Below are 53,121 nucleotides of genomic sequence, written 5' to 3'. Positions count from 1 at the left end.
CAAGCAGCAGATCGAGGAAACCACCTCGGACTACGACAAGGAGAAGCTGCAGGAACGTCTGGCGAAGCTCGCCGGCGGCGTTGCCGTGATCCGCGTCGGCGGTGCGACCGAAGTGGAAGTCAAGGAAAAGAAGGACCGCGTTGACGACGCGCTGAACGCGACCCGTGCGGCCGTGGAAGAAGGCATCGTCGCCGGCGGTGGCGTTGCGCTCCTGCGCGCTTCGGCTGCCGTCAAGGCTACCGGCGTCAACTCCGATCAGGCTGCCGGCATCAACATAGTGCGCCGCGCACTGCAGTCTCCGGCTCGCCAGATCGCTGCCAACGCGGGTGCGGAAGCTTCGATCGTTGCTGGCAAGATCCTCGAGAACAAGGGCGCGACCTTCGGCTTCAACGCCCAGACCGGCGAGTATGGCGACATGATCGCCATGGGCATCGTCGACCCGGTCAAGGTCGTGCGCACGGCTCTCCAGGACGCGGCCTCGGTCGCCGGCCTGCTCGTCACCACCGAAGCCATGATCGCCGAAGCTCCGAAGAAGGAAGCTGCCGGCGGTATGCCGGGCGGCATGCCTGGCGGCGGCATGGGTGGCATGGGCGGCATGGACTTCTAAGAAGTCCGGCCCCTTCACTGATACGGAAAGGGCGCCGAGAGGCGCCCTTTTTGTTTGCATCCGGAGATAGTCTGTTGGTCAGGCAGCGCTCTCCGCTTGCTGCGCGACTTTGCCGGCCAGCACAGCGGATTCAACCAGCGCGGCGACCTCGTCGGCAACGGTCGCGACCGGCGTGCGGTCGCGGGTGGCGCGGGCGATCACCATCAGGCCTTCCAGCGAGGATTCGACCAGCAGCGCCAGCGCCTGCGCGCGCCGCTCCGGCACCCCTGCCCTGACGAAGGCCTGGCGCAGCAGTCCGATCCACTGCTCGAAGGCCGAGCGGCAGATTTCGGCGAGGTCGGGAACATCGTTCGGCGCGTCGAGCACCACCGGCGCGACCGGACAGCCGAGCGAGAACTCGTTCTCCTCCAGCATGCGCGCGACCGACTGATAGATGTGATGGACGGCAACGGCCGGGTCGCTCTCCTCCAACAGCGCCGCGCCCAACCGCTCCGTGACGTCGGCGACGCTGGCGCGCGTTACCTCGATGACCAGCTGGTCCTTGCCGCCCGGGAAATGGAAATAGAGCGAGCCGCGCGGCGCGCCACTGGCGCTCAAAATGTCGTTCAGCGACGTGCCGTGATAGCCGCGCTGCCTAATGAGCAGCGCCGTCGCCTCGATCATGCGGGTGCGTGTGTCCGTCGCCACCTCGACCTCTCGTAATGTCAACCTCTGTCAGGAGCCCGCATTATAGGGCTTGCTCCCAATATGACAATTGGTCTACATAATATGTAAATCGGTCTACATATTTTGGAGGTGACAATGCTGAGCTACCGGCTTGAGGAATTCGGCGACATCGAGAAGCTGGCGGTGCGCGAGGCAGCAATGTCCGAGCCAGGAGCAAACCAGATCCTGGTTCGGGTGCGAGCCACCTCGCTCAATCGTCGCGACACGATGATCCTCAGGGGGACCTATCCTCTGGCACCCCGCGCGGGCATCGTACCGCTCAGCGACGGCGCTGGCGAAGTGGTGGCGGTTGGCGATGCTGTCACGCGCTTTGCCGTCGGCGACCGCGTCACCGGCAGTTACTTCGCGCGCTGGATCGACGGTCGCATGCATCCGGGCATCATCGACCAGCTTGGCTGCACGCTGGACGGCATGCTGAGCGAATATGCGCTGCTCGACGAGCAATGGGCCGTGCGGCTGCCCGACCATCTCTCATGGCAGGAGGCCGCGACCTTCACCTGTGCCGGGCTGACCGCCTGGAACGCGCTGACAGGCGCCGAGATTCCAAAGCCGGGGCAATGGGTTCTGGTGATCGGCTCAGGCGGCGTCGCGCTGTTTGCGCTGCAATTCGCCAAGCTCATGGGCTGCCGCGTGGCCGCCATCACCTCGCGCGCCGAAAAGGCTGAAAGGCTGCGGGCACTCGGCGCCGACCGCGTCATCGCGGCGGCCGAAACGCCGGAATGGGGCATGAAGCTGCGCGAGGCGACCGGCGGCATCGACCTGGTCGTAGAGACCGGCGGCCCGGCGACTTTTGCGCAATCGCTGATCGCCAGCGCGCTTTACGGGCGCATCGTGCTGCTCACAGTTCAGGACAAGAACGGCAAGTCGGTCGAGATCCCGGGCGCAGTCTATCAGCGCAGCCTGGTCACCATCGGCCGCCTGTTCGTCGGCAGCCGCAGTGGGTTGGAGGCGATGCTCGCCGCTGTCGCCACGCACCGGCTGAAGCCGATCATCGACAAGGTCTTCCCGTTCGCCGAAGCGCGCGAGGCGTATCGCCATTTCGAGCAGGGCGACGTCTTCGGCAAGGTCGTCATCGACGGCGCCTGATCACCCGCATTTTTCGAAAACAGAGAGGAGATCAGCCATGACAATTCGTGAGGCTTCGGCCCAATGGCAGGGCACGCTCAAGCAGGGAGCGGGACGGCTGCGGTTGGGCAGCGGCGTGTTCGAAGGCGCCTATTCTTTCCCGTCCCGTTTCGAAAATGGCCCCGGCACCAATCCCGAGGAACTGATCGCAGCAGCGCATGCCGGCTGCTTCTCGATGGCGCTCAGCGCCATACTCGGAGGCGACGGCCATACGGCCGATAGCATCCACACGATTGCCAAGGTGCATCTCGGCGCCACCACGGCTGGGCCGACGATCACCCGCATCGAACTCGAAACTGACGCAAGCGTCCCCGGCATTTCGGCCGAGGATTTCGAGCGGCTGGCGCAGAAGGCCAAGACGGCCTGTCTCGTCTCGCGGGCGCTCGCCGGCGTCGCCACCATCACGCTCAAGGCCAGCCTCGTAGCTCAATGAAACGACAGGAGAAAATCCAATGACCCAGGAATTGACCATCGACATCGCCGCGGCCAAGCGCTCCGCCGAGACGGCGGAAATCATGCGGCGCTACAACGACGTGTTCCAGCGTCACGACCCTTCCGCGCTGAACGAACTGGTGGCGGAGGACTGCGTGATCGAGAACACCACGCCGGCGCCGGACGGCGCTCGCCGAGCCGGCAAGGCGGCTTGCGTCGAGCTGTGGTCGGCGATCGCCACCGGACCCGGCACGCGCTTCGACCTCGAAGAGACTTTTGTGGCCGGCGACCGGGCGACGATCCGCTGGCGCTTCTGGATGTCGGACGGCAGTTCGCTGCGCGGCGTCAATCTGATGCGCGTCGCCGATGGCAAAATCGTCGAGGCGATGGGCTACGTCAAAGGATAGGGCCTGGCGCGGAAGAGCCGCGCTCAGGCCCAGCCCGGAACCTGCCCGCCAGGATCTCGGTTCCGGGCAAAGTCTTACGAAACCACCCTGTTGAGTTTCACGAAAGTCTTCGGGCTGCGCTGGATCGTCTGGAAGATCACGCAGTAGCGATCGGTGAGCTCCATGAGTTGGGTCAGCTGGCTTTGCTCGACATCCGACTCGATGTCGAAGCGCAGGCGGATTTCCTTGAAGCCGACCGGCACGCCTTCGGTGACGCCAAGCGTGCCGCGCAGGTCGACATCGCCCTCGGCGGAGATCTCCGCCGACTTGATCGGAATCTCGAGCACGGCCGCTGCCGCCCGCATCGAGACGCCGGCACAGGCGATCAGCGCCTCCAGCAGCATGTCGCCGGAACAAAGCTCCTTGCCGCTGCCGCCGGCCTTCGGGTGGATGCCGGCCAGCGCCAACCCGCGTCCGGTCTCGACCTTGCAGGTCACCCTTGTGTCGTCAGCGCTGCCCCTGGCCTTCAAGGTAAGAAGCGCGGCCCGCGCGTCCTTGCGATAAAGATCCTTGATCGGCTCCTGCTTGGCGCGAAACGTCGCGATATCCATTGCTGGTCTCCTGTCGTGAATTGCGGTTGCTTGAAATCGTCGGCCATCGTCCGAGCCTATTCCGGGATGGCGATACCCGAGCCGCCGAGCTCGGCCGGAAAATCCTTCAGCTTCGGCAGCCCGTCCTTCATCGGCAGGACAGTCTCGGCGTAGTTGACGTGGACCCCCGGCGTGAATTCCACCGTCGGTATGGTGGCAGCATAGACGTCGACCAGTCCGAGCGGCGGATGGCCCGTCATCAGATGCCCGCCGCATTTGGTGCAGAACTGGCGGTCGCTCATCGCGGACTTCTCGAAGCCGGACAAAAACTCCGCGCCCTTGGTGACCTTGACGTTCCCGGGCTTCCACAGCGTGAAAGCGTTCACCGGCGACGCCGACCACGAACGGCAGGAACTGCAATGGCAGTAACCCATTGCCTCGGCGGTCCCGTGGACTTCGATTTCCACGGCGCCGCAAAAACACCCGCCCTTATGTACCGTCATGACTCTTGATCCTTGTCTAGGTTCGGTTCGACCGCGCTCAGCGCCGGTTTGAGACGACACCGCGCGGTGCCGCAGCGGTTTAAAGCTTCCGGCAATGAACGGAATGACGGGGCGTCCGCCTCACTTGACAGCGCGTCCGGAACTGGAAAGGGATGTCGCGCCGGATTGCCGCGCTAGAGCGTTTCACCGTTTCACGGAAACGGCGAACCGCTCTAACTTCTTGTTTTGACGCAATTCCGGAACGGAAGGTTACGGCGAAGTCGCCGAACCTAAACGCACATACTTTTCCTGGAATTGCTCTAACGGGACATGGGTGGAATGGCCGGGGACGCTCTGTCTGACCTTTTGAAAACGGTGCGCCTCACCGGCGCGACGTTTTTCGACATCGAGGCCCAGGATCCATGGGCGGTCTGCTCGCCGGCCCCAGCCTCGATATTGCCGAGGATACTGCCGGGCGCGGATCACCTGATTTCCTACCACGTGCTGACGGAGGGCCGCTGCTTTGCCCGCATCATCGGCAAGGAGGCGATTCCGGTGGGAGCCGGCGAGGTCGTGGTCTTCACCCACAGCGACCCGCATATCATGTCGAGCACGCCCGACCTTGGGGCCGACCCGCCGACCGCGGATGTGCTGGAGATCGCGGCCGCCAGCCAACAGCCTTTCCCCATCAACTACGTCAAGGACGGATCGCTGTCGGCCCGGCTGGTCTGCGGCTATCTCGCCTGCCATGCCCTGCCCTTCAACCCGCTGCTCGAAGCGCTGCCACCGGTCATCAAGGCCGGAGACGCCAAGGGCGATGGCGGCTGGCTCGGCCAGTTCATCAAATTGGCGGTCTCGGAAGTGGCCGAGAAGCGGGCCGGCAGCGAGACGATGCTGACCAAGCTCAGCGAACTGATGTTCGTCGACGTGCTGCGCCGCTATGTGGAATCGCTGCCGCCGCAACAGACCGGCTGGCTGGCGGGCCTGCGCGATCCGCATCTGGCGAAGGCGCTGGCGCTGATCCATGACCGACCGGCGCACAATTGGACGGTGGAGGCGCTGGCGAAGGAGTCCGCCTTGTCGCGGACGGTGCTGGCGGAGCGCTTCACCAAAATCGTCGGCATGCCGCCGATGCATTACCTCGCCAAATGGCGCATGCAGATCGCCTCGGAACTGCTCAGCGCCGGCAACAGCAACGTCGCCAGTATCGCGGTGGACATAGGCTATGAATCCGAAGCCGCGTTCAGCCGCGCCTTCAAGAAGATGATCGGCGTCCCGCCTTCGGCCTGGCGCCTCGGCGTCCGGGCCGCGCCCGGTTTCGGAAGCGATGAGGCCTCCGAAACCGAGACCTGACCGGCCGTTAGCGATCCGCCAAAGCCAGCTTGGCGCCGAGCATGACGAAGGCGGCGGCGAAGCTGCGGCGCATCCAGGTCAGCACCTTCGGCCGCGACACGATGTGGCTGCGCACCGAGGCCGCGAACACGCCATAGATGGCGAAAATGACGAAGGTCATCAGCATGAAAACACCTGAGAGCTCCAGCATCCTGGCGAAAGCATGCGGCTCGGTGGTGCTGACGAATTGCGGCAGGAAGGCGAAGAAGAAGATCGACAGTTTCGGGTTCAGCACGTTGACCAGGATGCCCGTGGTGATGGTCCTGGCGGTCGAGCGCGGCGCGGCATCCTCGTCGATGCTCAAGCCGCCCTTCTCCTTCAGCGTGTTCCAGGCCATGTAGAGCAGATAGGCGACGCCGAGATATTTCAGCGTCTCGAAGGCGACGGCGCTGGTGTGCAGCACCGCGGCAAGGCCGGTGATGGCGGCGGCCATATGCGGGATGATGCCCAGCGTGCAAGCGAAAGCGGCAATGACGGCGGCGCGCGCGCCGCGTGAAAGGCCGGCGCTCAGCGTATAGAGGACGCCGGTGCCGGGCGAAGCCACGATAATCAGCGACGTCAACAGGAATTCGATGCTCATGCGTTCCTCCGCGGCCCTGCCCGGCGGGAAGGTACCGGGAGGTGTGCGGTGAGGCAAGCGGGGCGCTTTTCCTCGCCCCCATGAAATGGGGGAGAGGTGTCTCGGCAAAGCCGAGACGGAGAGGGGGAATGGCGCCGCCTTGAAAACAATCAGAGGAAACCCGCCAGCGTCGCGGCCCCCTCTCCGGCCGCTTCGCGGCCACCTCTCCCCCGCCTTGCGGGGGCGAGGAAGTTAGCTCACCGCCAGCCCATGCGCCGCTCTCGCCATCAGGCAATCGTCGCCGCCAGGCATGCAGGCGCGGCAGACGTCGGGGCGGATATCGTAGATGCCGCAGGCCGTGTGCTTGCCAACCTCGCCGGTGAGCGCCGAGCAGCGCACGCCGTCGCAACGCATGCCGGAGAGGTCGGCCGACACGAATTTCTCCGGGATGCGGTCGAGCTGTTCGTCGTCCTCGGTCGAGAAGCGCGGCCAGTCGGCCGAATAGGAACAGCAGGCGCCGCAGCTCTGGCAGTCGAACACCGCAGCGTCACCGCCCGCCGGCCAGCCGGGATCGGCCGCCCTGCCGGACGGCAAGGGCAAATGGCTGTGGTCGGCCTCGTGTGGCAATCCTATTTCTTCCTGGTCTTGCGCGGCGGCTTTTGCGCCGGCTGCTCGAACAGATCGACGTCGAGCGGTTTGTCTGCTTTTGGCGCGGCGGCCGGCTTGGCCGGTTTCGCGGCAGCGGTGGGAGCCGGCTGCTGGTCCTTGGCGGAAAACTTGATGGCCATGTCTATTCCTGAAAAGCGTCGGTGACTCACATCGCGGTCGACCGGTCCTAGCACACAATCGGGCAACCGGAACGGAAAAGACCTGCGGTTGCCGACCATACCGATCCGGTCGTGACGTCCGCGAACAGACGTCGATTATTTTGCCGAGTTAAGGAACCGCCGCCGGAGCCGGGCGTTATTGCAGTGCCGTCAGCAGTCGAAAGAAGGCTAACGGCACAAGGACGCCTCCCGCGCCATAAAACGCGTGAGAGGCGTTCTTTTTGTGTGCCGCCTACATGATCACGCTCAACATCGGCAGGATTTCATAGCGGAAGCCGCGGCCCGAGCGCGCCACCGGGTCGTCATCGGTGACCGCCTTCGCCTCGGCTTCGCTGCCGGCACGCAGGATCAGCAGTCCCCAGGGGCCGGCCGGATCGGCGACGGGGCCGGCCATGATCATGATGCCTTCGCGCAGCTTCTCGCGCAGATAGCCGGCATGCCGGCCCATCAGCGCCCTTTCCTCCTCCGACATGGTGAAGGCGAAATCCGGCCGCGGCGGGATCAGCCTGCAATGGAAGATTTTTGGCGCCGTGGTTTCATGCGGTGCTTCGCTGCTGGCCATCGGTCTTCCTCCCGGATCAATATTGCGCCGGCCGGTTTCACAGGCGCAAGCTTCAATCCATGCCGAAGCCGCCTTGCCGGTCAAAGCGGTCGAGGATCGTCTTGAGGTGGCCTTTCAGCTCATCGAGTCCGGATTGACCGAGCACTCCGGCATATTCGGCTTCGATCTCGGCCATCACCTCGACCGCGGTGGCAAGCCCTTGGCGTCCCTTCGGCGTGAAGGCAACGATGACGCCGCGGCCGTCCTCAGGGTCGGCCCGGCGCTCGACGAAACCCGCCGCTTCGATCTCCTTCACCAGTTGAGCGACCGCCTGCCGGGTGATGCCCATGCGCCTGGCCAGGCCGGAAATCCGCGTGCCTTCGGTATCGAGATTGCCGAGCAGCCGGGGATAGGAGGGCTGCATACGCTCGAAACCGCGCGCCTGCATGCGCGCCACGGTCTCGTCGTTCATCAGGCGAAACAGCCGCACCAGCTGCCGCAGCAGGATCTTTTCGCGGCGGGCGCGAAATTCGGCGTCGGTGACTTTCGAATCCGGACTGTCCAACGCATACCTCAAAATTTAGGCAAGCTGATTGACAAACTAGGCAAGCAGGTTGACAATCTAAGCAAGCTTGTTGACTAAAACAAGCTTGGCCTTTGCCGATCCGCGCCCAGGGAGGTAGCCATGGATTCGCAGCGCGTCTCGTCCACTGTCATTGCCGGTTTTCCCGCGATCGAGACAGGACCCGTCGCCGGCCGCCCGCCGCTGCTGTTCGTCCATGGTGCCTTCGTCGACCACACCAGCTTCCGGCCGTGGCTTGAATTCTTCGCCGAACATGGCTGGCGCGGCTTCGCTGCCGCGCGGCGTGGCCGTGCGGGCATAGGTCCCGCCCGGGCCAAGGGTCTCGCCATCGCCGACTATGTCGAGGACACGCTGAAGGTGATCGCGGCGCTCGGCGAGAAGCCGGTCGTGATCGGCCACAGCCTTGGCGGCCTGATCGCCCAGCAGATCGCGGCACTCGGTCATGCCGAGGCGATCGTCCTGCTCTGCCCGGCGCCGGCGGCGAAATTGCCGGCGCAAAAGGTGGCGCTGCCCACCTATCTGCCGATGATGCCAAGAATCCTGACCGGACAACCGATCCTGCCATCGGCCAGGGGCTGCGCCACCATCGCGCTCAACCGTATGCCGAAGGAGGCCTGCCCGGTCCTGCATGCGCAACTGGTGCCCGAATCCGGCAAGGTCTATCGCGAGTTGATCTTCGGCTCCTACAAGGTCGATTTCGCGAAGATCTCCTGCCCGGCCATGGTCGTCGGCGCCGCCGAGGACCGGATCGTCGCCCCGGCGCTGGTCGAATGGACGGCGCAAAAGCTCGGCGTCACCGCCGATATCCGCGAGCGTCATGCCCATTGGCTGCTGGAAGAGCCGGGCTGGGAGGAGATCGCCGCCGGCGTGGCCGACTTCCTCACCACACACTGGCCGGCCAGGCAGGCGTCGCTGAGCCGTACTGCCTGATACGGCGCGGTCGGCGGGACAGGCATCGCGGCCTCAAAGCCGTTTGCCTGTCAATCCTGCTCGTGCGGCCCTGGCTCAGGCCAGGGCTCGTTCGCCGCTTCCGCATACCAGTGCCGCATCGCGGGGGTCGCCAATACCGCATCGACATAGGCGCGGGTGACCGCCGCCAGCTCGCCGCCATAGGTGTCGAAGCGCGTGACCACCGGCGCATACATGGCGTCGGCCGCGGTGAAGTGGCCGAACAGGAACGGGCCGCCCTCGCCATACTGCTCGCGGCACTGGCGCCAGATCGCCTCGATCCGCGCCCGCTGCGCTTCGCCCTCGGCATCGAGCGGCTTGTGCGATTTCGGCCGGCGCAGGTTCATCGGCCAGCCGTAACGGACCTCGCGGAAGCCGGAATGCATTTCGGTCGCCACCGAGCGGGCCAGAGCGCGGACGCCAAGGTCATCCGGCCAGAGCTTTTTTTCGGGAAAGAGGTCTGCCAGATATTCAAGGATGGCAAGGGTTTCCCAGACGATCCTGCCATTATGATTCAACAGCGGCACCAAGCCGGTCGGCGACACTTTGGCGAGATTGGCGAAGGTCTGCGGCGTGCGCAGGCGCACGAAGCCCTCCTCGAAGGGGATCTCCAGGTGCTTCATCGCCACCCAAGGCCTGAGCGACCATGAGGAAAAGCACTTGTTGCCGATATAGAGGGTGAATTCCGCCAAGACCGTCTCCTGATGATGTCAATTCGCTGCGGCCGTCGTGATCGCCGGCGGCCTGATGCCGGCGCGGGCCTGGATCGCGGCCACCGCCGCTTCTATGTCGGTATTGACCTCGAGCGCCTTGCGGCCGGCGCCGATCAGGAGGTCGACCTGGTCGACCGGCAGCCTGAGCCTGGTCGGAATGTCGTTCAGCTTCGCTTCGGTTGCCGGATCGACATCGGCGAAGGACAGATGCTGGACGACGAGACGGACATCGCGGCAGTTCCAGCCACCGGCCGAGCCGCGATAGGCCGAAACCGTCGAGCCCGGCAGGCCGCAGCGGAAGCGCACCAGCTCGCCCTTCCATTGCGAGACGGCAAGCCTCAACGCATCGAACTCGTCGCGCACCGAAGCGGCAAGCGTCGTGCTGGTCGTCACGTCGAAAAGCTCGCTGGCCTTCGGTCCATGCAGCGACTTCGTCCAGGCTTTGTTGCTGCCGCTGCCGGCGTCGACCACGATGAAGATCAGCGTGTTCAGGCGCACGGCCTCCGAGGGTGACAGCGGTCCGTAGGGCGTGCCGGCGGCCGAGCGTTCGAGCGTGAAGCCGGTGACGCCGATATTGTCGGTGAGGCCGCCGTCCAGCAGCTTCACATAGTCGTGCGGGCCCGCGTTCTGGTAGGCGTCGAGCGCGCCTGCATAGGCCTTGAGCCGCAGCGAGGCGTTGCGGTCGGCCAGCGCCTCACTCAACCACCCGGGCCGGTGGTAGCCGCAATCGGGACTGGTCGCGGCGACGACGATCGGCGCGAAGACGACGGGCACGGCGGCGGATGCCGCGACGCCATCGGCAAGCCGCACCTTGTCGAGATCGCTGCACAGCGCGGCGAAGGTGTCGTAGGTGAACAGGAAGGGCGTGCGATTGTAGATGTCGGACGCGTTGATCCAGACGATCGGGCCGTTCGGCTTGTGCAGCGCCTTGAAGGTCGCGCCGTCGAAAAGATGATCGTTCAGCCATTTGGCGAAGCCGCTGCGGTCGTTGACGCCGCCATAATAGGCGCGCACCAGGTTGACCGGAGAGATCGCCTCCCTGAGATCGGCCTCGGCGTTCTGGGTCAGGAAACGCTCGCGGAAATCCTGGTAACCGTCCCTGCCCTTGTAGCCGAAATAGGCGGCGGCGATGGCGCCGCCGGAAGCGCCTGAAATCATCCTGATATCGTCGACCAGCGTGCGCCGTTTCGGGCGTTCGTCGATGACGACGTCGTCCAGCGCCCGCAACACGCCATAGGAGAAAGCGGCCGCCCGCGTGCCGCCGCCGGAAAAGGCCAAGCCCACGACGGTCGAGCCGTCATCGGCCGGATCGGGGATGTAGGTGGGCGACGGGTGGCCAACTTCCTTGGTCAGCACGTTGATCGGCCCGACATCGTCGGCGACGCAGCCGGCCACGGCCATCAGCACTGCGACAAAGGCCACACGAAAACGCAAAACCCGGTTCCCCCGGCTGCCCTCACCCGCAGCCGCGCGAACCCTAGCCGGATTGCGTCGCCCGATGCAACCGCAGCTGAAACAGGTAGCTTCTCATGTTGAACTTCACCGGGATTGAACGTGGCTGAGCAGCGACGCGACGTAGGTTTCGATCCCCAGCCTGCGGGCGGTGTCGAGGATCCGGGTCCACGTCTCTTGCGGCTCGCGGCCCGACGCGATCATGCCTGGCGCATTGTGAAACGCGTCGGCAAGCATTCGGGCTTTGCCGAGATTATCGGTCGCACGAATTTCGATGAGAGCGACCTGCAGAATACGCAGGATAATTTCGTTGGTGATCAGTTGAGGATCAGTCAATCGAGTCAACTTTCCTTGCTTGGTTGCAAGCTTCATTCTCGCACACTGGCAGTGCAAAGACATCGCCACGGTCTGGAACCCAAACCGCTCCGGCACGTTATGAGACCCGGATGCGGTTCTAGCATCCAGCTCCCGTTGAGACCCAGGAGATGCGCGCATGGTGAACAGGGATCAGGTGGCCGGTATTGCCAAGCAAATGAAGGGTTCGGTCAAGCAGGCGGCGGGCAAGGCCACCGGCAACCGGCGGACCCAGGTCGAAGGCGCTGCCGACAAGCTCGCCGGCAAGGTGCAGAAGGCCTATGGCGACGTGAAGGACAAGGTCAAAAAGGCGTTCTAGTCCCTGAGCCATGACGACAGGCTAAGAGGCCGCCGCGAGCGGCCTTTCATGTCTGGAATTGCTTGGCGAAGGCGTTGGTGAAGACGATCTCGCCATGGTCCCCCGCCGCTTCGCCAAGCACCACATCCATGTTGTCGGCCGTGACCCTGGCCAGCGCGAAACCACCCATATAGGCCGCCTTCGGCTTGATGAGGTCGAGCCCGTCACGCTGGTAGATCATCGGCACGTCGTGCTGGTGGCCATGGAAGACGGCAATGACGTTATAGCCCTTGATCGCCGCCAGCAGCGCCTGGCGATCAGCCTCGCCCCACCAATGCGGGCGGCCGGCGCCATCGTCGTCATAGGTGCGTTTCGCCGGATCCCAGCGCTCGGTCGAGAACGTATCCCAGCCGTAGTGCTGGAACAGGATCACCGGACGGCCGTCGCCGGCATAGGTGGCAAGATCCTGCTTCAACCAGGTAAGGCTGCTCGGCGCGCCATGGCCGGTATCGCCGGCGAAGCGATGCGCCTGGATAAGATGCAGGCCGCCCCAGTCCCAGGAATAGCAGTCGGTGTCGACGTCATATTCGGTCGCCGGCACCGGCGGCTTGAAGAACACGCCGGGGCGGTGGTTGACCTCGACATAATCGCGCAATTCGCGGCGATACCAGTCGACATGCGGCGGCGAGCCGTTCTGGTCGAGATCGTGGTTGCCGAGCCCGACATAGACCGGAATGTGGATGCGGTCCGGCCCAACGCCTTGGCTGTAGCGCTGCGAGAACTGCAGGAGCTGCGTGCCTTCGGAGGGTTCGGTGACCTGGCCGCCGCCATCGTCGGTGATGTCGCCGCCGGTGACGAGCCCGAGCGGCATGCCGATGCGGGTGCCGGCCGAATGCAGGCCAGTGGAGACGCCGTTGATCTCGGCCGGCCATTCCCTGTCGGCGATGGCGTTCAGCGCCGCGACGTTGCGCAGCAAGGCGGCGTCGGTCTTGCCCTCCTGCGCGCAATGCGGGCTCAAGCCGCTCGCCATGCGGCAGGCATGGATATCGGCGATGAAGAGGAAGGTCGCGTCGACCGGCTGGATGCGCTTGCCGGTCTGGCCGAAGGCTACACGCGGAAGGGCGCAGGCGGCAGCGAGGCCGCCCAACCGGGCGATGAAGATGCGGCGCGAAACGGTTGCTGGCAAAGGGCGATTCATCGTCACACGATTGAACATGCTCGGGGCCGCTTCGTCCAGTTTGGCGCCGGACCGGCGCCTGGGAGACATTTCATGCCAAGGCATGAAAAGCTCTTGGGTCGACAGCGCGGCAGGGGTCTGTCATTCCTTGCAGAATGCAGCCAGGGGAGGAAGGCATGAAAACCGTTGCAACCGGCATGGTGCTCGCCATGCTCGCCTTGGCCGGCGCCGCGCAGGCCGCGGACTGCGTCGACGCCAAATCCGCGAAAGCCGGCTTCGTGCTGGAAAAGTCCGGCATCAGCAGCGAGTTCCGGCCGGCGCCCGGCGGGATGGTCGCGGTCGCCAACACATACCAGTCGGACTCGCCGCAGACGCAGTATCTCTATGCCGGGCTGATCGAGGTTTTTCGCGACAGCGACACCGGACGGCTGTCGATGATCCCGCTCGGCGACTTGAAGAAGCTGTTCCCGCTGAAGGCAGGCGCCAAGAGCAAGACGGATTTCGTACGGCTGTCGTCGAAGAAGCCGCCGAAGGGCACCGAGACGCTGGCGCTCGCGGTCAAGGGCAAGGACAGCTACAAGCTCGGCGACTGCAAATACAACGTGCTGGTGGTCAGCGAGACGATCACCGGCGATTCAGGCAATGTGATCGACAGTTTTACCGCGCTCTACTCACCTGACCTGCAAGCGGTGGTGGCGCGCCGCTATGACGAAGGCACGAGCGCGCAGAGCGAGGTGGGATTCGAGACGATCAAGCCGCTGAAGGAGTAGTGGCAGTCGTTCTTAAGTTTTCAAGCGAAGGCGATCCTTCACACCCCCCTCTGTCCTGCCGGACATCTCCCCCGCAAGGGGGGAGATCGGATTTCGCGCAGGCTTTCGCCAATCGCCAGCGCTGCAGAAAAGGCGCCGCCAGCCAAGCTGCTAATCTCCCCCCTTGCGGGGGAGATGGCCGGCAGGCCAGAGGGGGGTGCTGTCCCGCTAACGTGGCTGAATTGTCTGCCGTGGCAACACCCTGCGGCGTCGCCTCGCTGCCGGTCCGCCCGACGACGGCTGGACGCTTTCCAGTCCGCTCAAGCACTCCCGCAACACCCCGGCATCCTGCGACGCCTTGGCCATCGACATGGCGCCGGAATAGGTGGCCACCGCCAGCGCCGCGAAGCGATCGGGATCGATCCCGCCCTCCCCGCCATTCGTCTGGTCAACGCGCATCTTATCGGCGATAGCCTGCCGCCAGCCGGCGAAGATCCTGGCCAGCACCGCGCGAAACTCGTCGTCGGCCAGCGACAGTTCATGCGCCAGGTTGTTGAGCGGGCAGCCCCGCACATAGCCTTGCTCTTCGAGCTCTGCCGCCACCGCCTCGAACACGGCCCGCACACCTTCGCGGGCCGTGGATGCTGCCAGCACCGGCTCGATCCAGGTTTCCTGGATCGCAGCAGCCACCCGCTCCTCGACGACCGCGAGTGCCAGCGCCTTCTTGGTCGGGAAATGGTGATGCAGCGCGCCTCCGGTGACGCCGGCCGCCGCCATCAGGTCGCCGAGGCTCGAGGCGTGATAACCGCGCGCCTGGAAGGAGTCTTCGGCCACGTCCAGCACGCGCCGGCGCATGCCTTCCGGGTCGTTGGTGCGCTTTTTGCGAGCCATGCGCGATCTCCCCTTCTCCCCTTGTGGGAGAAGGTGCCTGAACGAAGTGAAGGCGGATGAGGGGTGATCGAGGGAAGACCAGCGTCTCACTCCGCTGGAACACCCCTCATCCGTCTCGGCGCTGCGCGCCGAGCCACCTTCTCCCACAAGGGGAGAAGGGGAAAACCACGATAGCAGATTGACAAAACAGGACAACCGGTCTGTTTATAAAACAGGACGATCACCCTGTTTTGAGATTCCGACCGTGAACCGACCCCCTCGCTATGCCTCGCCTGTCGTCGAACTGAGGCAATACACGCTGAAGCCGGGGCAACGCGAAACGCTGATCGCACTGTTCGATCGGGAGTTCGTCGAGACGCAGGAAGCGACGGGTATGACCGTCATCGGCCAGTTCCGCGACCTCGACCGCCCAAACATGTTCGTCTGGCTGCGCGGCTTCGAGAGCATGGAGACAAGGAAGGACGCACTCAGCGCCTTCTATGGCGGGCCGGTCTGGGCAGCGCATCGCGATGCCGCCAATGCGACGATGATCGATTCCGACGACGTGCTGCTATTGAAGCCGGCCTGGCAGGGTGCCGGGTTCGACCTGTCAGGATCGAAGCGGCCTACAACAGCCGAGGCCCAAAGCATGAGCGATCGCAGCCGATTGCCCGGTTTTGTTGAGATTTCGATTCATCATTTGCGACCGGGCGCCGAGGCCGGTTTTGCCGAGCGCTTCCAGGCGGAGGCCGTTCCACAACTCGCCGCGAATGGCGCCCGGCTGCTTGGCGCTTTCATCAGCGAGCACTGCGAAAACACCTTTCCGCGTTTGCCTGTGCGTGCCGGCGAAAATGTCTTCATCGCCGTCGCGGGCTTCGATGATGGCGACTCCCATGCCGGTTTTCAGACCGCCCTCGCCGCTTCGCCGGCATGGCGCGCGGTCCGTGAAACCCATTGGGCCGGTTCGACAAAGCCCGCCGAGACTTTGCGCCTGACGCCTACGGCCCGATCCCTGTTGCGATAGTCAACCGGCAGGAAAAGCCCCAGCTATTGCCTTGGCGACAAAGGCCGTATCCTCCCAATGCGGGTTGTGGCCGCAATCCTGAGCCCAGACCAGCCGCGACCCGGCCAGCGCCTGGGTCAGCGCCCGCTGATGCGCTTCGCCGAAAAGCGGATCGCGGCTACCCGCGATGATCAGCGCCGGTACCCGCACGGCGCTCGCCGCGTCGGTCAGATCGGCGCGGCGGACTTCTTCGAGAATGGCGCGCCAACGCGCCGCTGGGATCGCGGAGGCGTCTTTCGCGAGAGCGTCGAGAAAAGCGCGCGGTACGCCCGGTCCGCAGGCATGCCACCACTCATAGAAGGGATCGGACGGCGAAATTGGATCGCGCAACGAGGCAACACCGTCGATCAGCGGGTGATCCCATGCTAAATCAGGCTTCAGCGCGCTGGCCATGATCACCAGCCCGCCGATCAATTCAGAATGCCGCGCTGCCAGCATGATCGACACCATGCCGCCCAGCGAATGGCCGACGACGACCGGCCTGTCGAGCCGCAGACGCCGGATCAGCCCGGCAATGTCGTCAGCGAAATCGGCGACGCCACAACCCTCGCCCGCCGGCGAGCCGCCGTGGCCACGCAAGTCCGGCATGATCATCCGGCGGCCGCAGAGATGCGGCGCCAGCAATGAGAAGCTGCGGCTGGTGTCGGTGAAGCCATGCACAAGGACAAGCGGCGGCTCCGAGCCGTCTATCTCGACATAGGCTAGGTCGAGACCACCGACATCGACGATCCGCTTGTGGCTGGCCCAGGCGGCCTGCTCGATCTCCTGCTGGCGAAAGTCCAATGCCGCCGACCTCACAGTCCGAGCTTTTCCTTGACCGCGGCAAGGCCGGGCTTGCCGTCGAAGGTGGCGACGCCGGCGAGCCAGGCGTCGAGGCGATCCTTGTGCAAGGCGATCGACTTCAGCGCGCCGTCCTCCGGCTTCATGCCGTCATTGATGAGGTAACCCATGCCGACATTTTCCATGTCGATGTCGAAGGCAAGGTTCTTCAGGAACTGCGCGACGTTCGGGCATTCCTGCAGAAATCCCTTGCGCACCTGCGTCGTCACGGTGGCGGCGCCGAAATTCGGGCCGAAGAACTTGTCGCCGCCGGTCAGGTACTTGAAGTCGTACATGGTGTTCATCGGATGCGGCGCCCAGCCCTGGAAGACGATGAACTGCTTCTCCTTGATCTCGTAGCCGACCTCCGAAAGCATGCCGGCCTCGCTCGATTCCACCACCTGCCAGCCGTCGAGGCCGAATTGCCGATCGGCGATGGCATCCATCATCAGCTGGTTGGAGCCGGGCTCGATGCCGTACATCTTCTTGCCGAACTTGTCGGCGAATTTGTGCAGGTCGGACAGGTCCTTGACGCCAGCATCCCAGACATAGGTCGGCACGGCGAAAGTGTATTTGGCGCCGACCAGATTGACGCGCACATTCTCGATCGAGCCATCCTTCTTGTAGGGTTCGTAGTAAGTGACCATCGCCGGGTCCCAATAGCCGAGGAACAGGTCGAGATCCCGGTTCTTCATGCCCTCGTAGATGACATTGATGCCGAGCACCTCGCTCTGCGGCTCGTAGCCGAGCGCCTGGAGCAGCACCTTGGCCACGCCCGTGGTGAAGGCCAGATCGTTCCAGCCGGGCTCGGCCATGCGGACCACTTTACAGCCCTCGGCTTCGGCGGCCCGGGCCGCCTGGGAAGCCAGCATCAAGGCGGCGACACAGACGCCATTCGCAAGCATGCGCAACATTGCGGTTCTCCTCGTTGTCAAGATTGACCTTTTGGTCGATTTATTGTCCCATCGGTTAATAATTGATCTGAGCGGACGAAGATGTCAACATGGATTCGCAATGCTTGGATCGATCTGGTGAAACTCACGCGTCTCAGCGATATACGCCGCAAGGAGTTGCGGCAGGCGGCCTTCGCCGTCCTGGAGCGCGAAGGCATTGCCGGCGCCACGCTGGAAAAGGTCGCCGCCCAGGCCGGCGCCTCGAAGGGCATCGTGCTGCATTATTTCCGCAACAAGCAGGAGCTGTTCGAGCATGCCATGCGCGAGGCGAACGCCGTGCTGTGCTTCGCGGTAATCGCGCGACTTCGACGGGCCCGGACGCCGATGGAACGGCTGGACGCGGTGATCGAGGGCAATTTCGAGGAGCATTTGTTCCTGCCGCCGCTCTGCCATGCCTGGCTGTCGCTCTGCGCCGAGGTGCCGCGCGACGAGAAGCTCGCGCGCATCCAGAGGGTCATCCACGCGCGCATGCGCTCGAATCTTCTGTCCGGCCTGCGCGGCCTTGCCTCGCCGGAACTGGCCGAGGAGATCGTGCTCGGCGTCACCGCTTTGATCGACGGGCTATGGCTCAGGCTCGGCCTGCAGCCGGGCAGTGTTAGCCGCGAGCAGGCGGTGCGCCAGGTCAAGGATTTCGTCGCGGGGCGGCTCGTCCTGCGTCAGCCTGCCCCTGCCGAACTGGTCTCGGCCCGATAAAGTTTCATACCGGGCGATAGGCCATCGGATTGACCCCTCGCGCCCTTCGGCGCTGCATTCCTGCGGCAATTGCAGGGAGCATGGCGATGCGACTTCAGGGCAAGCGGGCGCTGGTTACCGGCGGGTCGGACGGCATCGGACTGGCGATAGCGGAAGCTTTTGCACGCGAAGGCGCTGATCTGCTGATCGTCGGCCGCGACGCAGGGAAGCTGGAAACCGCGCGCAGCACCATAGCCCAGCATGCGAAAGGCAACGCGGCGGTCGAGACATTATCGGCCGATCTCGCCACCGGTGCCGGCATCGATGCCGTGGCCGGCCATGTCGGGCAATCCGGCCGGCCGCTGGACATCCTCGTCAACAATGCCGGCGTCGCCTATCTGGTGCCGTTCGAGACGGTGAGCGCGGAGCAGTTCCAGCATTCCTTCGCGCTCAACGTGACGGCGGCCTTCTTCCTGACCCAAAAGCTCTTGCCGCATCTCGGCGCGAACGCCTCGGTCATCAACATCTCGTCCTACTTCGCCAGCAAGATGATCCCGAAGCGGCCGTCGAGCCTTTATTCGCTGTCCAAAGGCGCACTGAATTCGCTGACCAAATCGCTCGCCTTCGAGCTCGGCCCGCGCGGCATCCGCGTCAACGCGATCGCACCCGGCACCATCGACACCGCCATGCGGCGCAAATCGATCGTCAACCTGCCGGCCGAAGCGCAGGCCGAACTCAAGGCCTATGTCGAGCGCAGCTATCCGCTCGGCCGCATCGGCCGCCCCTCGGATGTCGCCGGCATGGCCGTGCATCTCGCCAGTGAGGAAGCAGCCTGGACCAGCGGCGGCATATTTGCGGTGGATGGCGGCTATACGGCTGGGTGAGCTGAAGCGCCCTTCTCCCCTTGCGGGAGAAGGTGGCCGAGCGAAGCTCGGTCGGATGAGGGGTGTTCCAGGGAACGCCAGCGCCTCACTCCGCTGGAACACCCCTCATCCGTCTCGGCGCTGCGCGCCGATCCACCTTCTCCCACAAGGGGAGAAGGAAGAGGCGCGTTCCTTCAACCGATTTGCATCTTCCCCGCCCGCAATCTCCGCTTGATGCCTTTTGTGCAACGCGATACGCCCTTGCCCAATCGACAGACCGGAGATTTCCAGTGAGCGCTCAAAAGACCAGAACCGAAACCGATACGTTCGGTCCCATCGAAGTGGCGGCCGACCGTTATTGGGGCGCGCAGGCGCAGCGTTCGCTGGGCAATTTCAAGATCGGCTGGGAGAAGCAGCCGGCTTCGATCGTGCGCGCGCTCGGCATCGTCAAGCGTGCGGCCGCCGAGGTCAACATGGAGATGAAGCGGCTCGATCCCACCGTCGGCAAGGCAATCGTCGAGGCAGCACAGGAAGTCATCGACGGCAAGCTCGACGAGCATTTCCCGCTGGTTGTGTGGCAGACCGGCTCGGGCACGCAGTCCAACATGAACGCCAATGAGGTGATCTCCAACCGGGCGATCGAGATGCTCGGCGGCGTCATGGGCTCGAAAAAGCCGGTGCACCCGAACGACCACGTCAATATGAGCCAGTCGTCGAACGACACCTATCCAACGGCCATGCATATCGCCTGCGCCGAGCGGGTCGTGCATCACCTGATCCCGGCGCTGCACCACCTGCACAAGGCGCTCGACGCCAAGGCGCGTGCCTTCAACCACATCATCAAGATCGGCCGCACCCACACGCAGGACGCCACGCCGCTGACGCTCGGCCAGGAATTTTCCGGCTATGCCGCGCAGGTCGCTTCGTCCATCAGGCGCATCGAGCAGACGCTGCCCGGTTTGCAGGAGCTGGCGCAGGGCGGCACCGCCGTCGGCACAGGCCTCAACGCGCCGGTCGGCTTCGCGGAGAAGGTCGCCGACCGTATCGCTTCGATCACCGGCATTGCCTTCGTCACCGCGCCGAACAAGTTCGAGGCGCTGGCAGCACACGATTCGATGGTGTTCTCGCATGGAGCGATCAACGCGGCCGGCGCGGCGCTGTTCAAGATCGCCAACGACATCCGCCTGCTCGGCTCCGGCCCGCGTTCGGGCCTTGGCGAGCTGTCGCTGCCGGAAAACGAGCCGGGCTCCTCGATCATGCCTGGCAAGGTCAACCCGACCCAGTGCGAGGCGCTGACGCAGGTCTGCGTCCAGGTGTTCGGCAACAATGCCGCGCTGACCTTCGCCGGCAGCCAGGGCCATTTCGAGCTCAATGTCTACAACCCGCTGATGGCCTATAATTTCCTGCAATCGGTGCAGCTGCTGGCGGATGCGTCCGTGTCTTTCACCGACAATTGCGTGGTCGGCATCGAGGCGCGCGAAGACAACATCAAGGCCGCGCTGGAGCGCTCGCTGATGCTGGTGACGGCGCTCGCCCCCACCATCGGCTACGACAACGCCGCCAAGATCGCCAAGACCGCGCACAAGAACGGCACGACGCTACGCGAGGAAGCCTTGGCTACCGGGCTGGTCAGCGAAGCCGATTACGACCGGCTGGTGCGCCCCGAGGACATGACGCATCCGGGGTGAAGTGCGGCTTCGTCATCCTGGGGCGTAGCGAAGCGTAGACCCCAGGATCCATGCCGTTACCTAGCGCGAAGGGTGCAGCGGAGCAGGACCTGCATCGCTGCGGCTGTTTTGACGTCACGGAATGGATCCTCGGGTCTGCGCCGCGTCGCTTCGCTCCTTGCTTCGCCCGTGGATGACGAGCGCTTGGGATTTTGCGGCAGCACAATTTGCTTCCCCAAGCCAATCCGCGACATGATTTTCGCGCGTGCCGGCAGATGTCAGAAACATCCATCCTGTGAACAATGTGTCGTCACATAGGCGGCTTTTGGTGAACAGTCCGGATCGTCTATCTGACTGGGCATTCAACCCGTTCGGAGAACCGCCATGTCCATCAACTCTTCCGTCGCCGGTACCGGCGCCCAGTCCAACAGCTCCACCACGATCCTGCTCGGCCGCATCCTGCTCGCCGTCATCTTCCTGCTTTCCGGCTTCGGCAAGCTCACCGCCATTTCCGGCACCGCGGCCTATTTCGGCGGCCTCGGCCTGCCGCTGCCGACTGTCACCGCCGTCGTCGTCGGCCTGATCGAACTGCTCGGCGGCGTTGCCGTCCTCGTTGGCTTCCAGACCCGCATCGCCGCCTGGGTGCTCGCCATCTTCACGATCGCCACCGGGCTCGTCGCCCACACCGGCTGGGCCGACCAGATGCAGATGATCCAGTTCCTCAAGAACCTCGCCATCACTGGCGGCTTCATCCTGCTCGCCTCTTCCGGCGCCGGCGCCTTTTCGATCGACGCCAAGCGCGGCTGATTTTTTCCTCCCAGACTGCCTGAACGAGCGGCGCGGAATTTTCCGCGCCGCTTTTTCGTTTTCCAATTACAGGCGTAGACTGCGTCGGCAGACGGCAAGGGAGATGGCCATGCTCCGCAACGCACTGCTTCTCATCTCGCGGCTTCTGCTTGCCGCGCTGTTCGTGCCCTCGGGCTTCCAGGCGCTGAGCAACATCGCCGGCACGACCAGCTATTTCGCCGGCCTCGGCCTGCCGCTGCCGACCTTGGCCGCCTGGGGCACCGGCCTGTTCGAGCTGGTTGCCGGACTGCTGATCCTGATCGGCTTCCAGACGCGGGTCGTGGCGCTGCTGCTTGCCGCCTTCTCGATCGCCGCCGGCTTCATCGGCCATTACGGCCAGGGCGCCGACGACGCCACACTCGCCTTCCTGCACCAGCAGATGCTGATGAAGGACATCGCCATTGCCGGCGGCTTCCTGGCGCTGGCCATGGCCGGCGCAGGCGTGTGGTCGGCGGACGGGCGCGGCTTTGGCATCAGCGCCGACGTCACCTGAGGAGTTTACTTCACCGAAACGCTCGGGCCACCCTCGACCGCCAGCACCAGGCGGCGGTTGGTGATGCGGGCCAGCTGCGCCAACCGGCCGGCCGGCCGTTCGCCATAAAGATCGGAAAGCGAAGCCGGCAGCACCAGCGCCAGCGCGCCGTTACCGCGGCTTTCCCATTTCAGCCTCGGCATCACGCCTGGCATTGCCGCTGTCAGCAGATAGACGACGCGCATCATGGCCGCGAGCGTGCGAGCCCGTTCCAGCAGGCGCGGCGGCGCCAGCGCCTTGATCTCGGGCGCGACGCCGTCGTTGAAGACGCCGTCATGGCGGTAGGCGTTGGCCAAAGCCAGATAAGCGCGGCCGGGGTGGTCGACGCCGATGAAGGAGGCATGCGCGATGATGTTGAGCGACTGCCGGCCGCGATATTCCGGATGCGCGCGCCAGCCGATATCGGCGAGCAGGCAAGCGGCGTGACGATAACGCGCCTCGTCTTCCGTCTCGTCGATGCCGAAGGCCTTGAACGCCTTGCCGGTCCATTCGACAAGGTCATGCGCGTGGTGCACCGAGCGCGAGCGTAAGAGCGCCAGTTCCTCGGCCGCCGAGATCAGAGGGTCGGACTTCTGCTCTTCCGCGTCGAGCAGTGAATAGAGAAAGCCTTCGCGCACGCCTTGCGCCGACACGACGATCTTCGACGGTTGCATCGCCGCCATGATCTCCTGCAGCACCACGGCGCCATAGGGCAGCAGCGAGCGGCGGTTCTTGGAGACGCCTTCGATGCCCCTCACCTTTTCGACCTCGCCCCTGGCCACCTGCTTCAGGAACGTCAGCGCGCTGTCGGCCGATATCTCGTAGTGATGCATGACGCCGAGCGGGTAGTTGTTCATCTCCATATGCAGTCTGGCGAGGTTTCGCCAGGTGCCGCCGACGGCATAGAAAACCCTGCCCTGCCCGCCCTTGAGCAGCTTTGCCCGCGCCAGTTCCTGGCGCGCGATCTTCTGCGCCTGGACGAGCGAGTTCTTGGCCATGTCTTGCAGGCGCAGGCCGCCGAGCGGCAGCGTGATGCCGTCGCCGATCGATTCGCGGTTGATGTCGATCAGCTCGAGGCTGCCGCCGCCAAGGTCGCCGGCGATGCCATTGGCCGGATGGAAGCCGGAAATGACGCCGAGCGCCGAATAATAGGCTTCCTGGCGGCCGGTGAGCACACGGATCTCGGTCTTCAGCACATCCTCGGCGCGGTGGATGAAATCGGGACCGTTGCCCGCCTCACGCGCGGCCGCGGTCGCCAGCACATACATGTGCTCGGCGCCGGCCTGATCCGAAAGCGCGCGGAACCGGCGGAACTCCTCCATCGAGCGCGTCACCGCCTCGGGATCGAGCTTGCCGGTCGAAACGATGCCGCGGCCGAGGCCGGCCAGCATCTTTTCATTGAACAAAAGCGTCGGCGAGCGCGCCAGGCCCTCATAGACGACAAGGCGGATCGAATTCGATCCGATGTCGATGATCGACAGCGGCCGCCGGTCCTGAAGCCGGCCCTGGGAAACTGAAATCACGCGGCGCCGTTCTTCTTGCGGCGCTTGAACTGGGCAATGCGCTTGGGCGCATGCGATTTCAGCGCGTCGCCCCGTCCGGAGAGGCTCGGATTGGTCATGAAATATTCCTGCGCGTTGAACGGCTCTTCGCCCTCCTCCAGCACAACGCGCCGGGAGGTCCCGTCAGCCAATACGTCGAAACTTTGCTGGTTGTCCATGACGTTGCCCAGCATGATCTGGCCAAGCACCTGTTCATGCACAGTTGGATTGGTGATCGGCACCAGGGTCTCGACGCGGCGGTCGAGATTGCGCGGCATCATGTCGGCGGAGGAGATGTAGACGATCGCCTCGTCCGACGGCAGGCCGTGGCCGTTGCCGAAGCAGAAGATGCGACTGTGCTCGAGGAAGCGGCCGACGATCGATTTCACCCGGATGTTTTCCGAAAGGCCGGGCACCTGCGGCCGCAGGCAGCAGATGCCGCGCACGACGAGGTCGATCTCGACGCCGGCGCGGCTGGCGTCATAGAGCGCGTCGATGATGGTCGGATCGACCAGCGCGTTCATCTTCATCCAGATGCGGGCGGGCCGGCCTTCGTGGGCGTGGACGATCTCCTCGGCGATGTGCTTCAGGATGCGATTGCGCAGCGTGAAGGGCGATACGGCGAGGCGCATCTCCTCGGCCGGCTCGGCATAGCCGGTGATGAAGTTGAAGATCTGCGCGACATCGCGCGCGATCGTCGGATCGGTGGTGAAGAAGGACAGATCGGTGTAGATGCGCGCGGTGACCGGGTGGTAGTTGCCGGTGCCGAGATGCACGTAATTGCGCAGCTTGCCGTCCTCGCGGCGCACCACCAGCGACATCTTGGCGTGGGTCTTCAGTTCGAGGAAGCCGAACACGACCTGCACGCCGGCGCGTTCGAGGTCGCGCGCCCAGCGGATGTTGGCCTCTTCATCGAAGCGCGCCTTGAGCTCGACAAGGGCCGTCACAGACTTGCCGGCCTCGGCGGCATCGATCAGCGCGCGCACGATCGGGCTGTCGTTCGAGGTACGATAGAGCGTCTGCTTGATCGCCACCACTTCGGAATCGGCCGCCGCCTGGCGCAGGAACTGCACCACCACATCGAAGGATTCGTAAGGGTGGTGGACGACGATGTCCTTCTCGCGGATAGCGGCCAGGCAGTCGCCGCCATGCTCGCGGATGCGCTCGGGGAAGCGCGGGTTGTAGGGGACAAATTTGAGGTCGTCGCGCGGAATGGCGACGATCTCGGAAATCTGGTTGAGCGCCAGCGGACCGGTCAAGACGCTGATGCGGCTCGACGAGACGCCTAGCTCGCCGGCAACGAAATCGCGCAGCGCGGCCGGCATCAGCGTGTCGAATTCGATACGGATCACCGAACCGCGGCGTCGCCGCTTCAGCGCCGTCTCGAACAGGCGCACCAGGTCTTCCGACTCTTCCTCGACCTCGATATCGCTGTCGCGGATGATGCGGAACGTGCCGGAGCCCTTGACCTCATATCCAGGGAAAAGCTTGCCGATATAGATGCCGACCGCCTCCTCCAGCGGGATGAAGCGCACATGGTGCTTGCGATCGGGCAGCCGGATGAAACGTCTGAGCGCCACCGGCAGGCGCAGAAGCGCGCTCATCTCCTCGCCATTCTTGCGGTGGCGCAATTGCAGGGCGATGGAAAAGCCGAGATTGGGGATGAACGGGAACGGATGCGCCGGGTCGATCGACAGCGGCGTCAGCACCGGGAAAACCTGGTCCTGGAAATGCTCCTCCAGCCAAGCCTTCTCTTCCTTGGTCAGCGCATCGCGGGTGATGCTCTCTATGCCTTCCTTGTTGAGCAGAACCATCAGCGCCGACAGGCTCTTCTGCTGATCTTCCTGCAGTCGCTCGACCTCGCGCAGCAATTGTTCGAGCTGCTGCTCGGGCGTGCGGCCGTCCGGGCTCTTCAGCGCGATACCCTCGCGCACCTGACCGGCGAGGCCGGCGACGCGGACCATGAAGAACTCGTCGAGATTGGCTGCCGAGATCGACAGGAAGCGCACGCGCTCGAGCAGCGGGTGATGCTCGTTCAGCGATTCCTCCAGGACGCGGCGGTTGAATTGCAGCCAGGAGAATTCGCGGTTGACGAAACGGTCGGGATTGCCGCCGTCGGGGCTTGCCGCCTCGACGGTGATGAATTCGCTCTGCACCGGCTTCAGTTCGTTCATGTTTCCCTTGCCCGCAACCGTCCCTGAGAGCACCGCATATTGCCGTCCGGCGACGCTCTAACATGTTTTTGTGACGCATGATCATCACGGAATCGCTCCGTGCCCGGCCTCATGCGCTTAACCGGCTCAACTTATCCTCTGCCAGCCTTTTGCGACAGTTTGATTTCATCGATCTTGCAAACTGGCCTGTTATGCTCCAGATGCAGGCTGGTCACACCCACTGGCCGAACCCAATTGGAGACGACGATGGCAGGCGGAAGCATCCCCCATTTCCAGAACGACGCGGGCCATCCGGTCATCGAGATCGGCGTCAAGGAGTTCATGTGCACCGGCGCCAACCCGCCTTTCGACCATCCGCATGTGTTCCTCGACATGGGCGACGACAATGAAAAGGTCTGCCCCTACTGCTCGACGCTCTACCGCTATTCGCCGTCGCTGAGGGCAACGGAAACGCAGCCGGCCGGCTGCCTCTATGTCGACCAGGCCGCCTGACCTCCTTCCCCGACCATGACTGAGGCACGGTCCCGGCAGATCGTCATCGCCGGGGCTGGCATCGCCGGGCTGACGGCAGCACTTGCCTTCGCCGAGCGCGGCTTCCCGGTAAAATTGTTCGAACAGGCCAAGCAGCTCGAAGCGGCCGGCGCCGGCCTCCAGCTTTCCCCAAACTCGACCCGTATCCTGCGCCGGCTCGGCGTGCTGGAGCACCTGCTGCTAAATGCGATCCGGCCGGAAGCGGTGGTGCTGAAGGACGCAAAAAGCCTGCGCGAACTGGCGCGCGTGCCACTTGGAGCGGCTGGTGAAAGTCGCTGGGGCGCCCCCTATCTCGCGGCGCATCGCGCCGACCTGCAGGCGGCGCTGATGGCGGCAGTGGCGCAACGGCCGGAGATCGAGCTTGTCACGGGCGCTCGGGTAACCGGTGTCGCCGCCGGCCCGCAAAGTGTTGTCGCGACGGTCGAGACCGACGGCACGGCCATGGAGGTTGGAGGCGGCCTGCTGGTCGGCGCGGACGGCGTGTGGTCCTCGGTTCGCGCCGGGCTTGCCCGGACGGCCGGCTTCGCGGCAAGCCGGTTTTCGGGCGAACTCGCCTGGCGCGCGACGATCCCGGCGCAAAGCGCCGCCGGCCAGGTTTTTACACAAGTCGGCGCCCCGGACTCTGTCACGACCTTCCTGCATCCGGGCTTCCACATGGTCGCCTATCCGGTGAGCAACGGCAGCGCCTTCAACCTTGCCGCCTTCACCAAGGGCGAGCGCATCGCCGAAGGCTGGTCCGGCCATGCCGACCCTGCCATCCTCTCAAGCGCCATGCGCGGCACTGCGGCAACGCTGTCGAGACTGGTGGAGCTCGCCGGCCCATGGACGGCCTTCCCCATCCACACCGTCGAGCAGCGGCGCTGGACGATGCCGGACGGCATCGCACTGGTCGGCGATGCCGCGCATGCCATGACGCCATTCGCGGCCCAGGGCGCGGCCATGGGGATCGAGGATGGCGCAATGCTCGCCGATCTGATCGCCGATTTTCCGGGTGACCTGAAGCAGAGCCTGACCGTGTGGGAAAATCTGCGGCGGCCGCGCGTGGCAAGGGTGCTGAAACGCGGTGCGCTCAATCGCCTCGCCTGGCACGCCTGGGGGCCGGTGGCGATTGCGCGAAACCTGGTGCTGGCGACGCGGCCGGCGGAGAAGCTCGCGGCGGATATGGATTGGCTATACGGGTGGGAGGAGCAGAAGGTTGTGCGGCGGTAGGGTATCATCGCCAAACGGCTAACCGGATAGGTTGGCGGGACAGCACCCCCTCTGGCCTGCCGGAACGCGATGTTGGCCGGAAGAGCGCTCAATCATACAACTCCATCGACCACCACAGCGATACCGGCAACGGGTTCCACCATCCCGTGCGGAGGCCGGCAACCCGCAATCCCGCCGCGGTCCACGTATTGCAGCCAACCAGCGCGTTGAAATGGCCGTTGGCCTCGTAGAACCGGTCATAGGTGGAATAGCCCGCATCCTCGATCACCATCGGCCCGTCGGGCCCCTGCCGAAAACTCGCCGCGATATAGTCGAGCAGCGCCGTAGAACGCGCCTCGTCGATGTCGAAACTGGCGACATCGGGATGCGGTTCCTTGATCGCTCCTGCGATATCGACATGCATCACCGAGGCGTCGACGGTCAGCGCCTTCAGCACCGGCACGGCCTTCAACTCAGACCAGGTCGGCGTTTCCAGATAGAAAGCGCGGCCGCCCCAGCCGAAGACGATGTAGCGTGCCTCCGGCGCATCTATCGGCAGGCCGGCATCGGCCAGGAAGGCGAAGCGGCGGCGCACCCCGTCATCGAGGGGAACGGCAATGTCGGTATGGATAGGGTTCTTCAGCACCAGGATGTGCCGCGTGCCCTCGCCTCTTGCGGCGGCGGGCCAGAGCGGACGCGGCACCAGCGTGCCGAGCACGACGGCGAGTGCCACCGCGACAACGAGCGTGGTCAGGAAACGCAGGAATTTTCTCATCGGGCGCGGTAAGTCGGTCGCCTCGTGATTTCGTCATCCTCGGGCTTGACCCGAGGATTCATGCCGTGACGTCCGCCATCAAGTGCAGCGGAGCAGAATTCTGAGCCGTTGCAACGCCTTAGCCTAACGGCATGGATCCTAGGGTCTGCGCGCGTCGCTTCGCTCCTTGCTTCGCCCTAGGATGACGACCGAGTGGGCGCCTCAGTGCAGGATCTGGCTGAGGAACAGCTTGGTGCGCTCATGGCGCGGATGGTCGAAGAACTCGGCCGGCGTGTTCTGCTCGACGATCTGGCCCTGATCCATGAAGATCACGCGGTTGGCGACCTTGCGGGCAAAGCCCATCTCGTGGGTGACGCACAGCATCGTCATGCCTTCCTCGGCCAGACCCACCATCGTCTCCAGCACTTCCTTGATCATTTCCGGATCGAGCGCCGAGGTCGGCTCGTCGAACAGCATGATGCGCGGGTTCATGCAGAGCGAGCGCGCGATCGCCACGCGCTGCTGCTGGCCGCCGGAGAGCTGGCCGGGGTACTTGTTGGCCTGCTCCGGGATCTTCACGCGCTTCAGGAAATGCATGGCGATCTCTTCCGCCTGCTTCTTCGGCATTTTGCGCACCCAGATCGGCGCCAGCGTGCAGTTCTCCAGTATGGTGAGGTGCGGGAACAGGTTGAAGTGCTGGAACACCATGCCGACCTCGCGGCGCACCTCGTCGATCTTCTTCAGATCGTTGGTGAGTTCCTTGCCGTCGACGATGATCTTGCCCTTCTGATGCTCCTCCAGCCGGTTGATGCAGCGGATCATGGTCGACTTGCCGGAGCCGGACGGGCCGCAAATGACGATGCGCTCGCCGCGCATCACCTTGAGGTTGATGTCCTTCAAGACATGGAACTCGCCATACCATTTGTGCATGCCGACGATGTCGATGGCGACATCGGTGGTCGAGACATGCATCTTTCCAGCATTGACCTTGAGGTCTTCCGCGCTGACGGCGTTTTCGGTGGCCATGGCCAATTTCCCCTTTTTATCGCCTATAACCGGTATCGAGCCGGCGTTCTGTGTACATTGAATAGCGCGACATGGCGAAGCAGAACAGCCAGAATACGAAGGCGGCAAAGATCAGGCCCGATTTCGGGGTCTGCGGTGTCGCCCAATTGGGGTCGGCGAAATTCTGCTTCACCACGCCCAGAAGATCGAACATCGAGATAATCAGGACAAGGCTGGTATCCTTCAACATGCCGATGAAGGTGTTGACGATGCCGGGAATGACCAGCTTCAACGCCTGCGGCAGCACGATGAGGCCCATCTTCTGCCAGTAGCCGAGGCCGAGCGAGTCGGCGCCCTCATACTGGCCCTTCGGGATCGCCTGCAGGCCGCCACGGATCACCTCGGCCATATAGGCGGCCGCGAACAGCGACACGCCGATCAGGGCCCGCAGGTACTTGTCGAAGCTGACGCCCTCCGGCAGGAACAGCGGCAGCATGACGCTGGCGAAGAAAAGCACGGTGATCAGCGGAATGCCGCGCACCGTCTCGATGAAGACGATGCACAGCCATTTGATGATCGGCATCTTCGAACGCCGGCCGAGCGCCAGCAGGATGCCCATCGGCAGCGACACGGCAATGCCGACGAAAGACAGGCTGAGCGTGACCAGCAGCCCACCCCAGCGCGGGGTCTCGACATGCGGCAGGCCGAACACCCCGCCGACCAGCAGAAAGAAGGCGACGACCGGCAGCGCCACGAAGAGCAGCAGGGCGTTCAGGCCCTTGCGCGGCACGCGCGGAATGAGCATCGGCACCAGCAACGCCACGAACAGGATGGCCACCAGGATCGGCCGCCAGCGCTCCTCGATCGGATAGGTGCCGAACATGAACTGGCCGAACTTGGCGTTGACGAAAGCCCAGCAGGCGCCGGTCCAACCGTCGGGCTGGATGCCGCCTTGCGCGGCCGTGGTGCAGACCGTGCGGTCCGGCCCGGTCCAAACGGCATTGATGAACGCCCAGTTGACGACCTGCGGCAGAACCCACAGCACAATGGCGATGCCCACCACGGTCAGGATGATGTCGCCGACCGAACCGATCAGGTTCTTGCGCACCCAGGCATAGGCGCCGCGCTCCCTCGCCGGCGCCGGCTGCGCCAGCGCCATCTCGGTGCGCACCCAGGACATATCGTGTTCCTGCATGGCCCTACCTCTCCACCAGCGCCATTCTGGCGTTGACGATATTCATGACAAAAGACGTCACCAGGCTCAGCACCAGATAGGCGATCATCATGATGAACACGCCCTCGACCGCCTGTCCGGTCTGGTTCAGCACCGTGCCGGCGGTCGCGGTGAGATCGGGATAGCCAATGGCGATCGCCAGCGAGGAGTTCTTGGTCAGGTTGAGATACTGGCTGGTCAGCGGTGGGATGACGATGCGCATCGCCTGCGGAATGACCACCAGCCGCAGGATCGGGCCGGAACGCAGGCCGAGTGCGCCGGCCGCCTCGCTCTGGCCTCTGCTGACCCCCCTGATGCCGGCGCGCACGATCTCGGCGATGAAGGCCGCGGTATAGAAGGACAACGCCAGCAGGAGCGACAGGAACTCAGGCTTGACCCAGAAGCCGCCGGTCAGGTTGAAGGTCGACTGCTTCGGAAAATCGAAGGTGAGCGGCATGCCGCTGAGCAGGAAGGCGAGCACCGGCAGGCCGACGATGAGCGCGACCGAGGTCCAGAAGACCGGGAATTGCTGGCCGGTTGCCTTCTGCCGCAGTCGCGCCCTGTGAGCGACGAACCAGGCCATTGCAATGGCCAACAGTAAAGCGACACCGATCAGCCAGGAGCCATCCCCCCAGACAACGCGCGGCAAATAGAAACCACGCTGGTTGAGGAAGGAGCCGAACGGCAGATGGATGCTCTCGCGCGGCGCCGGCAGCACGGCAAGCACGCCGGAATACCAGAAGAAGATGACCAGCAGCGGCGGGATGTTGCGAAAAATCTCGACATAGACCGTGCAGATCTTGCGGATAAGCCAGTTCTGCGACAGGCGGCCGATGCCGATGGTGAAGCCCACGACGGTGGCAAGCACGATGCCGGCGACGGCAACGATGATCGTGTTGAGCAGACCGACGACCAGCGCGCGGAAATAGGTCGAGTCGGACGTGTAGGCGATCGGCGTGTCGGAGATGTCGAAGCCGGCCCTGCTCTTGAGGAAGCCGAAGCCTGAAGCAATGTGCAGGCGCTGGAGGTTTTCGATGACGTTGTGGACGATCCACCAGATCGAGCTGAACAGTAGGATCACAACCAGCGTCTGAAAGAACAGGCTGCGTATTCTCGGGTCGTTGATGAAGGAGCCGCGGCTCGGCTCCTCGCGAAGGATTTCCTGCGAAGCCATGGACCGTCCCCTGGAAAGAGAAACCGGGAGGCAGACGACCTGCCTCCCGGATCACGTTCAATCAGCGGATCGGGGGGCCGTATTGCAGGCCGCCCTTGGTCCACAGCGCGTTGATGCCGCGGGCGATCTTGAGCGGGCTGCCCGAGCCGACATTGCGCTCGAACATCTCACCGTAATTGCCGACAGCCTTGACGATGTTGACGACAAAATCGTTCGAGAGGCCGAGATCGGCGCCGTACTTACCATCGGGCTCGGTGCCGAGCAGGCGCTGGATGTTCGGGTCGGTCGAGGTCTTCATCTCATCGACATTCGCCTGCGTGACGCCGGCTTCCTCGGCATTCAGCAGCGCGAAATAGGTCCAGCGCGCGATATGCGCCCACTGGTCGTCGCCCTGGCGCACGGCCGGGCCAAGCGGCTCCTTGGAGATGATCTCGGGCAGCACGACATGGTCGGCCGGCGAGGACAGCGTCAGACGGATACCATACAGGCCGGACTGGTCCGTGGTGTAGGCGTCGCAGCGGCCGGCGTCATAGGCGGCGTTGACCTCTTCCAGCTTCTCGAACACGACGGGATTGTACTCCATCTTGTTCTTCTTGAAGTAGTCGGCGAGGTTGAGCTCGGTCGTGGTGCCGCTCTGCACGCAGACGGCGGCGCCCGAAAGCTGCAGCGCCGAGTTGACGCCCGGCAGCTTCTTGGCGTTGATCATGAAGCCCTGGCCGTCATAGTAGGTGACGCCGACGAAATCGAGGCCGAGCGCGCTGTCGCGGTTGCTGGTCCAGGTGGTGTTGCGCGACAGAATGTCGATCTCACCCGACTGGAGCGCGGTGAAGCGTTCCTTGGCGCTGAGCGGCGTGAACTTGACCTTGGTGGCATCACCGAAGACGGCGGCTGCGACGGCCCGGCAGAAATCGGCGTCGATGCCCTTCCAGTCGCCCTTGTCGTCCGGCGCCGAGAAGCCGGCGAGACCGGTCGAGACGCCGCACTGGATGAAGCCCTTCTGCTTCACGGTATCGAGCGTGCCGGCCGAAGCGGCGGACGCCGTGAACCCGAGCGCGGCGGCGCCGAGGATGCCCAATGCAATGTGTTTCATGACCCACAGACCCTTTTCTGTTACAGGCGCCCCTACTCCCAGGCGGCGCTTGATCTTTTTTCGTTTGTGAACGCAGCTCCCACTTGGGTCCGCTCCCGGACCCGCATCGTTTGCCGATGCGCTGCCTCCCATTCACGAAACGCATCGAAGGCGATTATTCCCGTGAGGTCAAGGGAAATGACCGAATTGCGACACGTTTGAAAAGCAATTGCCGCAAATGCCTGAATTGCGGACAAGAGCACCATGAAACCGGCAGACGCTGCGAACAAATCAGTCAAGTCGCGTCGTCGCGAATCCATCGCCGGGCAACGAAATCCGCTTCGACAATAGCGACGCTTTATTGGGCGTGTGCGTCGCTGGATTGGCCCAGCGGAAGACCGGCTTTGGCGGACCCGGCGCGGTTGCGCGGGCTTTGCCGCCGCTTTATGGCTGGTCCCACTGACATCATTCGACAGGCGACGAACCATGGCTAAAGACGGCATCGAAATGGGTATCAACACGCGGCTTGCCCATTCCGGCAACAACCCGCGCGACTATTTCGGCTTCGTCAACCCGCCGGTCGTGCACGCCTCGACGGTGCTTTACCCGGACGCCGCCTCGATGGCAGCCCGCAGCCAGAAATACACTTACGGCACGCGCGGCACGCCGACGATGGATGCACTGACGCTCGCCGTCGATGCGCTGGAAGGCTCGGCCGGCACCATCGCCGTGCCTTCGGGACTGGCGGCGGTGACCGTGCCGCTGCTGACCTTCCTTGCCGCCGGCGATCACCTTTTGATCGTCGACAGCGTCTACCACCCGACGCGGCATTTCGCCGACACGATGCTGAAGCGGCTCGGCGTCGAGGTCGAATATTACGAGCCGCGCATCGGCGCCGGCATTTCTTCGCTGATCAGGCCCAACACCAAGGTGGTGTTCACCGAATCGCCTGGATCGAACACCTATGAAGTGCAGGACATCCCGGCGATCGCCAAGGCGGCGCATGAAGCGGGCGCCATCGTGATGATGGACAACACCTGGGCGACGCCGCTCTATTTCAAGCCGCTCGACCACGGCGTCGACATTTCGATCCATGCGGCGACGAAATATCCGGCGGGCCATTCCGACGTGCTGCTCGGCACGGTGTCGGCCAACGAGACCTATTGGAAGCCGCTTTACGAAGGCTTCTGCACGCTGGGCTGCTGTTCGGGACCCGACGACATCTACCAGGTGCTGCGCGGCCTGCGCACCATGGGGGTGCGGCTCGAGCATCACCGCAAGAGCGCGCTTGACATCGCGCGCTGGCTGGAGGCGCAGCCGGGCGTGGCGCAGGTGCTGCACCCGGCGCTGGAAAGCCATCCCGACCATGCGCTCTGGAAGCGCGATTTCTGCGGCTCGAGCGGCATCTTCTCGATCGTGCTCGACGGCGGCGGGCAGAAGGCGCAGCACGCCTTCCTCGACGCGCTGAAAATCTTCGGCCTCGGCTATTCCTGGGGCGGCTATGAGAGCCTCGCCGTTCCGGTCTTCCTCGGCGACCGCACCCATGCCAAAGGTTCGTATGCCGGTCCGCTGATCCGCCTGCAGATCGGGCTGGAGGATGTCGAAGATCTCAAGGCCGATATCGCGCGCGGGCTCGCTGCGGCCGCCACCGCCGGGTGACAGACAGGCTGGGAAGCAAACGCGGGCCGCCACATTTGCAGTGGCAGACAGGCCTCGGCCGAAGCGATAGCATAGCCCCGCAATCAACTCGGGAACCTTTTGCCGGCAGGCGCATCCAATCGCGGATGCAAAAACTGCCGGGAGATCGGAGCGAGATGAGAAGGCCTGCTATTGAAGCCGCCGCGATCGGCGCGGCAGAGGCCGGCGACATGGCGCTGGTGCGCCGGGCTCTGGCGCGCGATCCGGATGCGTGCCGCGCCATCATCAAGACGCACAACCAGCGGCTCTACCGCATCGCGCGCGGCGTGGTGCGCAACGATGCCGAGGCAGAGGACATCGTGCAGGAGGCCTATATGCGCGCCTTCGCCAGTCTCGGCGTCTTTCGCGGCGAGGCGTCGCTTTCCACCTGGCTGTCGCGCATCGTCATCAACGAGGCGCTCGGCCGGTTGCGCAAGCGCAAGCGCATCGTGGCGATGCCCGAAAATCCGGAAGCGCAGATCATCCGGTTTCCCTTGAACTCAACCCACTTGAATCCAGGCGACGATCCGGAGCGGACGATGGCGCAGCGGCAGATCCTCGGTCTTGTCGAAAGGGCAACCGACAGCCTCCCCGATGTCTACCGCAGCGTTTTCGTCGCCCGCGTCATCGAGGGCCTGAGCATAGAGGAAACCGCCGACCTTCTGGGCGTGCGGCCCGAGACGGTGAAGACGCGACTGCACAGGGCGCGCGCCCTGGTGCGCAAGGCGCTGGATGACGAGATCGGACCGGTGCTGCTCGACGCCTTCCCCTTCGCCGGCCGCCGCTGCGAGCGGCTGACCCAAGCGGTGATGAAGCGTCTAGGTTTTGAGAGCTGATTTTCCCTGGGGAACTGATTTTTCCGGGAACGTTTCGCGCCTCTCCGCATCCAATGGCCGTCAACCCCAGATAAAGCCCGAGGCCACGCGCCGGGCGAAGGAGATGCCATGTTCATGCGACCGACCGCCGCCCTCGCCGCCCTTTTCTTAGTAAGCACCGCGCCGCTAGCGCTGGCCGCCGAGAAGCCCACCGATCCGCAGATCGCCCACATCGCCTACACGGCAGGCTCGATCGACATCGAAGCTGCCAAGCTGGCGATCAAGACGTCCAAGAACAAGGAGGTCGTCGACTTCGCCAGGGACATGGAACGCGACCACGAAGCGGTGAACAAGCAGGCGCTCGACCTGGTGAAGAAGCTGAAGGTCACGCCCGAGGACAATGACACCAGCAAGGCGCTGGCCAAGGCGGCCAAGGAAGAGCGCGCCAAGCTGGCGAAGCTCAAGGGCGCCGACTTCGACAAGGCCTATATCGAGAACGAAGTGGCCTACCACAAGCAGGTCAACGGCGCGCTCGAAACGCTGCTCATCCCGTCGGCCGGCAATGCCGAGCTGAAGAGCCTGCTGGAGACCGGCCTCAAGATCTTCCAGGGGCATGAGCAGCATGCCGAACATGTCGCCGGCATGCTGAAATGAGGCCGCTGCTTCTTGGCGCGGCACTGGCGTTGGCGCTCAGCGCATCGCCGGCCTTCGCGGCGACCATCGAGGTGACGATCGACAAGCTGGTGTTCTCGCCAGCGAGCGTTCAGGCCAAGGTCGGTGACACGATCGAGTGGACGAACAAGGATATCCTCGCCCACACCGCGACGGTCAAAGGCGGGTGGGACGTGACGATCCCGGCAAAGTCGAAGGGCAAGGTCACGTTGAAGTCGGCGGGAGCGGTCGACTATTTCTGCCGTTTCCATCCCAACATGAAGGGCCATGTCGAGGTGACGCCGTAATCCGATCCATCAGTCGAGCGAGGTGCGCCGCCTCGCTCGACCTAGTGACGGTCATCCTTGTGGCGATGCCGGTGCGCGGCTTGTTTCGCCCGGTTGCCACAGGCCGCCATGCTGCACCAGCGGCGTCTGTGCCCGCGGGTATGATCGGCGAAAAGCAGCGTGCAGGCCGGCCCTTCGCAAGCCTTCACATGTGAAAAATCCTCGGTGCAGACGAGTTTTGCCAGCGCTTCCCCAATCGGCAGCAGGAGCGCCTCCGGCGTGCGCCACTTTCGCACTGTCTGAAGCGCGAACGCCGCGCCGCTGCCGGCCGGTGCGATCCGGCTGAAGGTCTCGTCGCGTTCCTGTAGGCGGTTGAGCGGGTCGAGCTCCGCCAGATCGGCGGCCATCAGCGCCCGGCCCTTGTGCCCATACACAAAGCCTCTGAACCATTCGCGCAAATGCCGCGCCTGATCGGCGACCTTGTCGAGCTCGCCGGGCAGCGCCTGGCCGCGAAGGGTCGCCAGCGCTTCCGGCGGCACCAGCCGCGCCTGCCCCAGCCAGTCCAGCAGGCCCTCGCCGTCGTCGATCCAATCGACCGGCGTGTCGAGCGGGGTGGCGATCGAGTTCAGAAAATCGAGACCTGGCGCGTCGCCGACAAAAAGCGCTGGGGAGCGAACCATCGAAGACTCCAATTCCACGCCAAGCGGCTTCCCCCGTGGCGTCCATCCGTGAACACGACTCCGTGATAACCGGTTCGGAGCTTCTTGACAAGTTATGTATCCAGATCGTAACCGTTCTAAATCATTCAATACGGTTATCAACTCAAGAAGAGGAGGCGACATGTCCGCGAAGCAAGTGAATATCGTGCTGGTTCATGGTGCCTGGGCGGACGGATCGAGCTGGGCCAAAGTCATCGCAGCGCTGGCCGAGCAAGGCTTCAATGTGGTGGCTGCGCCGCTACCGCTGACGTCGTTCCAGGACGGCGTTGCCGCGCTCGACCGGACGCTGGAGCGCATCGAGGGGTCAATCATCCTGGTTGGCCACGCCTATGCCGGCGCGGTGATCGGCGCCACGCGCAGCAAGAAGGTCAAAGCGCTGGTCTATGTCGCAGCGCTCGCGCCAGACGAAGGCGAGACGGTGGCGGACGTCTTCACGCGCGCCGAACCGCACCCAAGGGCTCCAAAACTGACACCGGACACGCATGGTTTGATCTATCTGCCCGATGAGGCCTTTGCGGCGGCCTTCGCCCAAAACGCCTCGGCACAGGAGCTGTCGGTGCTGCGCGCCGTCCAGCGTCCCATCTCGCCGGCCTGCATCTCGGTTCCCGTGGCGCGCCCGCTGTGGCGGGATCGGCCGGCCTGGTTCCTGGTCGCCGAGGCGGACCGCATGATCGCCGCCGAAACCCAGCGCTTCATGGCGGCGCGCATGAAGGCGCACACGCGACAGCAGCCGCTCGACCACACGCCGATGGTCACCGCTCCCGACACCGTCGTCGAGATCATTGTCGAGGCCGCGCGAGGCTGATGTCCGAGCTTCCAAATAACCCAAAAATGCAAATCAGTTCATTTATGGAAATGGAGAAAAAGATGACTGCTTACCGCACCGCGAATGTCGACGGCTTCAACATCTTCTATCGCGAGGCCGGCCGGTCCGGCGCGCCGAAACTGCTCCTGCTGCATGGCTTTCCGAGCTCGGGCCATATGTTCCGCGACCTCATTCCGCTGCTTGCCGACCGCTTCCATATCGTCGCGCCCGATCTTCCCGGATTTGGCCGTTCCGACATGCCGCAGGCGAACGACTTCACCTGCACGTTCGACCGCATCGCCCGGATTATCGACCGCTTCACCGAGGTGGTCGGCTTCGACCGCTACACCATCTATGTCTTCGACTACGGCGCACCGACCGGCTTCCGACTGGCGGTGAAGCATCCCGAGCGCATCACCGCGATCATTTCGCAGAACGGTAACGCCTATGAGGAAGGCTTGAGCGAGGGCTGGAATCCGATCCAGACTTATTGGCGGGATCCCTCGCCCGCCAACCGCGAGGCGTTGCGCGGCTTCCTCAAGCCGGAAGCCGTTGCCTGGCAATATACGCATGGCGCACCAGTGGATCTGGTCTCTCCCGACGGTCACTCGCTGGACAGTTTTTATCTCGCCCGCCCCGGCAATGAGGAGATCCAGCTCGACCTGTTCGGCGACTATCAGAGCAACGTCGCGCTCTATCCGGCCTTCCAGGCCTATTTCCGCACCCATAAGCCGCGCTTCCTGGCGGTGTGGGGCAAGAACGATCCGTTCTTCCTGCCGCCCGGCGCCGAGGCGTTCAGGCGCGACATGCCGGATGCGGTGGTGCGTTTTCTCGACACCGGCCATTTTGCGCTCGAAACCCATGCCGGGGACATCGCCGCCGCCATCCGCGACTTCCTCGGGTGATCGAGCAAAGGAGAATTCGCCATGTCGAAATCCGTTGCCGTCATCACCGGGGCCAGCCAGGGCATCGGCCAGGCCACCGCCGTCCGGCTGGCGCGGGATTTTTCCGCGCTGGTGCTGGACGCCCGCAACCGGGCGAAGCTGGAGGAAACAGCCAAAGCGGCGAAAGCGGCCGGCGCCGAGGTGCTGGTTATCGATGCCGACCTCGCCCGGCCGGACGCCGCGCAAGCGGTGGTTGACCAGGCGCTCAGCAGGTTCGGGCGCATCGACGCGCTGCTCAACATCGCAGGCGCCGTGCCGCAGATCGATCTCTTGGAGATGAGCGACGAGCAATGGGACGCTGCACGGCGCCCGGCGGCTCACGATCGCGGCATGGCCGGCGCTGAAGGCAGCTGGCGGCTCGGTGGTGCTGATGTCCGGCAATTCGGCGCTGTTCCCGAAGGCGCCTTACGCGGCGGTCGGCACCATCAATGCCGCCATCGTGGCACTGGCCAAGGCATTTTCCGACCGCGGCATAGCCGACAGCGTGCAGGTCAACAGCGTGCTGCCGGGCCCGGTGAGGACGGGCCACCGCCGCTCCTATCTCGAGCACTGGGCCCCGCTGCACAAGATGAGCGTCGAGGAAGCGACAGCGAATTTCCCAAAAGAAGCCGGCATCGCCCGCTACGGTGAGCCGGAGGAGATCGCCGAGCTGATGGCTTTTATCGTCTCGCCGGCGGCGCGCTGGATGGCCGGCTCGACGCTGCGCATGGACGGCGGCGAAGTGAAGCCTGTCTGAAGGAGGACGAAGAAATGATTGCCTGGGACCGCGTGACCCGTGTGCATGTCTTGCACGCGATGGAAGCCTACGACCGGTTGGGGCCAGAACGGTTTTTCGCTGAACATGGCTTTGCGCCGACCACGACCTATGAGCTCGCCTGGGAAGACTGCCTCTACCCGCCAAAGGCCATCCTCGGCACCGCCTATGAGCTTGCCACGGGCACGCGGCTCGCTTCGGGCGATTTCGAGGGCGGTAAGAGCGGCGCGGTGAAGGTGCTGAGCGTGCTGGGATTCTCCGTCCAGCCAAAGCGGAGGTAACATAACCAGCGATCGCCGGGCCAATTCCGCAAATAGCTGTATAGCCTTGACGCGATTGAGAAAGCCGAGGCCGCTGGCGGCACCCCGCACCCAAGCGCCATCGCAATAATATTCCATTCGACCGGGGATATACGGATTGGTTTGGCTTCCAAATCCGTGTTTTCAGCGGCATTGCGTGGGCGCAATTCCACCCATCGATCCAGGGACCCGCCATGGCGTTGCGCCTCTTTGTTCCGATCCTTGCCGGCGCCACGCTGCGCGAGCGGCTGATCGCCTGCATCGGAGCCGTGATCGGCATTGCGCTGACCGGCGTGATCAGCGGGCTGACGATGGGCAAGGGGCCGCAAGTGGCGATGCTGGTGGCGCCTGTAGGGGCTTCCGCGGTGCTGCTCTTTGCCGTGCCGTCGAGCCCGTTGGCCCAGCCCTGGTCGATCATCTGCGGCAACACGATTTCCGCGCTGGTTGGCGTCACCGTGGCGCGTTTCGTGCATGACCCGGTGATCGCCTCGGGTCTCGCGGTGGCGCTTGCCATCGCCGCCATGTCGTTGACGCGCTGCCTGCATCCGCCGGGCGGCGCCGCGGCGCTGACCGGCGTGATCGGCGGGCCGGCCGTCGCCGCCGCCGGCTTCCTGTTCCCGTTCGTGCCGGTGGCGCTGAACTCGATCGTGCTGGTGGCGCTCGGCCTCATCTTCCACAGACTGTCGCGGCGCAACTATCCGCATGTACACGTGCCCGCCGCCGGCCACGGCACCGCCGACCGACCACCGGCCGAGCGCATCGGCTTCAGGCCCGAGGATGTCGATGCCGCACTCTCCGCCCTCGACGAAACCTTCGACATCGACCGCGACGATCTGGAGCGCCTGCTGCGCCAGGTCGAGCTGCAGGCGATGGTGCGCTCGCATCGCACGCTGCTTTGCCGGGACATCATGTCCCGCGATGTGATCTCGGTGCCGGAAACCGCCTCGGCCGACGAGGCGCGCAAACAGCTCATCGACCACAACATCCGCACCTTGCCGGTAGTCGACGCGGACGGCAAACTCACCGGCGCGGTCGGTCTGCGCGAGCTGACAAGGGCGACCGACACCGTCAAAGGGGTGATGTCGAAGGCCGGCACCGCCGCCTCCGACACGCCGGCGATGAGCCTGCTGCCGGTGCTGACCGACGGACGCAGCCATGCCGTGGTGATCGTCGACGGCGATCGGCACATCCTCGGCCTGATCACCCAGACCGATCTGCTCGCGGCCGCCGCGCGCGTGCGGCCAACAGACGGAACGAACCTGAAATCGGCGGCATAAGGCTGCAGCCTAGGGAGCGCAGGCAATCCTGGGTCTCGCTCCGCGACCTCGATGGCGCCGTCCTCACAGCCGCGTCATAACGGGTTGGCCCTGGCGCGCCCAGTCTGGCGCCGCGTCCCGCGGCCGGTCTGCCCATGACCGTCATAGGCCGGCTGGCGCCGCTCCATCCAGGCATCGAGCCCTTCGCGCAGATGGGCTGTAGGGGCCATACGCGCGAACTGCTCGGCTTCGACCAGCAAGCCCTCGGCGATGCTCTGGTTGAGGCCTCGGGTCACGGCCGTGAGAATGCTCGCCACCGCCGCCTGCGAGTGGGCTGTGATGCGCCGCGCAAGGTCGAGCGCGGCCGGCATCAGTCGGGCGTGCGGCACGACCTTATTGACGAGGCCGAGTTCCAGCGCCCGCGCGGGCGAAAACGCATCGCCGGTGAGAAGCAGCTCCAGCGCGCGTTTGCGGCCGGCAAGCCGCGGCAGGCGCTGTGTGCCGCCGAAGGTCGGCGGCATTGCGAGCTTTATCTCGGGCTTTGCAAACAAGGCGCGATCGCTGGCGATCGCCAGCGGTACGGCCTCGGTGATCTCGCAGCCGCCGCCAATGGCGAGCCCGTTGACCGCGGCGATCACCGGCTTGCGAAATGCCTCCAGCCGCGCCGTCAGGCGCTGGCCGCGCATGACGAAATCGCGCAAGGCGGCGTCGGTGCCTTCAGCCACGCTCGATGAGAATTCGCGGATATCGGCGCCGGCGGAAAAGGCGCGCTCTCCTGCCCCGGTCAGGATGACGGCGCGCACGCCATCGTCCGTCTCGATCAGGTCGAGGAGCGAAAGCAGCCGGTCGATCAGCGCGTAGCTCAGCGCGTTCAGCTTGTCGGGGCGGTTGAGGGTGAGGATCGCAACATGCTCGCGCATCTCGCTCAGTACAAGGTCGGTCATGACTTATCCTTTCCAGCGGTTCGGCCGGATAAGGAGCAGGCTTTCGATTGCTTGTATATTCACTAGTCGGTATACTTCTAGGATGAGCGAAAAAACCAATCCCACCCGAAAACGTCTCGTCGACGCAGCGACCAAGCTGTTCTACGCCGAAGGCATCGGCCGCGTCAGCGTCGATGCGGTGGCCGAGAAAGCCGGGCTCACCAAGCGCACGCTCTACTACCATTTCAAGAGCAAGGACGACCTGATCGCGGCCTATCTCGACGGCCGCGACCAGCCCAATCTCGAGCAGATGGCCGGCTGGTTCGATGCGGCCGAAGGCGGCGCGGACAAAAAGGTCGAGGCAATCTTCACCAACCTGGCACGGGTGGCGCGCCACCCCAAATGGAAGGGCTGCGGTTTCCTGCGCACGGCGGCCGAGCTCGCGGCGACGCCGGGGCATCCGGCGGTGAAGGCCGGAGCGCGCCACAAGACCAATTTCGAAAAATGGCTTGCCGGCGCGCTTTCAAGCCATCATGTCGGCGCGGCGAAGATGCTGGCTCGCGAGATCGTGCTTCTGATGGACGGCGCCTTTTCCAGCATGCTGATCCATCACAATCCCGACTACGTCAACGCCGCCGGGCATGCCGCCGCGACGCTGATCCGGGCGAGGATGGCAGGCAAACACGAAGCTTAGAGCCTCTGTTCTTGCGCAATTCCGGACGGAAAACCGCTACGCACTTTTCCTGGAATTGCTCTGGATCGTGACGCTTCCGGCGCGTCGATCGAGGCGGTCCGGGGGCAGCATCGTCAGGACAAGGCCAGCCATGCGGTGCCGGCGAGAAGCGTCACCAGCGTCAACGGCAGCCCGACTCTGAAGAAGGCGGAGAAGGAAAGCTCCTTGCCGGCCGCCTTTGCCTGCTCGGCGACGATCAGGTTGGCGACCGAGCCGAGCAGCGTGAAATTGCCGGCAAGCGTCGAGGACATCGCCACGACCAGCCAGGCGCGCTCCGGGTTCTCCAAGCCGGGAATGAAGGGCCTGAGCGCCAGCACCGCTGGCACATTGCTCATGACGTTGGAAAGCACCGCGGTGAAGCCGGAGAGCCGCCAGACATCGTCGAGGCCGATGTTCTTCGCCCAGGCGATCATGTCGGGCGTAAGCAGCGTGCGCTCGGCGCCCGCCACCACCACGAACAGGCCGGCGAACATGAAGAGCAGCGGCCCGTCTATCTCGCGGTAGATGCGCCGCGGCTTGATTGCCCGGGTGACCAGCAGGAAGGCGCCGGCAATCAGCGCCGCCTTGGCAACGGGAACGCCGGCGAAGAAGGCGAGCGCTAAAAGCACGCAAACGACGGTCGCCTTCAGCACCTGGCCGGGCAGCATGCGACCGCGATAGACCTCAGGGCTGAGCTCGGCGGGCCGGGAGAATTCGGCGCGGTAGACGACGCGCACGATGACGATGACGCAGAGCAGGCCGAACAGCGCGACAGGCGCCAGTGCCAGCGTGAAGGCCGGATAGGAAATGCCTGACAGCGCGCCGATCACCATGTTCTGCGGGTTGCCGGTAATGGTGGCGACGCTGCCGCAGTTCGAGGCCGTGCAGGTGGCGATGAGGTAAGGCACCGGGTTGCGGTTGATGACGCGGGTGACATGGACGACGATCGGCGCCATCACCAGGCAGATCGCGTCGTTGACCAGGAAAGCCGAGAGCACGCCGGTCAACAGCGTCACCATGACCAGAAGCATGAAGGGCGCATGGGCATGCTCGATGGCGAAGCCGCCGAGCGCCCGAAACGCGCCGGAAACCTTCAGGTGCGCGACCACGATCATCATGCCGAGCAGCAGCGTGATGGTGTCAAAATTGATGGCTTTGTAGGCATCCTCGATGCTGATCGCGCCTATGGCGATCATGGCGGCGCCGCCCAGAAGCGCGATGCCGGCACGGTCGAGGCGCAGGCCAGGAATACGGCCGACGGCGACGCCGGCGTAAGTGAGCACCAGGATGAAAAGCGCGCCCGCGCCGGTCCATGTCATTGCAAGAAGCTTCCCGTTGCCTGCCCTGCCCGGCGGAATCTGCGCATCGGACGGCATCACATTTAGCAAGGGCAGCGCAAAGGGGAAGCGCGCAAGCGCCTGAAAGCGTTATGACGCTTTCGTGGCTTTCACATTCATAAACCCTAATGTAAAGAATAGTGAATTAACATATGTGACCGATAATCCAGGGGTTGGGGACTAAACGGATGAACACGGTCGTTGAAGCGGAACATTGCGTCCCGTCACGGGAGGAATTGATGCGTCCGCAGGAATGCCCTCGCTGTCACGGGGCCAAGAAGGTTTTCGTTTGCGCGCGCTGGCTGAGCTCGAACGGCCATTGCTGCCCCGGCGGCACGCACCGGCTTAACTGCCCGGGACACAGCATCGCCTGTCTCGACTGCGGCGGGCGCGGCAGCTAGCGATTTTCCTGAGCCGCGCCGGTCGGCCGCAAACGCCACCGGAGCGCAATATTCTGGCATTGGCTAAGGCTGCCGTCATTAGAGTTTGACGTAGCCAAATCGGCCCAGCATGCTGCAGTCATTGCCTTGTGGGCCACGATGATCGGTACTGAATATCCCCTTCACGTTCTACCTCAATATTCGAAGATGCTGAACAACGATCGGCCTTGCCTCGTGTTCCGCTTCGTCGCCGTGGAACCATTTTCATGCCCGCGACGTTTGAGGCAGCCCGCTGAGGGCGATCCCGGGGACAAACGGAGACATGCAGATGGGCGCACTTATCGGTATCCTGATCACGTTCCTGGTGGTGATCCTGGTGCTCTATCTCGTGCAGCGCCTGCCGCTCGATGCCCGCGCGCGGCAGATCGCGCAGATCATCGTCATCATCGTCGGGATCATCTCGTTGCTGAAATATCTTGCGGTGTTCTAGCCGCGATCCATATTCGACGGAAACTCCAAAGCCTGGTGTCTTATGAGAAGCCTGTCGATCGCACTTATTGCCGGTGTTGCGTGTGCGGCGAGCAGTGCCCACGCCGCCCGACCTGACACGCGCGCCATGAGTTGCGCGCAGGTGCAGGCGCTCATTCGAAGCCGGCACGCCGCGGTACTGACCACCGGACCCAACACCTATGACCGCTTCGTGCGCCAGTTCGGCAACGAATGCGACTGGCCCGAGGTGCCGGTGTCGATTCCGGTACCCACACGCGAGGGCGAATGCCGCCTCTATCGATGCCAGGAGCCGGTCCTCGATTTTCCTGACTGAACGCCACCACGCATGCCCAAAAACGCTTGTGCCGATGTGTTTTGGGTCTCTATTTCTATGTCGTCTTCCCAAAACGCGAGGCATTTTGGGCGACATACAGCTGGATCTTTATGCATGTCGTACTCCTAAAAACGCAGGCACTTTTGGACGACATGTGCCGGGGCGCGGAACCGTTCCGACCCCAGGCGAATTGTAACGGACGGCGTGCCGTGCCGGGTCAGGCTCCAGGAGGAAGGCCATGTCCAACGAAATCACGCGCAGCGGCAGTTGCCTGTGCGGCGGCGTACGGTTCCAGGCGGCCGGCGAACCTTTGCGGGTCGGCCTTTGCCATTGCAAGGACTGCCGCAAGACAAGCGGATCGGCCTTTCATGCCTATGCGGTGTGGCCGCTAAACGCCTTTGAAACCACCGGCATCATCAGCAGCTATGGCACTCGAAGTTTTTGTCCCACTTGCGGAAGCCGGGTGCCGTTCATCGGCGAGGATGAGGCAGAGGTCACGATCGGCAGCCTCGACATCGCGCCAACCGAAGGGCTGGTGCCGACCTACGAGCTCTGGACCGGACGCCGCGAGTCCTGGTTGCAGGCACTGCCCGAAGCACAGCAGTTTGAGCACGATCGGATCGTCGGTGATTCGACTGCCGGCGCTGACATCAGCCGGGAGCCGCAGCAAAGGTCCGCCTAGGTCGAGCGGCTGACCGACTTAAGTCTGAACGACGGCGACCTTCAGTCGGAGGAAGCCTTACGGCGCGACCGGGAAATAGGGAGCTGACCCTTGATCTGCCCGGACTTTTCTTGGGGTTTTGCGTTTTTCAACCGCCAGTCGGTTTGCCGGCCAAACTGTCGCGGCTAGCATTTCCGGCACGGCAAAACAAAGGGCCGTGGACCGGCACGGTTTCAGATCACGGCACGCGCAAAATTTAATCAGCGCTACGAATATAAGAATTCTTCAACCATATTTCTTTATTAATACAACTTCCGGGATTGTTTTTTTGGGTATCTATCCATACTTAGCGCGTGAAATACCAAACTGCAGTTGCAAATGCCAAAGTGAAAATTCTTTCGGCTCAAGAAATTTTTTTAATCGTCTTCTTTCTGGTTATATCAAATATGGCGGCCGATTTTTGCCTCAGCCAATAAGGCTTATGACTTCAGTCCTTGTACAAAAGGCCACCTTTGTTTCTTTCAATTTTTGCTACATAGTGTTGCCGAATCTTGAAACCGGACGGGGCGGTTTTCATGACGTCGGCGCCTGAACACGGCCGAAACATGCATATGCGGTATCCACCGATCGACGGGTTCTGGACCTGGGACATCAAGCGTGACCGTGTCTATGGCGACGCCAATCTTTCAGATTATTTTGGCCTGACGCTGGACGAATTCTCGCATGGCGCGTCGCTGGAACGATGGATGCAAAGCATCGACCGGGACGACCGCCCAAGGGTTCGGTTGGCTATCCGCAAGGCGATAGAGCGCAGGTCCGGTTTCAGGGAGATCTACAGGGTCCGCTCGGAAAAGATGGGGCTGCGCAAGATCCTGGCGGTCGGCCAATGTTACGTCGACGATGTGGGCGAGGCATCGCTCTATCCGGGCTGGTTCGTGGATCTGACGAAGGATGCCGCGTGCGAGGAGCAGGCGCTGCGCGAGATCCGCAACCATGTCGGACAGGCCAAGGACATCGCACGATCGATTGGACACGACATGTTGTCTTATCTTCTGGACAATATCGAGGAAGAGGTCGAGCAGCGGCTTGACGGAAGACTTAGGAGGCGAAGATCGTCCTGAGGCCGATCGTTTCCGGATTAGCTTCCAGGCTGCAGCTTGCCGCGCCTGCCGACTTCAGCCGTGACCATGCGCGCGAAATGCGACTGGGGCGATCGGCGCTCGATAAGCTTGGCCCGCTCCAGGGCCGCATCGCCATAAAATTCGATCAACACGCCGGCGGCTTTGGCGGCATCGGCTCTCAATCGGCCGAAATCGGCCTGCCCACTCACGCTCGAGGGCTCGCTCCTGGCAATCACGTCAAGCATGGCTTGAAACTTGTCAGGAGTGCTGCCCTCATCTTCGTGCATGGTCGCTGTCCGATTGGGCGCGTAAAATATCGACATTTCAGCGCAATGTCCAACAGGTTCGTTGATCGGGCGGCGGTGCAACCGAGTACAGCTTCACCGCGAGCGGGACTACAATCTTCATACAAGCATAGTGAGCCAAACTTACCGCGCAGACATTTGGGGGGCACCCATGGACCAGCCTAGCAAAATGGAAAACCTGCAGTTTGCGCAGGGGATCTTGCGGGAGCTTCGCCAGAAGGCGGAAGCCGATGGCGAGAAGCTCCTGACTTATCTTATCGACATGGCGTATCTCGAAGCCAGCGACCGCATCCGCGCGCACTGGATCGGCAGCCACGAGCACGAAGGCCGCCGCGCCAAGGGCTGAGATACGCCCAGGACAATTCCGGGAAAAGCGCGGTGCGGCTTTCCCGGAATTCGCGCTGAAACAGATAGATGGAGCGGGTTCCTTGTTTCCGTGAAACGATGCCGCTTTGGCCGCGGAAATATCCCAGGAACACAAAAAAGCCCGCCATGCCGTCCGGCATGGCGGGCTGGATTCTCAAGTGAGGGAGCTATCCGATAGCCCCGCCGCAGGTCTATGATGCGGCGGCCTTCTGGCGAACCGGAAGCTTCCAACCCGGCCGCGCGAAATGGCAGGTATAGCCGTTGGGGTAGCGCTCGAGATAATCCTGGTGCTCGGGTTCCGCCTCCCAGAACGGGCCGACCGGGGCGAGTTCGGTGACGACCTTGCCGGGCCACAGGCCAGACGCGTCGACGTCGGCGATCGTATCCTCGGCGATCCGTTTCTGCTCATCGCTGGTGTAGTAGATCGCCGAGCGGTAGCTCATGCCGATATCGTTGCCCTGGCGATTCCTCGTCGTCGGATCGTGTATCTGGAAGAAGAATTCGAGCAGCGTGCGGAAATTGGTCCTGGCCGGGTCGAAGATGATCTCGATCGTCTCGGCGTGGGTGCCGTGGTTGCGGTAGGTTGCGTTGGCGACATCGCCGCCGCTGTAGCCGACTCGCGTTGACACCACGCCGGGCAAGCGTCGGATCAGATCCTGCATGCCCCAGAAGCAGCCGCCGGCAAGGACTGCGCGTTCGGTGGATAAAGCCATGTCACACCTCCTTTGGATTGCTCCATAGATAGGCGTTGCGACAGGCTTCTTCCAGCGGCCCAGGTAGCCGGCTGCCTGGGTTCCGCAGATCAGGCTGCAAAAATAGCGGCTCACCGAACACCCGCCGGCAAGAAAGCGGCGGGTGTTCGAGACGTGCGGTGATCAGCGCTGCCGACCACCCCGGTCGTGGCCATGGCTTTCGCCGCCCAGGCAAGAGCCGTCGCCAAGGCCGCAGCAGCGACCGCTCCAAAGCTTGTTCGTCGACGTGTTGCCGCATCCTTCCTTGACACTCTGCTGGTCGGCCAGTGCCGAGCCGGCGAATGCAGCGGCGACAACAAAGCCAAGAAGAGTATTGCGAAGCACTTTTGTCATCTGGATTCCTCCGTGTAATGAATGTCCATTTGCAGCGATATGTCGCTGGAGAACATGAAATGGTTCACGGGAGTTTCAAAAAACGTCGCGATGAATCAATGCTTCGAGGACCGACTTCGGCCCTCGCCGCGATCATTCTCCCGAAGTCGATTTGAATCTTCGGATCACCAGCTCGAAGACGATGTCCGAAATCCACATCGCCGAGACACCGATGAGAAAGGCGGCGGCAAGCGTGGTGGTGTCGTCGGCGGCATCCGGCATCGGCAGGCCGCTTGCCTGAACCCAGGCGACGACAGGCAATGTCAGATAGGCGGCGGCCAAGGCGCCGCAGATGGGCGAGGCAACCATCTCGCGCAGCTTGTAGCGATGACGCGACAGCGCCCTCAGCACGCCGCCGGCGAGCCCGGCCGCCACGACCTGGCCCTTGACGCCCAGAAGATCGAAGATGTCGTGCATCACGCCCTCCAGCCGCAGAGTTTTTCGCCCTTGCGGTTGTGCGCGAGCAGCGCCCTCGCCTCGCGGTCGGACAGCGTCTCGACGGCCTTGGCGGAAAGGCGCATGGGAGAGGCAACCGCGCAAAAGCCGCCCTTGGCCGTCGTGCAGCCGGAAAGCGCGGCGACGACCACCGCGACGATCAATCCCTTGCCCATGATTTCAGCTCCTTCCTGACCGCTTGCGCCGGCAATGCGCCGATGTCGTTATCGACCTGGTCGGCGACATCGCGGGCGGCGGCTTCTGCCTCGGCCTGCTTGTTCCGCTCTGCCCGTGCGCCGGCGAGGCGCTGGTGAAAGTCCCAGCCGAGCGCGCCGACGAGGCCGGCGCCGATCGCCAGCACGGTCGGGTTGGTGAGAAGCCACGTGAGAATGGCGCTCATAGCAGCGCCCCGACGACAAGGCCGAGGACGAGACACAATCCGCCGACGATCAGATACGGCCTGGTCTGCTCGAAAAGCTGGGTGAGGACAGATTTGAGATTTTCCATGTCAATGCTCCCAGCCGAACCGGCGCGCGAGCACGTGCCACCACTCTGTCGCGGTGGCGATGGCGAGACCGAGGCCGGTCTCCAGCGCCATCTGGATATCGGGATCGGCGGAGAACGCCGAGGCGTCGTCAGCGCCCAGAAGGCCACGGGCGACGAGCACGCCGGCGCCATAGCGCAGGGCGATGCGGGTGATGACGGCAATCATTGGCAGAACACTCCGATGAGATTGCAGGGAAGATGCGTGGCCCAGGCGGCGAGCGAGCCGAGCACCAGCGCGATCAGAGCGAGGATGCCGGTTGCCCTGGCGGGCGATGTGGACGCGGGCGACGCGGCGGGCGCCTGGGCGATGGCAGGCGGTGCGGCGCCTGCCGGCGTTTCGGCCGGCGCCAAGCCATCGGCGGACGCAGGCACCGGCGACCCCGATGCCGTCGTCGCCGGCGGCGCGGCCGAGATCAGCAGCGCCTGCCTGCGTACCGCGGCGACGCGCGCGCTCCAGCCCCGGCCGAAACTCGGCCAGGTCGGTAGCCTTTGGAGGAAGGCGAGCCGCGCATCGCAGAGCGCGTCGATGACGGCGCCGGCGGGTTTCGCCCTCGCCGCCGCAAGCGTCGCCGGGCCGATGCGGCCGTCCTGGACAACGCCGACGACGGCCTGAAGATACTTGGCCGCCCTACCCGGCCCGCTGTTCACGGCGAAATCGAAGACGGCATAGTCGACGCCGTCGGGCAGTTCGGCGCCGGCCGCTGCATCCCAGTAGAAACGCCGGTAAACCGTGGCGACTTGCGCATCGCTGATGGTGCGAAGATCAGCCTTGCTGGCGTCGGCTTTGACGTAGCGGCGGAAATTGGCGAGCGTAACACCTTTCATGGTGGCGCCGCCCGGATCGGCAGGGTTGTCCGACCAGCCACCCTCGGATTTCAGGACGAGCGAAAGCGCACGCGCGAAATTGCGGTCCATGGGGAGGCTCCTTTGGGGGTGATGGAGGAGAGGCTCGGCGCATGCGCCGCGGCGGATTTTGGGATTAATTTCCGGACGATGCGCTTGGTACTTCATCGTTGCGAACCGTCAGCAACTATATGAAGAAGCCGATCAGTCGTGCATCGTCAAGCAACTCACGTTCGGCGAAGTGGTGCTGGAATATGGGTATGGCGACGGCCAGATATCTTGCGCGTCTTTGGTCGTAACGTGACGGTGGTCGACGTTATCTCTTTGTGTCGAGGTTGTCGTTTGGGAGCGTCACTTACCTGACGCGCCTAGCCCTCAGTATGCCGAATACGCTGCAAGTGCTGACGCCGAAAGTTGCTAAAGCAACGGCGTAGATTGTCGTTGTTGAAGTCAGCGAAATGCGCAGTGGCGGCACACCAATTCCGATGTTCAGTAGATTGTTAAAGGCGGTGAAATTGTTGAAAACCAGACCGACCTGCCTACCAACCGTAGCGTCCAGAATACCACTGGTCAGCGACAATGATCCGGCCAGGGCGTTTAGTGTGGTCGTCGAGCCGCCCTTGAACTCGAATACTATGTCGACGTCCCAATCCCCGGCGGTAAGTGAGAGCGAGGTCATGTTGGCCGACGTGCCATTGTTCAAAGAAACAGCCGAACCCGTGGTGACAACACTTTCTATGTATTCACCTACGTTGCCTGTCGCTGCTGCGTCATTGGTCGCAGTGCCAACTATCTGCCCATTGTCGTTGGCGGTCGACGGCAGATTGCCATCAACCTTCTTGGATGATGCAGGGGTATGACCTGTTATCGCACCGCCGCCATTGCCCTGCAGATCGACGCCCCGGATGATGTACTTGTCATTCGAGCCACCAAGTCCGATGCCGAAGCCGCCATTGCCACCGAGGCCGTGACCGTCGCCAACCTTGCCTCCAACAACGCGAAATTTTTGCACGCCATTGCCAAATTGCAGGCCGTGATTTCCATTCTGGCAAACGGCAGGATTGATGAAAGAGATGTTGGAAACGCCGCTGTCGACAGCATTGAAGCCGAACGAGCCATTCAAGAAGATATGCGGGTTGATGAAGTCGATACCGTTGATTGTGCCGCCCGCGGAGGTTTGCATGCGAATGCCCTCGTTGGCTGACGAGGAGAACCAGCACTGGTCGAAGATACACCGCGATATGGTTCCACCGACGACATCCATCAGCATCGCGCGTTGGGAAGTGTCGAAGAAGCAGTCGTTCGCCCACAACGAGTTGATGGTTGCCAGACCAGGGCTCAAACAAAGGTCCGTTCCGCCGTGGATGATCTGAAGCTGAGACAGTGAGAGATCTCCGCATGCGGAGACGTATATACCCGCGAACGGTTGCGACCCATTCGGCGCGTCATGCAGGATGTCCGAAACCGTCAGGTCGAAGCCGCCCTCAATGCGGATGGCGATGCCGGTGCCCGCGACGGTGTTGATGATATAGCCCTCTCTGATAGTGACCGATGCTGGACCGTTGGCGACGCGCACTCCCTGAAACGGCGCCTCCATATAGAAGTTCTTCAGGGAAGAGCGGCTGGCACTACTCTGGAAATTGACGTAGTTGCCAGCGGTGCGTGGTACCGAGGCTTTGAACGCCAGATCGCGGATCGTCACGAACGAAGCCGCTACATCGAACACGTTGGCTGTGGCAGACGTGGTGCGAAGTACGGTGTTGGTGCCCTCACCAGCAAACGTCACATTGGCAGCCAGCGAAATCACTGTCCCGTCCACATCGAACACGCCGGCAGGCAGTTCGACCAACGCGCCGTTGGCGCCCGCTGCGTTGACAGCGTTGTTGATTGCGGCGCGGTTGATCGCACCCGATGCGGCCGGGCTCGCGCCGAAATGCGTCGGCCGGATGCGCTCCTTGAGCACCGCCGGCATGGAGAGCGCGACCGCACCGGTTTCCGGGCGCTGGAAGAACGCACCGTTCTGGATGGCCTGCTTCGTCTGCAGCGGCGACATGATTTTGTTGGAGATGACGCCGGCTTCTGCCTCTGCCTGGCTGGCGTAGCTCAACGTCGAAGCCGATGCCGCGGCCGCTGCGGCCGAGCCAGCCGCGGCCGTTGCCGAATTGCCGGCGTTTGTGGCTGCCGTGGAAGCGGTCGTCGCGCTGCCGGCCGCCGCCGTTGCCGAGTTGCCGGCATTGGTCGCGCTGGCCGAGGCGGCCGAGGCTGAGCTTGCAGCGTTTGTCGCTGACGCGCCGGCGGCCGAAGCGCTCGCCGCCGCATTGCTCGCGCTGGCCGACGCGGCAGTCGCCGACGTCGCCGCTGCTGATGAGCTGCCGGCGGCGGCCGTCGCAGCCGCCTGGGCATCGCCCAGCGTATCGTCCGACAGGTAAAAGGACAGCACGATGTCGTCCGTGCCGATCATCGGATTGTCGGTCTGGAACGCGA

64 protein-coding genes and 1 pseudogene (2 of these 65 cut by a window edge) are annotated in these 53,121 nt (G+C 63.7%); 31 read left to right on the top strand and 34 right to left on the bottom strand.

From position 1 onward, the window contains the following. A protein-coding gene (groL, locus tag KVT37_RS24830; protein WP_217577643.1) for a chaperonin GroEL crosses the window boundary here: on the top strand, positions 1-607 show its 3' portion. It extends 1,046 nt beyond the left edge of the window; the window shows 607 of its 1,653 coding nt (coding positions 1,047-1,653); the start codon falls outside the window, past its left edge; its stop codon occupies positions 605-607. 78 nt (positions 608-685) lie between these two features. Here groL and KVT37_RS24825 read toward each other — a convergent pair whose 3' ends face one another. Beyond that, positions 686-1,294: a TetR/AcrR family transcriptional regulator gene (locus KVT37_RS24825; RefSeq protein WP_217577642.1), complete on the bottom strand. Its 609-nt coding sequence runs from the start codon at positions 1,292-1,294 to the stop codon at positions 686-688. A 114-nt stretch (positions 1,295-1,408) separates the two neighbouring features. Between KVT37_RS24825 and KVT37_RS24820 the strand changes: the two genes are divergently transcribed. From KVT37_RS24820 to KVT37_RS24810, 3 genes are read left to right on the top strand one after another with little or no spacing between them, the layout of a single operon-like run. Continuing rightward, positions 1,409-2,419: an NAD(P)-dependent alcohol dehydrogenase gene (locus KVT37_RS24820; RefSeq protein ID WP_217577641.1), complete on the top strand. Its 1,011-nt coding sequence runs from the start codon at positions 1,409-1,411 to the stop codon at positions 2,417-2,419. A gap of 37 nt (positions 2,420-2,456) precedes the next feature. Continuing rightward, positions 2,457-2,891, top strand: a complete 435-nt coding sequence (locus KVT37_RS24815; RefSeq protein WP_217577640.1) for an OsmC family protein — start codon at positions 2,457-2,459, stop codon at positions 2,889-2,891. 19 nt (positions 2,892-2,910) lie between these two features. After that, positions 2,911-3,297 (top strand): nuclear transport factor 2 family protein, encoded by a 387-nt coding sequence (locus tag KVT37_RS24810; protein WP_217577639.1) that lies wholly within the window; start codon positions 2,911-2,913, stop codon positions 3,295-3,297. A 74-nt stretch (positions 3,298-3,371) separates the two neighbouring features. Here the strand turns inward: KVT37_RS24810 and KVT37_RS24805 are convergent, their stop codons facing one another. After that, on the bottom strand, positions 3,372-3,887 hold the full coding sequence (locus tag KVT37_RS24805; RefSeq protein WP_217577638.1) for an OsmC family protein: 516 nt from the start codon (positions 3,885-3,887) through the stop codon (positions 3,372-3,374). A 56-nt stretch (positions 3,888-3,943) separates the two neighbouring features. Next, complete coding sequence (locus KVT37_RS24800; protein ID WP_217577637.1) at positions 3,944-4,369, bottom strand: GFA family protein; 426 nt, start codon at positions 4,367-4,369, stop codon at positions 3,944-3,946. Between the two features lie 318 nt (positions 4,370-4,687). Between KVT37_RS24800 and KVT37_RS24795 the strand changes: the two genes are divergently transcribed. Further along, positions 4,688-5,701: an AraC family transcriptional regulator gene (locus KVT37_RS24795; RefSeq protein WP_217577636.1), complete on the top strand. Its 1,014-nt coding sequence runs from the start codon at positions 4,688-4,690 to the stop codon at positions 5,699-5,701. Between the two features lie 7 nt (positions 5,702-5,708). Here KVT37_RS24795 and KVT37_RS24790 read toward each other — a convergent pair whose 3' ends face one another. The 5 genes from KVT37_RS24790 to KVT37_RS24770 form a co-directional block, all read right to left on the bottom strand. After that, complete coding sequence (locus KVT37_RS24790) at positions 5,709-6,320, bottom strand: LysE family translocator (RefSeq protein ID WP_217577635.1); 612 nt, start codon at positions 6,318-6,320, stop codon at positions 5,709-5,711. A 231-nt stretch (positions 6,321-6,551) separates the two neighbouring features. Beyond that, a complete protein-coding gene (locus KVT37_RS24785; protein WP_308642758.1) occupies positions 6,552-6,839 on the bottom strand; it encodes a YkgJ family cysteine cluster protein in 288 nt (95 codons plus the stop codon). Positions 6,840-6,928: 89 nt separating this feature from the next. Continuing rightward, the gene (locus KVT37_RS24780; RefSeq protein WP_217577634.1) at positions 6,929-7,087 is read right to left on the bottom strand and encodes a hypothetical protein; all 159 of its coding nucleotides are present in this window, start codon (positions 7,085-7,087) and stop codon (positions 6,929-6,931) included. 271 nt (positions 7,088-7,358) lie between these two features. Continuing rightward, on the bottom strand, positions 7,359-7,688 hold the full coding sequence (locus KVT37_RS24775; RefSeq protein ID WP_217577633.1) for a YciI family protein: 330 nt from the start codon (positions 7,686-7,688) through the stop codon (positions 7,359-7,361). Between the two features lie 52 nt (positions 7,689-7,740). Then, the gene (locus KVT37_RS24770) at positions 7,741-8,232 is read right to left on the bottom strand and encodes a MarR family winged helix-turn-helix transcriptional regulator (RefSeq protein ID WP_217577632.1); all 492 of its coding nucleotides are present in this window, start codon (positions 8,230-8,232) and stop codon (positions 7,741-7,743) included. 120 nt (positions 8,233-8,352) lie between these two features. Between KVT37_RS24770 and KVT37_RS24765 the strand changes: the two genes are divergently transcribed. Further along, complete coding sequence (locus KVT37_RS24765; RefSeq protein ID WP_217577631.1) at positions 8,353-9,180, top strand: alpha/beta hydrolase; 828 nt, start codon at positions 8,353-8,355, stop codon at positions 9,178-9,180. Between the two features lie 50 nt (positions 9,181-9,230). Here KVT37_RS24765 and KVT37_RS24760 read toward each other — a convergent pair whose 3' ends face one another. The 3 genes from KVT37_RS24760 to KVT37_RS24750 all read right to left on the bottom strand — a co-directional run bounded on the left by KVT37_RS24760 (position 9,231) and on the right by KVT37_RS24750 (position 11,735). Beyond that, on the bottom strand, positions 9,231-9,890 hold the full coding sequence (locus tag KVT37_RS24760) for a glutathione S-transferase family protein (protein WP_217577630.1): 660 nt from the start codon (positions 9,888-9,890) through the stop codon (positions 9,231-9,233). An 18-nt stretch (positions 9,891-9,908) separates the two neighbouring features. Further along, entirely contained in the window at positions 9,909-11,312 is a 1,404-nt protein-coding gene (locus tag KVT37_RS24755) for a patatin-like phospholipase family protein (protein WP_217577669.1), read from the bottom strand. A 138-nt stretch (positions 11,313-11,450) separates the two neighbouring features. Continuing rightward, positions 11,451-11,735 carry a hypothetical protein gene (locus KVT37_RS24750; protein ID WP_217577629.1) on the bottom strand — a complete coding sequence of 95 codons (285 nt, stop codon included), beginning with the start codon at positions 11,733-11,735 and terminating at the stop codon, positions 11,451-11,453. A gap of 121 nt (positions 11,736-11,856) precedes the next feature. Here KVT37_RS24750 and KVT37_RS24745 point away from each other — a divergent pair, with 121 nt between their 5' ends. After that, the gene (locus KVT37_RS24745; RefSeq protein ID WP_112098045.1) at positions 11,857-12,036 is read left to right on the top strand and encodes a CsbD family protein; all 180 of its coding nucleotides are present in this window, start codon (positions 11,857-11,859) and stop codon (positions 12,034-12,036) included. Positions 12,037-12,082: 46 nt separating this feature from the next. On the opposite strand, the gene KVT37_RS24740 is transcribed toward KVT37_RS24745, so the two are convergent. Next, complete coding sequence (locus tag KVT37_RS24740; RefSeq protein WP_217577628.1) at positions 12,083-13,231, bottom strand: metallophosphoesterase; 1,149 nt, start codon at positions 13,229-13,231, stop codon at positions 12,083-12,085. A gap of 137 nt (positions 13,232-13,368) precedes the next feature. Here KVT37_RS24740 and KVT37_RS24735 point away from each other — a divergent pair, with 137 nt between their 5' ends. After that, entirely contained in the window at positions 13,369-13,962 is a 594-nt protein-coding gene (locus KVT37_RS24735) for a hypothetical protein (protein WP_217577627.1), read from the top strand. 207 nt (positions 13,963-14,169) lie between these two features. Here the strand turns inward: KVT37_RS24735 and KVT37_RS24730 are convergent, their stop codons facing one another. After that, positions 14,170-14,832 carry a TetR/AcrR family transcriptional regulator gene (locus tag KVT37_RS24730; protein WP_254634231.1) on the bottom strand — a complete coding sequence of 221 codons (663 nt, stop codon included), beginning with the start codon at positions 14,830-14,832 and terminating at the stop codon, positions 14,170-14,172. Between the two features lie 178 nt (positions 14,833-15,010). Here KVT37_RS24730 and KVT37_RS24725 point away from each other — a divergent pair, with 178 nt between their 5' ends. Further along, positions 15,011-15,835, top strand: coding sequence for an NIPSNAP family protein (locus KVT37_RS24725; protein WP_306797014.1), 825 nt, complete (start codon positions 15,011-15,013; stop codon positions 15,833-15,835). Here the strand turns inward: KVT37_RS24725 and KVT37_RS24720 are convergent, their stop codons facing one another. Next, positions 15,836-16,657 carry an alpha/beta fold hydrolase gene (locus KVT37_RS24720; RefSeq protein WP_217577626.1) on the bottom strand — a complete coding sequence of 274 codons (822 nt, stop codon included), beginning with the start codon at positions 16,655-16,657 and terminating at the stop codon, positions 15,836-15,838. Positions 16,658-16,668: 11 nt separating this feature from the next. Beyond that, a complete protein-coding gene (gene choX / locus KVT37_RS24715) occupies positions 16,669-17,607 on the bottom strand; it encodes a choline ABC transporter substrate-binding protein (protein ID WP_217577625.1) in 939 nt (312 codons plus the stop codon). Positions 17,608-17,688: 81 nt separating this feature from the next. Here choX and betI point away from each other — a divergent pair, with 81 nt between their 5' ends. The 5 genes from betI to KVT37_RS24690 all read left to right on the top strand — a co-directional run bounded on the left by betI (position 17,689) and on the right by KVT37_RS24690 (position 22,187). Beyond that, positions 17,689-18,339 carry a transcriptional regulator BetI gene (betI, locus tag KVT37_RS24710; RefSeq protein ID WP_217577624.1) on the top strand — a complete coding sequence of 217 codons (651 nt, stop codon included), beginning with the start codon at positions 17,689-17,691 and terminating at the stop codon, positions 18,337-18,339. A gap of 86 nt (positions 18,340-18,425) precedes the next feature. Beyond that, the gene (locus tag KVT37_RS24705; RefSeq protein ID WP_217577666.1) at positions 18,426-19,202 is read left to right on the top strand and encodes an SDR family NAD(P)-dependent oxidoreductase; all 777 of its coding nucleotides are present in this window, start codon (positions 18,426-18,428) and stop codon (positions 19,200-19,202) included. Positions 19,203-19,471: 269 nt separating this feature from the next. After that, a complete protein-coding gene (fumC, locus tag KVT37_RS24700; RefSeq protein WP_217577623.1) occupies positions 19,472-20,869 on the top strand; it encodes a class II fumarate hydratase in 1,398 nt (465 codons plus the stop codon). Positions 20,870-21,232: 363 nt separating this feature from the next. Next, the gene (locus KVT37_RS24695; protein ID WP_217577622.1) at positions 21,233-21,655 is read left to right on the top strand and encodes a DoxX family protein; all 423 of its coding nucleotides are present in this window, start codon (positions 21,233-21,235) and stop codon (positions 21,653-21,655) included. Positions 21,656-21,764: 109 nt separating this feature from the next. Then, positions 21,765-22,187: a DoxX family protein gene (locus KVT37_RS24690; protein WP_217577621.1), complete on the top strand. Its 423-nt coding sequence runs from the start codon at positions 21,765-21,767 to the stop codon at positions 22,185-22,187. 5 nt (positions 22,188-22,192) lie between these two features. Here the strand turns inward: KVT37_RS24690 and ppx are convergent, their stop codons facing one another. Together ppx and KVT37_RS24680 are read right to left on the bottom strand one after the other, a co-directional pair. Next, positions 22,193-23,728, bottom strand: a complete 1,536-nt coding sequence (gene ppx / locus KVT37_RS24685; RefSeq protein WP_217577620.1) for an exopolyphosphatase — start codon at positions 23,726-23,728, stop codon at positions 22,193-22,195. Next, positions 23,725-25,920, bottom strand: coding sequence for an RNA degradosome polyphosphate kinase (locus KVT37_RS24680; RefSeq protein ID WP_217577619.1), 2,196 nt, complete (start codon positions 25,918-25,920; stop codon positions 23,725-23,727). Before KVT37_RS24680 ends, ppx begins: the two co-directional genes overlap by 4 nt. A gap of 246 nt (positions 25,921-26,166) precedes the next feature. Here KVT37_RS24680 and KVT37_RS24675 point away from each other — a divergent pair, with 246 nt between their 5' ends. Beyond that, positions 26,167-26,412, top strand: coding sequence for a zinc-finger domain-containing protein (locus tag KVT37_RS24675; protein ID WP_217577618.1), 246 nt, complete (start codon positions 26,167-26,169; stop codon positions 26,410-26,412). 15 nt (positions 26,413-26,427) lie between these two features. Further along, positions 26,428-27,660 carry an FAD-dependent monooxygenase gene (locus KVT37_RS24670; protein WP_217577617.1) on the top strand — a complete coding sequence of 411 codons (1,233 nt, stop codon included), beginning with the start codon at positions 26,428-26,430 and terminating at the stop codon, positions 27,658-27,660. Positions 27,661-27,748: 88 nt separating this feature from the next. On the opposite strand, the gene KVT37_RS24665 is transcribed toward KVT37_RS24670, so the two are convergent. The 5 genes from KVT37_RS24665 to KVT37_RS24645 all read right to left on the bottom strand — a co-directional run bounded on the left by KVT37_RS24665 (position 27,749) and on the right by KVT37_RS24645 (position 32,875). Next, positions 27,749-28,414: a TIGR02117 family protein gene (locus KVT37_RS24665; RefSeq protein ID WP_217577616.1), complete on the bottom strand. Its 666-nt coding sequence runs from the start codon at positions 28,412-28,414 to the stop codon at positions 27,749-27,751. 201 nt (positions 28,415-28,615) lie between these two features. Next, positions 28,616-29,419 (bottom strand): amino acid ABC transporter ATP-binding protein, encoded by an 804-nt coding sequence (locus KVT37_RS24660; RefSeq protein WP_052457670.1) that lies wholly within the window; start codon positions 29,417-29,419, stop codon positions 28,616-28,618. Positions 29,420-29,435: 16 nt separating this feature from the next. Beyond that, positions 29,436-30,593 carry an amino acid ABC transporter permease gene (locus tag KVT37_RS24655; RefSeq protein WP_217577615.1) on the bottom strand — a complete coding sequence of 386 codons (1,158 nt, stop codon included), beginning with the start codon at positions 30,591-30,593 and terminating at the stop codon, positions 29,436-29,438. 4 nt (positions 30,594-30,597) lie between these two features. Continuing rightward, positions 30,598-31,785 carry an amino acid ABC transporter permease gene (locus tag KVT37_RS24650; RefSeq protein ID WP_217577614.1) on the bottom strand — a complete coding sequence of 396 codons (1,188 nt, stop codon included), beginning with the start codon at positions 31,783-31,785 and terminating at the stop codon, positions 30,598-30,600. 61 nt (positions 31,786-31,846) lie between these two features. Next, complete coding sequence (locus KVT37_RS24645; protein ID WP_217577613.1) at positions 31,847-32,875, bottom strand: amino acid ABC transporter substrate-binding protein; 1,029 nt, start codon at positions 32,873-32,875, stop codon at positions 31,847-31,849. 465 nt (positions 32,876-33,340) lie between these two features. Here KVT37_RS24645 and KVT37_RS24640 point away from each other — a divergent pair, with 465 nt between their 5' ends. The 4 genes from KVT37_RS24640 (at position 33,341) to KVT37_RS24625 (ending at position 36,305) form a co-directional block, all read left to right on the top strand. Continuing rightward, on the top strand, positions 33,341-34,513 hold the full coding sequence (locus KVT37_RS24640; RefSeq protein WP_217577612.1) for a cystathionine beta-lyase: 1,173 nt from the start codon (positions 33,341-33,343) through the stop codon (positions 34,511-34,513). A 155-nt stretch (positions 34,514-34,668) separates the two neighbouring features. Beyond that, positions 34,669-35,367: an RNA polymerase sigma factor gene (locus KVT37_RS24635; RefSeq protein WP_217577611.1), complete on the top strand. Its 699-nt coding sequence runs from the start codon at positions 34,669-34,671 to the stop codon at positions 35,365-35,367. A gap of 108 nt (positions 35,368-35,475) precedes the next feature. Further along, positions 35,476-36,000 (top strand): DUF4142 domain-containing protein, encoded by a 525-nt coding sequence (locus tag KVT37_RS24630; RefSeq protein ID WP_217577610.1) that lies wholly within the window; start codon positions 35,476-35,478, stop codon positions 35,998-36,000. Beyond that, complete coding sequence (locus KVT37_RS24625; RefSeq protein ID WP_217577609.1) at positions 35,997-36,305, top strand: cupredoxin family copper-binding protein; 309 nt, start codon at positions 35,997-35,999, stop codon at positions 36,303-36,305. Before KVT37_RS24630 ends, KVT37_RS24625 begins: the two co-directional genes overlap by 4 nt. 41 nt (positions 36,306-36,346) lie before the next feature. On the opposite strand, the gene KVT37_RS24620 is transcribed toward KVT37_RS24625, so the two are convergent. Beyond that, positions 36,347-36,964, bottom strand: a complete 618-nt coding sequence (locus KVT37_RS24620; protein ID WP_217577608.1) for an ABATE domain-containing protein — start codon at positions 36,962-36,964, stop codon at positions 36,347-36,349. A gap of 160 nt (positions 36,965-37,124) precedes the next feature. Between KVT37_RS24620 and KVT37_RS24615 the strand changes: the two genes are divergently transcribed. The 5 genes and pseudogenes from KVT37_RS24615 to KVT37_RS24595 all read left to right on the top strand — a co-directional run bounded on the left by KVT37_RS24615 (position 37,125) and on the right by KVT37_RS24595 (position 41,082). After that, the gene (locus KVT37_RS24615; RefSeq protein WP_217577607.1) at positions 37,125-37,808 is read left to right on the top strand and encodes an alpha/beta fold hydrolase; all 684 of its coding nucleotides are present in this window, start codon (positions 37,125-37,127) and stop codon (positions 37,806-37,808) included. 62 nt (positions 37,809-37,870) lie between these two features. Further along, positions 37,871-38,713, top strand: coding sequence for an alpha/beta fold hydrolase (locus KVT37_RS24610; RefSeq protein ID WP_217577606.1), 843 nt, complete (start codon positions 37,871-37,873; stop codon positions 38,711-38,713). A gap of 21 nt (positions 38,714-38,734) precedes the next feature. Beyond that, positions 38,735-39,488: pseudogene (locus KVT37_RS24605) on the top strand (SDR family oxidoreductase). Positions 39,489-39,502: 14 nt separating this feature from the next. Further along, positions 39,503-39,787 (top strand): hypothetical protein, encoded by a 285-nt coding sequence (locus KVT37_RS24600; RefSeq protein WP_217577605.1) that lies wholly within the window; start codon positions 39,503-39,505, stop codon positions 39,785-39,787. 212 nt (positions 39,788-39,999) lie between these two features. Further along, positions 40,000-41,082, top strand: a complete 1,083-nt coding sequence (locus KVT37_RS24595; protein ID WP_217577604.1) for an HPP family protein — start codon at positions 40,000-40,002, stop codon at positions 41,080-41,082. Between the two features lie 74 nt (positions 41,083-41,156). On the opposite strand, the gene KVT37_RS24590 is transcribed toward KVT37_RS24595, so the two are convergent. After that, complete coding sequence (locus KVT37_RS24590; RefSeq protein WP_217577603.1) at positions 41,157-42,005, bottom strand: crotonase/enoyl-CoA hydratase family protein; 849 nt, start codon at positions 42,003-42,005, stop codon at positions 41,157-41,159. Between the two features lie 82 nt (positions 42,006-42,087). Between KVT37_RS24590 and KVT37_RS24585 the strand changes: the two genes are divergently transcribed. Continuing rightward, positions 42,088-42,678 (top strand): TetR/AcrR family transcriptional regulator, encoded by a 591-nt coding sequence (locus KVT37_RS24585; protein ID WP_217577602.1) that lies wholly within the window; start codon positions 42,088-42,090, stop codon positions 42,676-42,678. Positions 42,679-42,791: 113 nt separating this feature from the next. Here the strand turns inward: KVT37_RS24585 and KVT37_RS24580 are convergent, their stop codons facing one another. Beyond that, positions 42,792-44,015 carry an anion transporter gene (locus tag KVT37_RS24580; protein ID WP_217577601.1) on the bottom strand — a complete coding sequence of 408 codons (1,224 nt, stop codon included), beginning with the start codon at positions 44,013-44,015 and terminating at the stop codon, positions 42,792-42,794. Between the two features lie 720 nt (positions 44,016-44,735). Between KVT37_RS24580 and KVT37_RS24575 the strand changes: the two genes are divergently transcribed. The 4 genes from KVT37_RS24575 to KVT37_RS24560 all read left to right on the top strand — a co-directional run bounded on the left by KVT37_RS24575 (position 44,736) and on the right by KVT37_RS24560 (position 47,018). Further along, positions 44,736-44,903, top strand: coding sequence for a Thivi_2564 family membrane protein (locus tag KVT37_RS24575; protein ID WP_306797013.1), 168 nt, complete (start codon positions 44,736-44,738; stop codon positions 44,901-44,903). 42 nt (positions 44,904-44,945) lie between these two features. Beyond that, the gene (locus KVT37_RS24570) at positions 44,946-45,236 is read left to right on the top strand and encodes a hypothetical protein (RefSeq protein ID WP_217577600.1); all 291 of its coding nucleotides are present in this window, start codon (positions 44,946-44,948) and stop codon (positions 45,234-45,236) included. 238 nt (positions 45,237-45,474) lie between these two features. Next, on the top strand, positions 45,475-45,918 hold the full coding sequence (locus KVT37_RS24565) for a GFA family protein (protein ID WP_217577599.1): 444 nt from the start codon (positions 45,475-45,477) through the stop codon (positions 45,916-45,918). Between the two features lie 590 nt (positions 45,919-46,508). After that, positions 46,509-47,018, top strand: coding sequence for a PAS domain-containing protein (locus KVT37_RS24560; protein WP_217577598.1), 510 nt, complete (start codon positions 46,509-46,511; stop codon positions 47,016-47,018). Between the two features lie 17 nt (positions 47,019-47,035). On the opposite strand, the gene KVT37_RS24555 is transcribed toward KVT37_RS24560, so the two are convergent. After that, on the bottom strand, positions 47,036-47,305 hold the full coding sequence (locus tag KVT37_RS24555) for a hypothetical protein (RefSeq protein WP_217577597.1): 270 nt from the start codon (positions 47,303-47,305) through the stop codon (positions 47,036-47,038). 187 nt (positions 47,306-47,492) lie between these two features. On the opposite strand from KVT37_RS24555, the gene KVT37_RS24550 reads away from it, so the two are divergent. Further along, positions 47,493-47,669 carry a hypothetical protein gene (locus tag KVT37_RS24550; protein ID WP_167498612.1) on the top strand — a complete coding sequence of 59 codons (177 nt, stop codon included), beginning with the start codon at positions 47,493-47,495 and terminating at the stop codon, positions 47,667-47,669. 211 nt (positions 47,670-47,880) lie between these two features. On the opposite strand, the gene msrA is transcribed toward KVT37_RS24550, so the two are convergent. From msrA to KVT37_RS24510, 8 genes are all read right to left on the bottom strand, one after another. Further along, positions 47,881-48,402, bottom strand: coding sequence for a peptide-methionine (S)-S-oxide reductase MsrA (msrA, locus tag KVT37_RS24545; protein ID WP_217577596.1), 522 nt, complete (start codon positions 48,400-48,402; stop codon positions 47,881-47,883). A 162-nt stretch (positions 48,403-48,564) separates the two neighbouring features. Continuing rightward, complete coding sequence (locus tag KVT37_RS24540; RefSeq protein ID WP_217577595.1) at positions 48,565-48,774, bottom strand: hypothetical protein; 210 nt, start codon at positions 48,772-48,774, stop codon at positions 48,565-48,567. 132 nt (positions 48,775-48,906) lie between these two features. Further along, a complete protein-coding gene (locus tag KVT37_RS24535) occupies positions 48,907-49,230 on the bottom strand; it encodes a hypothetical protein (protein WP_217577594.1) in 324 nt (107 codons plus the stop codon). Beyond that, a complete protein-coding gene (locus KVT37_RS24530) occupies positions 49,230-49,424 on the bottom strand; it encodes a hypothetical protein (protein ID WP_217577593.1) in 195 nt (64 codons plus the stop codon). The genes KVT37_RS24535 and KVT37_RS24530 overlap by 1 nt, the downstream gene beginning before the upstream one ends. Next, positions 49,409-49,648, bottom strand: a complete 240-nt coding sequence (locus KVT37_RS24525) for an ABC transporter permease (protein ID WP_217577592.1) — start codon at positions 49,646-49,648, stop codon at positions 49,409-49,411. The genes KVT37_RS24530 and KVT37_RS24525 overlap by 16 nt, the downstream gene beginning before the upstream one ends. Before the next feature lie 108 nt (positions 49,649-49,756). Beyond that, entirely contained in the window at positions 49,757-49,960 is a 204-nt protein-coding gene (locus tag KVT37_RS24520) for a hypothetical protein (protein ID WP_217577591.1), read from the bottom strand. After that, a complete protein-coding gene (locus KVT37_RS24515) occupies positions 49,957-50,709 on the bottom strand; it encodes a glycoside hydrolase family 108 protein (RefSeq protein WP_217577590.1) in 753 nt (250 codons plus the stop codon). The genes KVT37_RS24520 and KVT37_RS24515 overlap by 4 nt, the downstream gene beginning before the upstream one ends. A gap of 283 nt (positions 50,710-50,992) precedes the next feature. After that, positions 50,993-53,121 carry the 3' portion of a hypothetical protein gene (locus KVT37_RS24510; protein WP_217577589.1) on the bottom strand. Its footprint extends 232 nt past the window's final position, so 2,129 of the gene's 2,361 nt are visible here — the last part of the coding sequence; its start codon lies off the right edge, out of view; the stop codon is at positions 50,993-50,995.

The sequence above is a fragment of the Mesorhizobium sp. GbtcB19 genome, from assembly GCF_019091085.1.
In the GTDB taxonomy this organism is placed as follows: Bacteria; Pseudomonadota; Alphaproteobacteria; order Rhizobiales; family Rhizobiaceae; genus Mesorhizobium.
The sequence above is the reverse complement of the archived record's forward strand: the minus strand, read 5'-3'. Positions and strand labels throughout refer to the sequence as shown.

What these genes read in the sequence shown, in the direction of transcription:
- KVT37_RS24820 (WP_217577641.1), top strand. Translation starts at nt 1,409, where the DNA reads ATGCTGAGCTACCGGCTTGAGGAATTCGGCGACATCGAGAAGCTGGCG.
- KVT37_RS24815 (WP_217577640.1), top strand. Translation starts at nt 2,457, where the DNA reads ATGACAATTCGTGAGGCTTCGGCCCAATGGCAGGGCACGCTCAAGCAG.
- KVT37_RS24810 (WP_217577639.1), top strand. Translation starts at nt 2,911, where the DNA reads ATGACCCAGGAATTGACCATCGACATCGCCGCGGCCAAGCGCTCCGCC.
- KVT37_RS24805 (WP_217577638.1), bottom strand. Translation starts at nt 3,887, where the DNA reads ATGGATATCGCGACGTTTCGCGCCAAGCAGGAGCCGATCAAGGATCTT.
- KVT37_RS24800 (WP_217577637.1), bottom strand. Translation starts at nt 4,369, where the DNA reads ATGACGGTACATAAGGGCGGGTGTTTTTGCGGCGCCGTGGAAATCGAA.
- KVT37_RS24795 (WP_217577636.1), top strand. Translation starts at nt 4,688, where the DNA reads ATGGCCGGGGACGCTCTGTCTGACCTTTTGAAAACGGTGCGCCTCACC.
- KVT37_RS24790 (WP_217577635.1), bottom strand. Translation starts at nt 6,320, where the DNA reads ATGAGCATCGAATTCCTGTTGACGTCGCTGATTATCGTGGCTTCGCCC.
- KVT37_RS24780 (WP_217577634.1), bottom strand. Translation starts at nt 7,087, where the DNA reads ATGGCCATCAAGTTTTCCGCCAAGGACCAGCAGCCGGCTCCCACCGCT.
- KVT37_RS24775 (WP_217577633.1), bottom strand. Translation starts at nt 7,688, where the DNA reads ATGGCCAGCAGCGAAGCACCGCATGAAACCACGGCGCCAAAAATCTTC.
- KVT37_RS24765 (WP_217577631.1), top strand. Translation starts at nt 8,353, where the DNA reads ATGGATTCGCAGCGCGTCTCGTCCACTGTCATTGCCGGTTTTCCCGCG.
- KVT37_RS24755 (WP_217577669.1), bottom strand. Translation starts at nt 11,312, where the DNA reads ATGGCCGTGGCCGGCTGCGTCGCCGACGATGTCGGGCCGATCAACGTG.
- KVT37_RS24750 (WP_217577629.1), bottom strand. Translation starts at nt 11,735, where the DNA reads ATGAAGCTTGCAACCAAGCAAGGAAAGTTGACTCGATTGACTGATCCT.
- KVT37_RS24745 (WP_112098045.1), top strand. Translation starts at nt 11,857, where the DNA reads ATGGTGAACAGGGATCAGGTGGCCGGTATTGCCAAGCAAATGAAGGGT.
- KVT37_RS24740 (WP_217577628.1), bottom strand. Translation starts at nt 13,231, where the DNA reads ATGTTCAATCGTGTGACGATGAATCGCCCTTTGCCAGCAACCGTTTCG.
- KVT37_RS24735 (WP_217577627.1), top strand. Translation starts at nt 13,369, where the DNA reads ATGAAAACCGTTGCAACCGGCATGGTGCTCGCCATGCTCGCCTTGGCC.
- KVT37_RS24730 (WP_254634231.1), bottom strand. Translation starts at nt 14,832, where the DNA reads ATGGCTCGCAAAAAGCGCACCAACGACCCGGAAGGCATGCGCCGGCGC.
- choX (WP_217577625.1), bottom strand. Translation starts at nt 17,607, where the DNA reads ATGTTGCGCATGCTTGCGAATGGCGTCTGTGTCGCCGCCTTGATGCTG.
- betI (WP_217577624.1), top strand. Translation starts at nt 17,689, where the DNA reads ATGTCAACATGGATTCGCAATGCTTGGATCGATCTGGTGAAACTCACG.
- KVT37_RS24705 (WP_217577666.1), top strand. Translation starts at nt 18,426, where the DNA reads ATGCGACTTCAGGGCAAGCGGGCGCTGGTTACCGGCGGGTCGGACGGC.
- KVT37_RS24695 (WP_217577622.1), top strand. Translation starts at nt 21,233, where the DNA reads ATGTCCATCAACTCTTCCGTCGCCGGTACCGGCGCCCAGTCCAACAGC.
- KVT37_RS24690 (WP_217577621.1), top strand. Translation starts at nt 21,765, where the DNA reads ATGCTCCGCAACGCACTGCTTCTCATCTCGCGGCTTCTGCTTGCCGCG.
- KVT37_RS24680 (WP_217577619.1), bottom strand. Translation starts at nt 25,920, where the DNA reads ATGAACGAACTGAAGCCGGTGCAGAGCGAATTCATCACCGTCGAGGCG.
- KVT37_RS24675 (WP_217577618.1), top strand. Translation starts at nt 26,167, where the DNA reads ATGGCAGGCGGAAGCATCCCCCATTTCCAGAACGACGCGGGCCATCCG.
- KVT37_RS24670 (WP_217577617.1), top strand. Translation starts at nt 26,428, where the DNA reads ATGACTGAGGCACGGTCCCGGCAGATCGTCATCGCCGGGGCTGGCATC.
- KVT37_RS24665 (WP_217577616.1), bottom strand. Translation starts at nt 28,414, where the DNA reads ATGAGAAAATTCCTGCGTTTCCTGACCACGCTCGTTGTCGCGGTGGCA.
- KVT37_RS24660 (WP_052457670.1), bottom strand. Translation starts at nt 29,419, where the DNA reads ATGGCCACCGAAAACGCCGTCAGCGCGGAAGACCTCAAGGTCAATGCT.
- KVT37_RS24655 (WP_217577615.1), bottom strand. Translation starts at nt 30,593, where the DNA reads ATGCAGGAACACGATATGTCCTGGGTGCGCACCGAGATGGCGCTGGCG.
- KVT37_RS24650 (WP_217577614.1), bottom strand. Translation starts at nt 31,785, where the DNA reads ATGGCTTCGCAGGAAATCCTTCGCGAGGAGCCGAGCCGCGGCTCCTTC.
- KVT37_RS24645 (WP_217577613.1), bottom strand. Translation starts at nt 32,875, where the DNA reads ATGAAACACATTGCATTGGGCATCCTCGGCGCCGCCGCGCTCGGGTTC.
- KVT37_RS24640 (WP_217577612.1), top strand. Translation starts at nt 33,341, where the DNA reads ATGGCTAAAGACGGCATCGAAATGGGTATCAACACGCGGCTTGCCCAT.
- KVT37_RS24635 (WP_217577611.1), top strand. Translation starts at nt 34,669, where the DNA reads ATGAGAAGGCCTGCTATTGAAGCCGCCGCGATCGGCGCGGCAGAGGCC.
- KVT37_RS24630 (WP_217577610.1), top strand. Translation starts at nt 35,476, where the DNA reads ATGTTCATGCGACCGACCGCCGCCCTCGCCGCCCTTTTCTTAGTAAGC.
- KVT37_RS24625 (WP_217577609.1), top strand. Translation starts at nt 35,997, where the DNA reads ATGAGGCCGCTGCTTCTTGGCGCGGCACTGGCGTTGGCGCTCAGCGCA.
- KVT37_RS24620 (WP_217577608.1), bottom strand. Translation starts at nt 36,964, where the DNA reads ATGGTTCGCTCCCCAGCGCTTTTTGTCGGCGACGCGCCAGGTCTCGAT.
- KVT37_RS24615 (WP_217577607.1), top strand. Translation starts at nt 37,125, where the DNA reads ATGTCCGCGAAGCAAGTGAATATCGTGCTGGTTCATGGTGCCTGGGCG.
- KVT37_RS24610 (WP_217577606.1), top strand. Translation starts at nt 37,871, where the DNA reads ATGACTGCTTACCGCACCGCGAATGTCGACGGCTTCAACATCTTCTAT.
- KVT37_RS24600 (WP_217577605.1), top strand. Translation starts at nt 39,503, where the DNA reads ATGATTGCCTGGGACCGCGTGACCCGTGTGCATGTCTTGCACGCGATG.
- KVT37_RS24595 (WP_217577604.1), top strand. Translation starts at nt 40,000, where the DNA reads ATGGCGTTGCGCCTCTTTGTTCCGATCCTTGCCGGCGCCACGCTGCGC.
- KVT37_RS24590 (WP_217577603.1), bottom strand. Translation starts at nt 42,005, where the DNA reads ATGACCGACCTTGTACTGAGCGAGATGCGCGAGCATGTTGCGATCCTC.
- KVT37_RS24585 (WP_217577602.1), top strand. Translation starts at nt 42,088, where the DNA reads ATGAGCGAAAAAACCAATCCCACCCGAAAACGTCTCGTCGACGCAGCG.
- KVT37_RS24580 (WP_217577601.1), bottom strand. Translation starts at nt 44,015, where the DNA reads ATGACATGGACCGGCGCGGGCGCGCTTTTCATCCTGGTGCTCACTTAC.
- KVT37_RS24575 (WP_306797013.1), top strand. Translation starts at nt 44,736, where the DNA reads ATGCAGATGGGCGCACTTATCGGTATCCTGATCACGTTCCTGGTGGTG.
- KVT37_RS24570 (WP_217577600.1), top strand. Translation starts at nt 44,946, where the DNA reads ATGAGAAGCCTGTCGATCGCACTTATTGCCGGTGTTGCGTGTGCGGCG.
- KVT37_RS24565 (WP_217577599.1), top strand. Translation starts at nt 45,475, where the DNA reads ATGTCCAACGAAATCACGCGCAGCGGCAGTTGCCTGTGCGGCGGCGTA.
- KVT37_RS24560 (WP_217577598.1), top strand. Translation starts at nt 46,509, where the DNA reads ATGCGGTATCCACCGATCGACGGGTTCTGGACCTGGGACATCAAGCGT.
- KVT37_RS24555 (WP_217577597.1), bottom strand. Translation starts at nt 47,305, where the DNA reads ATGCACGAAGATGAGGGCAGCACTCCTGACAAGTTTCAAGCCATGCTT.
- KVT37_RS24550 (WP_167498612.1), top strand. Translation starts at nt 47,493, where the DNA reads ATGGAAAACCTGCAGTTTGCGCAGGGGATCTTGCGGGAGCTTCGCCAG.
- msrA (WP_217577596.1), bottom strand. Translation starts at nt 48,402, where the DNA reads ATGGCTTTATCCACCGAACGCGCAGTCCTTGCCGGCGGCTGCTTCTGG.
- KVT37_RS24540 (WP_217577595.1), bottom strand. Translation starts at nt 48,774, where the DNA reads ATGACAAAAGTGCTTCGCAATACTCTTCTTGGCTTTGTTGTCGCCGCT.
- KVT37_RS24535 (WP_217577594.1), bottom strand. Translation starts at nt 49,230, where the DNA reads ATGCACGACATCTTCGATCTTCTGGGCGTCAAGGGCCAGGTCGTGGCG.
- KVT37_RS24530 (WP_217577593.1), bottom strand. Translation starts at nt 49,424, where the DNA reads ATGGGCAAGGGATTGATCGTCGCGGTGGTCGTCGCCGCGCTTTCCGGC.
- KVT37_RS24525 (WP_217577592.1), bottom strand. Translation starts at nt 49,648, where the DNA reads ATGAGCGCCATTCTCACGTGGCTTCTCACCAACCCGACCGTGCTGGCG.
- KVT37_RS24520 (WP_217577591.1), bottom strand. Translation starts at nt 49,960, where the DNA reads ATGATTGCCGTCATCACCCGCATCGCCCTGCGCTATGGCGCCGGCGTG.
- KVT37_RS24515 (WP_217577590.1), bottom strand. Translation starts at nt 50,709, where the DNA reads ATGGACCGCAATTTCGCGCGTGCGCTTTCGCTCGTCCTGAAATCCGAG.